At 67.4% G+C, this 52,600-nt stretch carries 68 protein-coding genes and 1 tRNA gene (1 of these 69 cut by a window edge); 54 read left to right on the forward strand and 15 right to left on the reverse strand.

The annotated features are described in order from the left end of the window. From EDC64_RS21820 to EDC64_RS22000, 37 genes are all read left to right on the forward strand, one after another. On the forward strand, positions 1-95 hold a 95-nt coding region (locus EDC64_RS21820; protein WP_131837545.1), incomplete at its 5' end, for an EF-Tu C-terminal domain-related protein. A 64-nt stretch (positions 96-159) separates the two neighbouring features. Further along, positions 160-468 (forward strand): 30S ribosomal protein S10, encoded by a 309-nt coding sequence (rpsJ, locus tag EDC64_RS21825; protein WP_012113701.1) that lies wholly within the window; start codon positions 160-162, stop codon positions 466-468. A gap of 23 nt (positions 469-491) precedes the next feature. Then, positions 492-1,226, forward strand: coding sequence for a 50S ribosomal protein L3 (rplC, locus tag EDC64_RS21830; protein ID WP_132035612.1), 735 nt, complete (start codon positions 492-494; stop codon positions 1,224-1,226). Beyond that, on the forward strand, positions 1,226-1,846 hold the full coding sequence (gene rplD, locus EDC64_RS21835; RefSeq protein ID WP_132035614.1) for a 50S ribosomal protein L4: 621 nt from the start codon (positions 1,226-1,228) through the stop codon (positions 1,844-1,846). Before rplC ends, rplD begins: the two co-directional genes overlap by 1 nt. Continuing rightward, positions 1,843-2,151 carry a 50S ribosomal protein L23 gene (locus EDC64_RS21840; protein ID WP_132035618.1) on the forward strand — a complete coding sequence of 103 codons (309 nt, stop codon included), beginning with the start codon at positions 1,843-1,845 and terminating at the stop codon, positions 2,149-2,151. Before rplD ends, EDC64_RS21840 begins: the two co-directional genes overlap by 4 nt. A 23-nt stretch (positions 2,152-2,174) precedes the next feature. Continuing rightward, entirely contained in the window at positions 2,175-3,008 is an 834-nt protein-coding gene (rplB, locus tag EDC64_RS21845; protein WP_132035621.1) for a 50S ribosomal protein L2, read from the forward strand. Positions 3,009-3,020: 12 nt separating this feature from the next. Then, positions 3,021-3,299 carry a 30S ribosomal protein S19 gene (gene rpsS / locus EDC64_RS21850; RefSeq protein WP_132035624.1) on the forward strand — a complete coding sequence of 93 codons (279 nt, stop codon included), beginning with the start codon at positions 3,021-3,023 and terminating at the stop codon, positions 3,297-3,299. A 6-nt stretch (positions 3,300-3,305) separates the two neighbouring features. Next, positions 3,306-3,686 (forward strand): 50S ribosomal protein L22, encoded by a 381-nt coding sequence (rplV, locus tag EDC64_RS21855; protein WP_132035627.1) that lies wholly within the window; start codon positions 3,306-3,308, stop codon positions 3,684-3,686. After that, a complete protein-coding gene (gene rpsC, locus EDC64_RS21860; RefSeq protein ID WP_132035630.1) occupies positions 3,686-4,447 on the forward strand; it encodes a 30S ribosomal protein S3 in 762 nt (253 codons plus the stop codon). The genes rplV and rpsC overlap by 1 nt, the downstream gene beginning before the upstream one ends. Before the next feature lie 27 nt (positions 4,448-4,474). Continuing rightward, a complete protein-coding gene (gene rplP / locus EDC64_RS21865) occupies positions 4,475-4,888 on the forward strand; it encodes a 50S ribosomal protein L16 (RefSeq protein WP_132035633.1) in 414 nt (137 codons plus the stop codon). 10 nt (positions 4,889-4,898) lie between these two features. Further along, positions 4,899-5,105 (forward strand): 50S ribosomal protein L29, encoded by a 207-nt coding sequence (rpmC, locus tag EDC64_RS21870; protein WP_132035636.1) that lies wholly within the window; start codon positions 4,899-4,901, stop codon positions 5,103-5,105. A 7-nt stretch (positions 5,106-5,112) separates the two neighbouring features. Further along, entirely contained in the window at positions 5,113-5,361 is a 249-nt protein-coding gene (gene rpsQ, locus EDC64_RS21875) for a 30S ribosomal protein S17 (RefSeq protein WP_132035638.1), read from the forward strand. 155 nt (positions 5,362-5,516) lie between these two features. Continuing rightward, positions 5,517-5,885: a 50S ribosomal protein L14 gene (gene rplN / locus EDC64_RS21880; RefSeq protein ID WP_029006297.1), complete on the forward strand. Its 369-nt coding sequence runs from the start codon at positions 5,517-5,519 to the stop codon at positions 5,883-5,885. Then, a complete protein-coding gene (gene rplX / locus EDC64_RS21885) occupies positions 5,885-6,202 on the forward strand; it encodes a 50S ribosomal protein L24 (protein ID WP_132035641.1) in 318 nt (105 codons plus the stop codon). Before rplN ends, rplX begins: the two co-directional genes overlap by 1 nt. Next, complete coding sequence (rplE, locus tag EDC64_RS21890; protein WP_132035644.1) at positions 6,195-6,752, forward strand: 50S ribosomal protein L5; 558 nt, start codon at positions 6,195-6,197, stop codon at positions 6,750-6,752. Before rplX ends, rplE begins: the two co-directional genes overlap by 8 nt. 98 nt (positions 6,753-6,850) lie before the next feature. Then, the gene (rpsN, locus tag EDC64_RS21895; RefSeq protein WP_132035647.1) at positions 6,851-7,156 is read left to right on the forward strand and encodes a 30S ribosomal protein S14; all 306 of its coding nucleotides are present in this window, start codon (positions 6,851-6,853) and stop codon (positions 7,154-7,156) included. Positions 7,157-7,166: 10 nt separating this feature from the next. After that, positions 7,167-7,565 (forward strand): 30S ribosomal protein S8, encoded by a 399-nt coding sequence (gene rpsH, locus EDC64_RS21900; protein ID WP_132035650.1) that lies wholly within the window; start codon positions 7,167-7,169, stop codon positions 7,563-7,565. A gap of 18 nt (positions 7,566-7,583) precedes the next feature. Continuing rightward, a complete protein-coding gene (rplF, locus tag EDC64_RS21905; protein WP_132035653.1) occupies positions 7,584-8,117 on the forward strand; it encodes a 50S ribosomal protein L6 in 534 nt (177 codons plus the stop codon). Positions 8,118-8,129: 12 nt separating this feature from the next. After that, the gene (rplR, locus tag EDC64_RS21910) at positions 8,130-8,492 is read left to right on the forward strand and encodes a 50S ribosomal protein L18 (RefSeq protein WP_132035656.1); all 363 of its coding nucleotides are present in this window, start codon (positions 8,130-8,132) and stop codon (positions 8,490-8,492) included. Between the two features lie 17 nt (positions 8,493-8,509). Then, entirely contained in the window at positions 8,510-9,067 is a 558-nt protein-coding gene (gene rpsE, locus EDC64_RS21915; protein ID WP_132035659.1) for a 30S ribosomal protein S5, read from the forward strand. Between the two features lie 27 nt (positions 9,068-9,094). Further along, complete coding sequence (gene rpmD, locus EDC64_RS21920; RefSeq protein ID WP_132035662.1) at positions 9,095-9,289, forward strand: 50S ribosomal protein L30; 195 nt, start codon at positions 9,095-9,097, stop codon at positions 9,287-9,289. Positions 9,290-9,300: 11 nt separating this feature from the next. Then, a complete protein-coding gene (gene rplO, locus EDC64_RS21925; protein WP_132035665.1) occupies positions 9,301-9,786 on the forward strand; it encodes a 50S ribosomal protein L15 in 486 nt (161 codons plus the stop codon). Between the two features lie 271 nt (positions 9,787-10,057). Then, on the forward strand, positions 10,058-11,392 hold the full coding sequence (gene secY, locus EDC64_RS21930; protein WP_132035668.1) for a preprotein translocase subunit SecY: 1,335 nt from the start codon (positions 10,058-10,060) through the stop codon (positions 11,390-11,392). Next, positions 11,389-11,973, forward strand: a complete 585-nt coding sequence (locus EDC64_RS21935; protein ID WP_132035671.1) for an adenylate kinase — start codon at positions 11,389-11,391, stop codon at positions 11,971-11,973. The genes secY and EDC64_RS21935 overlap by 4 nt, the downstream gene beginning before the upstream one ends. Before the next feature lie 204 nt (positions 11,974-12,177). Beyond that, the gene (gene rpsM, locus EDC64_RS21940) at positions 12,178-12,546 is read left to right on the forward strand and encodes a 30S ribosomal protein S13 (protein ID WP_132035674.1); all 369 of its coding nucleotides are present in this window, start codon (positions 12,178-12,180) and stop codon (positions 12,544-12,546) included. 119 nt (positions 12,547-12,665) lie between these two features. Further along, on the forward strand, positions 12,666-13,055 hold the full coding sequence (gene rpsK / locus EDC64_RS21945) for a 30S ribosomal protein S11 (RefSeq protein ID WP_132035677.1): 390 nt from the start codon (positions 12,666-12,668) through the stop codon (positions 13,053-13,055). A 124-nt stretch (positions 13,056-13,179) separates the two neighbouring features. Beyond that, a complete protein-coding gene (locus EDC64_RS21950; protein WP_420808973.1) occupies positions 13,180-14,205 on the forward strand; it encodes a DNA-directed RNA polymerase subunit alpha in 1,026 nt (341 codons plus the stop codon). Between the two features lie 75 nt (positions 14,206-14,280). Further along, positions 14,281-14,697 (forward strand): 50S ribosomal protein L17, encoded by a 417-nt coding sequence (gene rplQ, locus EDC64_RS21955; protein ID WP_132035680.1) that lies wholly within the window; start codon positions 14,281-14,283, stop codon positions 14,695-14,697. A 141-nt stretch (positions 14,698-14,838) separates the two neighbouring features. Beyond that, positions 14,839-16,275, forward strand: a complete 1,437-nt coding sequence (locus EDC64_RS21960; RefSeq protein ID WP_132035683.1) for a Do family serine endopeptidase — start codon at positions 14,839-14,841, stop codon at positions 16,273-16,275. Between the two features lie 28 nt (positions 16,276-16,303). Continuing rightward, positions 16,304-17,611, forward strand: coding sequence for a replication-associated recombination protein A (locus EDC64_RS21965; protein ID WP_132035686.1), 1,308 nt, complete (start codon positions 16,304-16,306; stop codon positions 17,609-17,611). Between the two features lie 640 nt (positions 17,612-18,251). Next, positions 18,252-18,635 carry a fluoride efflux transporter CrcB gene (crcB, locus tag EDC64_RS21970; protein WP_132035689.1) on the forward strand — a complete coding sequence of 128 codons (384 nt, stop codon included), beginning with the start codon at positions 18,252-18,254 and terminating at the stop codon, positions 18,633-18,635. Positions 18,636-18,696: 61 nt separating this feature from the next. Then, positions 18,697-19,770 (forward strand): RluA family pseudouridine synthase, encoded by a 1,074-nt coding sequence (locus EDC64_RS21975; RefSeq protein WP_132035692.1) that lies wholly within the window; start codon positions 18,697-18,699, stop codon positions 19,768-19,770. Positions 19,771-19,853: 83 nt separating this feature from the next. Then, positions 19,854-20,513 carry a zinc ribbon domain-containing protein gene (locus EDC64_RS21980; RefSeq protein ID WP_132035695.1) on the forward strand — a complete coding sequence of 220 codons (660 nt, stop codon included), beginning with the start codon at positions 19,854-19,856 and terminating at the stop codon, positions 20,511-20,513. Then, positions 20,510-21,232 (forward strand): HAD-IA family hydrolase, encoded by a 723-nt coding sequence (locus tag EDC64_RS21985; protein ID WP_132035698.1) that lies wholly within the window; start codon positions 20,510-20,512, stop codon positions 21,230-21,232. The genes EDC64_RS21980 and EDC64_RS21985 overlap by 4 nt, the downstream gene beginning before the upstream one ends. Next, positions 21,220-21,990 (forward strand): ATP12 family chaperone protein, encoded by a 771-nt coding sequence (locus EDC64_RS21990; RefSeq protein WP_132035701.1) that lies wholly within the window; start codon positions 21,220-21,222, stop codon positions 21,988-21,990. Before EDC64_RS21985 ends, EDC64_RS21990 begins: the two co-directional genes overlap by 13 nt. A gap of 72 nt (positions 21,991-22,062) precedes the next feature. After that, positions 22,063-22,614: a CoA-binding protein gene (locus EDC64_RS21995; protein ID WP_132035704.1), complete on the forward strand. Its 552-nt coding sequence runs from the start codon at positions 22,063-22,065 to the stop codon at positions 22,612-22,614. A gap of 91 nt (positions 22,615-22,705) precedes the next feature. Continuing rightward, positions 22,706-23,983, forward strand: a complete 1,278-nt coding sequence (locus EDC64_RS22000) for an O-acetylhomoserine aminocarboxypropyltransferase (protein WP_132035707.1) — start codon at positions 22,706-22,708, stop codon at positions 23,981-23,983. Here the strand turns inward: EDC64_RS22000 and EDC64_RS22005 are convergent. Continuing rightward, complete coding sequence (locus tag EDC64_RS22005; protein ID WP_132035709.1) at positions 23,968-25,059, reverse strand: COX15/CtaA family protein; 1,092 nt, start codon at positions 25,057-25,059, stop codon at positions 23,968-23,970. The genes EDC64_RS22000 and EDC64_RS22005 overlap by 16 nt on opposite strands. Before the next feature lie 125 nt (positions 25,060-25,184). Here EDC64_RS22005 and EDC64_RS22010 point away from each other — a divergent pair, with 125 nt between their 5' ends. Beyond that, positions 25,185-25,400 carry a DUF2842 domain-containing protein gene (locus tag EDC64_RS22010; protein WP_132035712.1) on the forward strand — a complete coding sequence of 72 codons (216 nt, stop codon included), beginning with the start codon at positions 25,185-25,187 and terminating at the stop codon, positions 25,398-25,400. 52 nt (positions 25,401-25,452) lie between these two features. On the opposite strand, the gene EDC64_RS22015 is transcribed toward EDC64_RS22010, so the two are convergent. After that, on the reverse strand, positions 25,453-26,838 hold the full coding sequence (locus EDC64_RS22015) for a P-loop NTPase family protein (protein WP_132035715.1): 1,386 nt from the start codon (positions 26,836-26,838) through the stop codon (positions 25,453-25,455). A 98-nt stretch (positions 26,839-26,936) separates the two neighbouring features. Further along, a complete protein-coding gene (locus tag EDC64_RS22020) occupies positions 26,937-27,764 on the reverse strand; it encodes an enoyl-CoA hydratase (protein ID WP_132035717.1) in 828 nt (275 codons plus the stop codon). A 75-nt stretch (positions 27,765-27,839) separates the two neighbouring features. On the opposite strand from EDC64_RS22020, the gene EDC64_RS22025 reads away from it, so the two are divergent. From EDC64_RS22025 to rpsI, 3 genes are all read left to right on the forward strand, one after another. After that, positions 27,840-28,307: a PaaI family thioesterase gene (locus EDC64_RS22025; protein ID WP_132035720.1), complete on the forward strand. Its 468-nt coding sequence runs from the start codon at positions 27,840-27,842 to the stop codon at positions 28,305-28,307. A gap of 205 nt (positions 28,308-28,512) precedes the next feature. Then, positions 28,513-28,974 (forward strand): 50S ribosomal protein L13, encoded by a 462-nt coding sequence (gene rplM / locus EDC64_RS22030; protein ID WP_132035723.1) that lies wholly within the window; start codon positions 28,513-28,515, stop codon positions 28,972-28,974. A 1-nt stretch (position 28,975) separates the two neighbouring features. After that, positions 28,976-29,449, forward strand: a complete 474-nt coding sequence (rpsI, locus tag EDC64_RS22035; RefSeq protein ID WP_132035726.1) for a 30S ribosomal protein S9 — start codon at positions 28,976-28,978, stop codon at positions 29,447-29,449. 135 nt (positions 29,450-29,584) lie between these two features. On the opposite strand, the gene EDC64_RS22040 is transcribed toward rpsI, so the two are convergent. Then, positions 29,585-29,926, reverse strand: a complete 342-nt coding sequence (locus EDC64_RS22040) for a hypothetical protein (RefSeq protein ID WP_132035729.1) — start codon at positions 29,924-29,926, stop codon at positions 29,585-29,587. Positions 29,927-30,164: 238 nt separating this feature from the next. Between EDC64_RS22040 and EDC64_RS22045 the strand changes: the two genes are divergently transcribed. Continuing rightward, entirely contained in the window at positions 30,165-31,334 is a 1,170-nt protein-coding gene (locus tag EDC64_RS22045) for a GGDEF domain-containing protein (protein ID WP_132035732.1), read from the forward strand. Between the two features lie 41 nt (positions 31,335-31,375). On the opposite strand, the gene EDC64_RS22050 is transcribed toward EDC64_RS22045, so the two are convergent. Together EDC64_RS22050 and EDC64_RS22055 are read right to left on the reverse strand one after the other, a co-directional pair. After that, a complete protein-coding gene (locus tag EDC64_RS22050) occupies positions 31,376-31,696 on the reverse strand; it encodes a YXWGXW repeat-containing protein (protein ID WP_132035735.1) in 321 nt (106 codons plus the stop codon). Between the two features lie 132 nt (positions 31,697-31,828). Then, positions 31,829-31,904, reverse strand: a tRNA-Lys gene (locus tag EDC64_RS22055). A gap of 180 nt (positions 31,905-32,084) precedes the next feature. Here EDC64_RS22055 and EDC64_RS22060 point away from each other — a divergent pair. Continuing rightward, positions 32,085-33,248 (forward strand): M20 aminoacylase family protein, encoded by a 1,164-nt coding sequence (locus EDC64_RS22060; protein ID WP_132035738.1) that lies wholly within the window; start codon positions 32,085-32,087, stop codon positions 33,246-33,248. A 65-nt stretch (positions 33,249-33,313) separates the two neighbouring features. Here the strand turns inward: EDC64_RS22060 and EDC64_RS22065 are convergent, their stop codons facing one another. Both EDC64_RS22065 and gltX read right to left on the reverse strand, forming a co-directional pair. Continuing rightward, on the reverse strand, positions 33,314-33,562 hold the full coding sequence (locus EDC64_RS22065; RefSeq protein WP_132035741.1) for a sulfurtransferase TusA family protein: 249 nt from the start codon (positions 33,560-33,562) through the stop codon (positions 33,314-33,316). Further along, on the reverse strand, positions 33,559-34,974 hold the full coding sequence (gltX, locus tag EDC64_RS22070; protein WP_132035744.1) for a glutamate--tRNA ligase: 1,416 nt from the start codon (positions 34,972-34,974) through the stop codon (positions 33,559-33,561). Before gltX ends, EDC64_RS22065 begins: the two co-directional genes overlap by 4 nt. 149 nt (positions 34,975-35,123) lie before the next feature. Here gltX and EDC64_RS22075 point away from each other — a divergent pair, with 149 nt between their 5' ends. Beyond that, positions 35,124-37,331 carry a ComEC/Rec2 family competence protein gene (locus EDC64_RS22075; RefSeq protein ID WP_165933859.1) on the forward strand — a complete coding sequence of 736 codons (2,208 nt, stop codon included), beginning with the start codon at positions 35,124-35,126 and terminating at the stop codon, positions 37,329-37,331. Between the two features lie 41 nt (positions 37,332-37,372). Here EDC64_RS22075 and EDC64_RS22080 read toward each other — a convergent pair whose 3' ends face one another. The 5 genes from EDC64_RS22080 to EDC64_RS22100 form a co-directional block, all read right to left on the reverse strand. Next, on the reverse strand, positions 37,373-38,137 hold the full coding sequence (locus tag EDC64_RS22080) for a proteasome-type protease (protein ID WP_132035751.1): 765 nt from the start codon (positions 38,135-38,137) through the stop codon (positions 37,373-37,375). Positions 38,138-38,231: 94 nt separating this feature from the next. Beyond that, positions 38,232-39,410, reverse strand: a complete 1,179-nt coding sequence (locus EDC64_RS22085) for a GNAT family N-acetyltransferase (protein WP_132035754.1) — start codon at positions 39,408-39,410, stop codon at positions 38,232-38,234. A 55-nt stretch (positions 39,411-39,465) separates the two neighbouring features. After that, positions 39,466-40,494, reverse strand: a complete 1,029-nt coding sequence (locus EDC64_RS22090; RefSeq protein ID WP_132035757.1) for a DUF4424 domain-containing protein — start codon at positions 40,492-40,494, stop codon at positions 39,466-39,468. 43 nt (positions 40,495-40,537) lie between these two features. After that, a complete protein-coding gene (locus tag EDC64_RS22095) occupies positions 40,538-41,281 on the reverse strand; it encodes a glycerophosphodiester phosphodiesterase family protein (protein ID WP_132035760.1) in 744 nt (247 codons plus the stop codon). Between the two features lie 14 nt (positions 41,282-41,295). Further along, positions 41,296-41,760 (reverse strand): RidA family protein, encoded by a 465-nt coding sequence (locus tag EDC64_RS22100; RefSeq protein WP_132035763.1) that lies wholly within the window; start codon positions 41,758-41,760, stop codon positions 41,296-41,298. Positions 41,761-42,027: 267 nt separating this feature from the next. Here EDC64_RS22100 and EDC64_RS22105 point away from each other — a divergent pair, with 267 nt between their 5' ends. The 4 genes from EDC64_RS22105 to EDC64_RS22120 all read left to right on the forward strand — a co-directional run bounded on the left by EDC64_RS22105 (position 42,028) and on the right by EDC64_RS22120 (position 45,657). Then, positions 42,028-42,861, forward strand: a complete 834-nt coding sequence (locus tag EDC64_RS22105) for a cell envelope integrity EipB family protein (RefSeq protein ID WP_132035766.1) — start codon at positions 42,028-42,030, stop codon at positions 42,859-42,861. Between the two features lie 376 nt (positions 42,862-43,237). Beyond that, the gene (locus tag EDC64_RS22110) at positions 43,238-43,543 is read left to right on the forward strand and encodes a hypothetical protein (protein ID WP_132035769.1); all 306 of its coding nucleotides are present in this window, start codon (positions 43,238-43,240) and stop codon (positions 43,541-43,543) included. Between the two features lie 138 nt (positions 43,544-43,681). Continuing rightward, positions 43,682-43,975 carry an acylphosphatase gene (locus tag EDC64_RS22115; RefSeq protein WP_132035772.1) on the forward strand — a complete coding sequence of 98 codons (294 nt, stop codon included), beginning with the start codon at positions 43,682-43,684 and terminating at the stop codon, positions 43,973-43,975. A 122-nt stretch (positions 43,976-44,097) separates the two neighbouring features. Then, complete coding sequence (locus EDC64_RS22120) at positions 44,098-45,657, forward strand: glycosyltransferase family protein (protein ID WP_132035775.1); 1,560 nt, start codon at positions 44,098-44,100, stop codon at positions 45,655-45,657. Positions 45,658-45,838: 181 nt separating this feature from the next. Here EDC64_RS22120 and groL read toward each other — a convergent pair whose 3' ends face one another. After that, positions 45,839-47,479 (reverse strand): chaperonin GroEL, encoded by a 1,641-nt coding sequence (groL, locus tag EDC64_RS22125; RefSeq protein ID WP_132035778.1) that lies wholly within the window; start codon positions 47,477-47,479, stop codon positions 45,839-45,841. 44 nt (positions 47,480-47,523) lie between these two features. Continuing rightward, the gene (gene groES, locus EDC64_RS22130) at positions 47,524-47,838 is read right to left on the reverse strand and encodes a co-chaperone GroES (protein ID WP_132035781.1); all 315 of its coding nucleotides are present in this window, start codon (positions 47,836-47,838) and stop codon (positions 47,524-47,526) included. 299 nt (positions 47,839-48,137) lie between these two features. Here groES and EDC64_RS22135 point away from each other — a divergent pair, with 299 nt between their 5' ends. The 6 genes from EDC64_RS22135 to folD all read left to right on the forward strand — a co-directional run. Continuing rightward, entirely contained in the window at positions 48,138-48,407 is a 270-nt protein-coding gene (locus EDC64_RS22135) for an usg protein (protein ID WP_132035784.1), read from the forward strand. 105 nt (positions 48,408-48,512) lie between these two features. Next, entirely contained in the window at positions 48,513-49,115 is a 603-nt protein-coding gene (locus tag EDC64_RS22140; RefSeq protein ID WP_132035787.1) for an exopolysaccharide biosynthesis protein, read from the forward strand. Between the two features lie 64 nt (positions 49,116-49,179). Next, a complete protein-coding gene (locus EDC64_RS22145; protein ID WP_132035790.1) occupies positions 49,180-49,908 on the forward strand; it encodes a carbonic anhydrase in 729 nt (242 codons plus the stop codon). 83 nt (positions 49,909-49,991) lie between these two features. Beyond that, entirely contained in the window at positions 49,992-51,065 is a 1,074-nt protein-coding gene (gene queA, locus EDC64_RS22150) for a tRNA preQ1(34) S-adenosylmethionine ribosyltransferase-isomerase QueA (RefSeq protein WP_132035792.1), read from the forward strand. Continuing rightward, positions 51,062-52,195, forward strand: coding sequence for a tRNA guanosine(34) transglycosylase Tgt (gene tgt / locus EDC64_RS22155; protein WP_132035795.1), 1,134 nt, complete (start codon positions 51,062-51,064; stop codon positions 52,193-52,195). The genes queA and tgt overlap by 4 nt, the downstream gene beginning before the upstream one ends. 61 nt (positions 52,196-52,256) lie before the next feature. Continuing rightward, a protein-coding gene (folD, locus tag EDC64_RS22160; RefSeq protein ID WP_207916162.1) for a bifunctional methylenetetrahydrofolate dehydrogenase/methenyltetrahydrofolate cyclohydrolase FolD crosses the window boundary here: on the forward strand, positions 52,257-52,600 show its start. The gene runs 538 nt beyond the window's last position; only the first 344 of its 882 coding nucleotides appear in the window; it begins with the start codon at positions 52,257-52,259; the stop codon falls past the right edge of the window.

The following is a 52,600-nucleotide window of genomic DNA, read 5'->3' on the forward strand; positions in this document are numbered from 1 at the left end:
TCGTGCCGATCGCCATGGAGGAGAAGCTGCGCTTCGCCATCCGCGAGGGCGGCCGCACCGTCGGCGCCGGCGTCGTCGCGTCCATCATCGAGTGAATGAAGACATGAAACGGGGCGCGTGGGCCGCCCGCGCGCCTCTTTTTGTTGGAGCCTCAGAGCCATGAACGGCCAGAACATTCGGATCCGCCTCAAGGCGTTCGATCACCGTATCCTTGACGCGTCGACGCGCGAGATCGTCGCCACGGCCAAGCGCACCGGCGCGCAGGTCCGAGGCCCGATTCCGCTGCCGACGCGGATCGAAAAGTTCACCGTCAATCGCTCCCCGCACATTGACAAGAAGTCGCGCGAGCAGTTCGAGATGCGTACTCACAAGAGATTGCTCGATATCGTTGATCCGACGCCCCAGACGGTGGACGCGCTGATGAAGCTCGACCTCGCCGCCGGCGTCGACGTCGAAATCAAGCTCTGAACGTGAGGCGAGGAGACACGACCATGCGGTCAGGCGTCATCGCCCAGAAGGTCGGCATGACACGCATCTTCACGGATGCTGGTGAGCATGTTCCGGTCACTGTGCTGAAGGTTGAGAGCTGCCAGGTGGTTGCCCACCGCACGCTCGACAAGAACGGCTATGTTGCGGTCCAGCTCGGTGCTGGCCGGCGTAAGCCCAAGAATGTGACCCGCGCCGAGCGCGGACACTTCGCCATTGCCGAGGTGGAGCCCAAGCGCAAGCTTGCCGAGTTCCGCGTCGAAGAGGCGGATCTGATCCCGGTCGGGGCCGAGATCACGGCGGATCATTTCGTCGTCGGTCAATATGTCGACGTGACTGGGACGACCATCGGCAAGGGGTTTGCCGGCGGTATGAAGCGGCACAATTTCGGTGGTCTGCGAGCGTCTCACGGCGTGTCGATCTCGCACCGTTCGATCGGTTCGACCGGCGGACGTCAGGATCCCGGCAAGACCTTCAAGAACAAGAAGATGCCGGGGCACATGGGCGACGTCACCGTCACCACCCAGAATCTCAAGGTGGTGATGACCGACGTCGAGCGCGGCCTGATCGCCGTCGAGGGTGCAGTTCCCGGACATGCCGGCGGCTGGATCACGGTGCGCGACGCGGTGAAGAAGCGCCTGCCGACCGAGGCCCCGAAGCCGGGCGCGTTCAAGCTGCGCGACGGCAACGGCGCGGAAGCGGCGCCTGCGGCCGAAGCCACCAATGAGGAGGGCGCGTGATGGAAATCGCCGTCAAGACGCTCGACGGAGACGAGGCCGGTTCGGTCACGCTCTCGGACGCCATTTTCGGTCTCGAGCCGCGCGCGGACATTCTGCACCGCTGCGTGACCTGGCAGTTGTCGCGCCGCCAGGCCGGCACGCATCGCACCAAGGGGCGTTCGGAGATCAACCGGACCTCCAAGAAGATGTACAAGCAGAAGGGCACCGGCAATGCCCGTCATGGTGCGGCCTCGGCGCCGCAGTTCCGTGGCGGCGGTCGCGCCTTCGGCCCGGTGGTGCGTTCGCATGCCATCGAACTGCCGAAGAAGGTGCGCGCGCTCGCCCTGAAGCACGCTTTGTCCTCCAAGGTGAAGGCCGAGCGGATCGTGGTGCTGGACAAGGTGTCGCTCAACGATCCCAAGACCAAGGCCCTGAAGGACCAGTTCGCCAAGCTCGGCTGGGCGTCGGTGCTGATCGTCGACGGGGCCGAGGTCGAGGCCAATGTCGCCATGGCCGCGCGGAACCTGCCCTATGTGGACGTTCTGCCGATCCAGGGCATCAACGTTTACGACATCCTGCGGCGCGACACCCTGGTTCTGACCCGGGCCGCCGTGGACGCGCTGGAGGCGCGCTTCAAATGAGCCCGCAGCCGAATATCGAGGCGCGTCATTACGACGTGATCCTGTCTCCCGTCATCACCGAGAAGGCGACGGCGGCGAGCGAATACAACAAGGTCGTCTTTCGCGTTGCCAAGACGGCGACCAAGCCGCAGATCAAAGAGGCGGTCGAGCGGCTGTTCGATGTCAAGGTGAAGAGCGTCAACACCTTGATCCGCAAGGGCAAGGTCAAGGTGTTCAAGGGGCGCAAGGGCGTCCAGTCGGATGTGAAGAAGGCGGTCGTGACCCTCGAAGAGGGCCAGACCATCGACGTCACGACCGGCCTGTGAGCTGAGGGACGGGAGCAAAGACCATGGCGCTGAAGCACTTCAAGCCGGTCACGCCGAGCCTCCGCCAGCTCGTGATCGTCGACCGCTCGGGCCTCTACAAGGGCAAGCCGGTCAAGACGCTCACCGAGGGCAAGAGCTCTTCGGGCGGGCGCAACAATAACGGGCGGATCACCGTCCGCTTCCGCGGCGGCGGTCATAAGCAGACCTATCGTCTGGTCGACTTCAAGCGCGCGAAGCGTGGCATGTCGGCGACCGTCGAGCGGATCGAGTATGATCCGAACCGGTCGGCCTTCATCGCCCTGATCAAGTATCAGGATGGCGAGCTCGCTTATATCCTGGCGCCGCAGCGTCTGGCGGTCGGCGACAGCGTGATCGCGGCCGATCAGGTCGACGTGAAGCCGGGCAATGCCGGGCCGATGTCGAGCCTGCCGGTTGGCACGATCGTCCACAATGTCGAGCTGAAGATCGGCAAAGGCGGACAGATCGCCCGGTCTGCCGGCGCTTATGCGCAGATCGTCGGCCGCGACCAGGGTTATGTCATCCTGCGCCTCAATTCGGGCGAGCAGCGTCTGGTTCACGGCGCCTGTTTTGCAACGGTCGGTGCGGTGTCCAACCCGGACCACATGAACATCTCGCTGGGCAAAGCGGGACGCAGCCGGTGGCTCGGTCGCAAGCCGCACAATCGCGGTGTGACCATGAACCCGGTCGACCATCCGCACGGCGGCGGCGAAGGCCGCACCTCGGGCGGGCGTCATCCGGTCACGCCGTGGGGCTTCCCCACGAAGGGCAAGAAGACGCGCAACAACAAGTCGACCGATCAGTTCATCGTGACCAGCCGCCACAAGCGGAAGAAGTGAGGGCCTTAAAAGATGGCAAGAGCGATTTGGAAAGGCCCGTTCGTCGACGGCTATCTGCTCAAGAAGGCAGACGCGTCGCGGGCTTCGGGCCGCAGTGAGACGATCAAGATCTGGAGCCGCCGCTCCACGATCCTGCCCCAGTTCGTGGGCCTCAATTTCGGCGTCTATAACGGGCAGAAGCACGTGCCCGTTCACGTCTCGGAAGACATGGTCGGCCACAAGTTCGGCGAGTTCGCGCCGACGCGCACCTATTACGGGCACGCGGCCGACAAGAAGTCGAAGCGTCGGTGATCGGCCATGAGTAAGCAGGCAAAGCCCCGCGCGCTCGCGGAAAACGAAGCCAAAGCGGTTGCGCGCAATCTGCGCATTTCGCCCCAGAAGCTCAATCTGGTCGCGGGTCTGATCCGCGGCAAGAAAGTGGCAACGGCGCTCGCCGATCTCGAATTCTCACGCAAGCGGATTGCCCGCGACGTGAAGAAGTGCCTCGAGAGCGCGATCGCCAACGCCGAAAACAACCACGAGCTCGATGTCGACGACCTGGTCGTCGCCGAAGCGCACGTGGGCAAGGGATTGGTGATGAAGCGGTTCTCGCCGCGGGCGCGCGGTCGCGCCTCGCGGATCGAGAAGCCCTTCGCCCACATCACGATCGTGGTGCGGGAAGTCGAGGAGCGGGCCTGATGGGTCAAAAGGTCAATCCGATCGGGCTTCGGCTCGGTATCAACCGCACGTGGGACAGCCGCTGGTTCGCCAATAAGGGCGAATACGGCAAGCTGCTCCACGAGGACATCAAGATCCGTGACCGGCTGCTGAAGCAGTTGAAGCAGGCTGCGGTGTCCAAGGTGGTGATCGAGCGTCCGCACAAGAAGTGCCGCGTGACGATCCACTCCGCCCGTCCGGGCGTGGTGATCGGCAAGAAGGGCGCGGACATCGACAAGCTGCGCCGCAAGGTCGCCGAGATGACCAAGTCGGAGGTCTTCATCAACATCGTCGAGATCCGCAAGCCGGAAATCGACGCGCGCCTTGTCGCTGAATCGATCGCTCAGCAGCTCGAGCGCCGCGTGGCGTTCCGGCGTGCCATGAAGCGCGCGGTGCAGTCGGCCATGCGCCTCGGCGCCGAAGGGATCCGGATCAATTGTTCCGGCCGTCTCGGTGGAGCGGAGATCGCGCGCCTGGAATGGTATCGCGAAGGTCGGGTGCCGCTGCATACGCTGCGCGCCGACGTGGATTACGGCACCGCCACGGCGTTCACGACCTACGGGACGTGCGGCGTGAAGGTGTGGATCTTCAAGGGCGAGATCCTGGAGCATGATCCCATGGCCCAGGATAAGCGCCTGGAGCAGAACGACGGACCGAGCGGCCGTCCGCCCCGCCGCGAACGCGGCGATCGCGACCATCGTGACCGTGACCGCGATCGCGGTCATGCTCACGATGCGGCGTGACGGGCGCAGGAAGAAGGCAGATAGGTCATGCTGCAACCAAAGCGCACGAAGTTTCGCAAGCAGTTCAAGGGACGCATTCATGGCGTCGCGAAGGGCGGCACGGAACTGAATTTCGGTGAGTTCGGCCTCAAGGCGCTCGAACCCGAGCGGGTCACGGCTCGCCAGATCGAAGCTGCGCGTCGCGCGCTCACTCGGCACATGAAGCGTGCCGGACGGGTGTGGATCCGCATCTTCCCCGACGTCCCGGTCTCTGCCAAGCCCACGGAAGTGCGCATGGGCAAGGGCAAGGGGGCGCCGGAATATTGGGCGGCCAAGATCAAGCCCGGCCGCATCATGTTCGAGATCGACGGGGTAAGCGTCGACACCGCCCGCGAGGCCCTGACCCTCGCGGCGGCCAAGCTGCCGATCAAGACGCGCTTCATCCAGCGCATCGCCGAGTGAGGAGAGGCTCATGAAAGCCGAGGACGTTCGGGCCCTCAGCCCCGATCAGCTCGCCGATGAGCTGTTGAAGCTGAAAAAAGAGCAGTTCAACCTGCGGTTCCAGAAGGCCACCGGCCAACTGGAAAACACCGCCCGGTCGAAGCAGGTCCGTCGCGACATTGCGCGGGTCAAGACGACGCAGAACTCCAAGCGCGGCGTCGCCGCGAAGACGAAGTGAGGGTGCGATGCCGAAGCGAGTGCTCCAAGGCGTCGTGGTGAGCGACAAGCAGGACAAGACGGTGGTGGTGCGGGTCGAGCGGCGCTTCACCCATCCGCTGCTGAAGAAGACCGTGCGTCGGTCCAAGAAGTATCACGCCCATGACGAAGGCAATGCCTGGCACACGGGGGATACGGTTTGGATCGAGGAGCATCGGCCGCTGTCGAAGCTGAAGAACTGGATCGTGGTCCAGGGCGAGAAGCGGGTCGTGGTCTGAGTGGAATTGCTCCGGCGCTGGGTCCGTCGCTCCTTTCGGGGGACGAGTGGAGACCGCGCCGCAGCTGGGACCATGGTCCGATGAGCGGGCCATGGATTGTTTGAACGGGCAATGCCGGCGTGCCGGCGGCGCTGGATGACGAGAGCAGGTGCGTCATGATCCAGATGCAGACCAATCTCGACGTGGCGGACAATTCCGGTGCGCGTCGCGTCATGTGCATCAAGGTGTTGGGCGGATCGAAGCGGAAATATGCCCATGTGGGTGACATCATCGTGGTGTCGGTCAAAGAGGCGATTCCGCGCGGTCGCGTGAAAAAGGGCGACGTGATGAAGGCGGTCGTGGTTCGCACGGCCAAGGACATCCGCCGCGTCGACGGTTCGGTGATCCGCTTCGACCGCAATGCGGCCGTGCTGATCAACAACCAGAAGGAGCCGGTGGGCACGCGTATCTTCGGCCCGGTTCCGCGCGAACTTCGCGCCAAGAACCACATGAAGATCATCTCGCTGGCGCCGGAGGTGCTGTGATGGCCGCAAAGATCAAGAAGGGCGACAAGGTCGTCGTGCTCATCGGCCGCGACAAGGGTCGCACCGGTGAGGTGATCCAGGTCATGCCGAAGGAGGAGCGTGCGCTCGTCCGCGGCGTCAATATCGTGAAGCGCCATCAGCGCCAGTCCGCGAGCCAGGAGGGCGGGATCATCTCCAAGGAGGCCCCGATCCATCTGTCGAACCTCGCGGTTGCCGATCCCAAGGACGGCAAGCCGACGCGTGTCGGTTTCGAGGTGCTGGAGGACGGGACCAAGGTCCGCGTGGCCAAGCGTTCCGGGGAGAGGATCGATGGCTGAGGCGAATTACACACCCCGGCTGCGCGCCCACTATGACGAAGTGGTGCGGCAGAAGATGATCGAGCAGTTCGGCTACGCGAACCCGATGCAGGTTCCCGTGATCGAAAAGATCATCATCAATATGGGCGTCGGCGAGGCGACCGCCGATACCAAGAAGGCGACGACCGCTGCCGCCGATCTCGCGCGCATCGCCGGCCAGAAGCCGGTGCTGACCCGGGCCCGCAAGGCGATCTCGAACTTCAAGCTGCGCGAGAACCAGCCGGTCGGCGCGAAGGTGACGCTTCGCAAGGCGCGCATGTTCGAGTTTCTCGACCGCCTGATCACGGTCGCGCTTCCGCGCGTCCGGGATTTTCGCGGCCTGAACCCGAAGAGCTTCGATGGCCGCGGCAATTTCGCCATGGGCATCAAGGAGCACATCGTGTTCCCCGAGATCAACTATGACCAGGTCGAGCAGGTCTGGGGCATGGACGTGATCGTGTGCACCACCGCGAAGACGGACGACGAGGCGAGGGCGCTGCTGAAGGCCTTCAACTTCCCGTTCCGGCAGTGACGGTGTAGAAGCAGCGGTTTCCGCCGCTGCAGAGCGAATTGGAGAATGCTTTTCCGGCTGTGAGGGAAACCCTCAGACGCGGAGAACAGGAGCAGGACATGGCGAAGAAGAGCGCGATCGAGACCAACGAGCGTCGCCGCAAGCTGTCCCAGCAGATGGGCGCAAAGCGCGCGGGCCTCAAGAAGATCGTGAACGACAAGACGCTGCCGATCGAGGAGCGCTTCGCGGCGACCCTCAAGCTGGCAGAAATGCCGCGCAACTCGGCGCGCATCCGCGTGCGGAACCGGTGTGAAGTGACCGGGCGTCCGCGTGCGTTTTACCGCAAGTTGAAGATGAGCCGTATCGCGCTGCGCGAGCTCGGGTCCCAAGGACTTGTCCCGGGTCTCGTGAAGTCGAGCTGGTGAGGAGGTCGCGATGTCCATCAATGATCCCATCGGCGATCTGATCACCCGTATCCGCAACGCCCAGATGCGGCGCAAGGACAAGACGCAGTCCCCCGGCTCGCGGTTGCGTGCCAGCCTGCTCGACGTTCTGCGCAGCGAGGGCTACATCCGCGGCTATACCTCGACCGACCACGGCAATGGCCGGACCGAGTTCGAGATCGAGCTGAAATATTTCGACGGCCAGCCGGTGATCCGCGAAATCTCGCGCGTCTCCAAGCCGGGCCGCCGGGTCTATGCTTCGGTGAAGACCCTTCCCCGCGTCGCCAACGGTCTCGGCATCGCGGTCGTCTCCACGCCCCAGGGCGTGATGGCCGACCACGAGGCGCGCGAGAAGAATGTCGGCGGCGAAGTTCTCTGCACCGTGTTCTGACCAGCGACGGAGAAAGACATGTCGAAGATCGGCAAGCATCCCGTCGCCATTCCCGCCGGCGTCACCGCCAATGTGGAAGGGCAGACGGTCAAAGTGAAGGGCCCCAAAGGGGCGCTGCAAGTAACGCTCGTTGAAGAGATCGGCGCCGAACTCGCCGGCTCGGAACTCAAGGTCGCGATGCGCGGCGACACCACCCGGCACAAGGCCATGTGGGGAATGTCGCGCACGTTGGTCGCCAACCTCGTGGAAGGCGTCACCAAGGGGTTCGAGAAGAAGCTCGAAATCACTGGCGTCGGCTACAAGGCGGCGGTGCAGGGCAAGAATCTCAACCTCTCGCTCGGCTATAGCCACGACGTCATCTATCCGATCCCGGAAGGGATCCAGATCGTGACCCCGAAGGCGACGGAAGTCGTCGTGTCGGGCGTGGACAAGCAGCAGGTCGGCCAGGTCGCGGCTGAGATCCGCGAGTTCCGCGGCCCCGAACCCTATAAGGGCAAGGGCGTCAAATACGCAGGCGAATTCATCTTCCGCAAGGAAGGCAAGAAGAAGTGACGGAGGCGAACCATGGCTAAGGATTTGGAGGCGCTGGAGCGCCGCAAGGCCAAGGTGCGTCGCGCGATTCGCGTCGCGGCCAACGGGCGTCCGCGCCTGTCGGTCCACCGCACCTCGATGCATATCTATGCGCAGATCATCGACGATGCGAAGGGCGAGACCGTAGCGGCCGCCTCGAGCCTCGAGAAGGAACTGCGCGGGTCGCTCAAGACCGGCGCCGATGTCGAGGCCGCCAAGGCCATCGGCAAGCTGGTGGCGGAACGGGCGGCGGCGAAGGGCGTGACCGCGGTCGTCTTCGACCGTGGCGCTTACATCTATCATGGGCGCGTCAAGGCGCTCGCTGAGGGCGCCCGCGAAGGCGGCCTTCAGTTCTGACGCGAAGGACGAGCGACATGGCCCGTGAACGGGAACACCGCGGAGATCGCGAGGATCGCGACAACACGTTTGTGGACAAGCTGGTCCATATCAATCGTGTCGCGAAGGTTGTGAAGGGCGGCCGGCGCTTCGGCTTCGCCGCCCTCGTCATCGTCGGCGACCAGAAGGGTCGCGTCGGGTTCGGCCATGGCAAGGCGCGTGAAGTGCCCGAAGCCATCCGCAAGGCCACGGAAAGCGCCAAGCGCGCGCTGATCCGCGTGCCGTTGCGCGAAGGCCGCACCCTGCATCACGACGTCCATGGGCACCACGGAGCGGGCAAGGTGATCCTGCGCGCCGCTCCGGCCGGTACCGGCATCATCGCCGGCGGTCCCATGCGCGCCGTGTTCGAGACGCTGGGTATCCACGACGTCGTGGCCAAGTCGTTCGGGTCCTCCAACCCGTACAACATGGTGCGCGCGACGTTCGACGCCCTGAAGAACCAGGACAGCCCGCGTTCCGTCGCGTCGCGCCGGGGCATCAAGGTGTCGCAGCTCCAGTCCCGCCGCCGCGTCGAAGACGCGGAAGCGACGGACTGAGCCGGACCGCCGGAATAGGAGCGCGCCATGGCGAACGCGACCGAAGGAAAAACCGTTACCGTGGAGCAGATCGGTTCGCCGATCCGCCGCCCGGCTGACCAGGAAGCAACCCTCGTGGGCCTCGGGCTGAACAAGCGGCATCGCCGCTCGACCCTGAAGGACACCCCGGCGGTACGCGGGATGATCGCCAAGGTCGCGCATCTCGTCCGCGTCGTGGACTGAGGAGAGGCGAGATGAAGCTCGACGAAATCAGAGACAATGTCGGCGCGCGCAAGAAGCGGATGCGCGTCGGACGGGGCATCGGCTCCGGCAAGGGCAAGACCGCCGGTCGTGGCGTGAAGGGTCAGAAGGCCCGCACGGGCGTCGCGGTCAAGGGCTTCGAAGGCGGGCAGATGCCGCTGCATCGGCGTCTGCCGAAGCGGGGCTTCCACAACATCTTCCGCCGGGACTTCAACGAGGTCACGCTGGGCCGGATCGAGACCGCCATTCAGGCGGGCAAGCTCGACGCCGGCGCGCCGGTCACCGAGGCGGCCTTGGTCGCGGCGGGTGTCCTGCGGCGGGCCAAGGATGGCGTGCGGGTGCTCGGGTCGGGCGAACTGACCTCCAAGGTCACGCTCGAAGTCACCTATGCCACGAAGTCCGCCGTGGCTGCGGTCGAACAGGCCGGCGGCTCGGTGACCATGCTCGCGCCCGTGGCCGAAGAGGCTGCGGCGCAGTAGGTCGACGCAGCACGGGGCGGTTCGCGCCGCCCTAAAGCTTCGGGCCGCTGCTGCAAACCGCAGCGGCGGCCTTTTTTGCCTATCGGTCGGTCGGTTCGGGCAGGTTCGGACGGGTCCGGCATGCGGGCGCGTCATCCGGTCCATGGCGGCCGGCGCCGTCGGCGGGTATGACGGAAGTTCAGGAATGCGGCGCTCGCCCCTCACGCCGCGCGCCCGCGCCCCACATATATAGGCCGCTCGTCTTTTCAGAACGGCTCAAGCGGAGCAAGGCATGGTCTCGGCGGCGGAACAACTTGCGGCGAACCTCAATTTCGGCGCTCTCGGCAAGGCCGAGGAACTGAAGAAGCGCATCTGGTTCACCCTCGGGGCGCTCCTCATCTATCGGCTCGGGACCTATATCCCGCTGCCGGGCATCAATCCCGACGCGCTGCAGGATGTCTTCCGCAATGCGCAGCAGGGGATTATCGGCCTTTTCAATATGTTCTCGGGCGGCGCCGTGCAGCGCATGGCGATCTTCGCCCTGAACATCATGCCGTACATCTCCGCCTCCATCATCATTCAGCTGCTCACCACGGTTTCGCCGACGCTGGAGACGCTGAAGAAAGAGGGTGAGAGCGGCCGCAAGCAGCTCAACCAGTACACGCGCTATCTCACCGTCCTGCTCGCCGTGTTCCAGGCCTATGGCATCGCCGTCGGCCTCGAGGCGTCGGGCACCGTGGTGTCCGATCCGGGCTGGTTCTTCCGCATTTCGACGGTGATCACGCTGACCGGCGGCACGATGTTCCTGATGTGGCTCGGCGAGCAGATCACGTCGCGCGGCATCGGCAACGGCACTTCGTTGATCATTTTCGCCGGCATCGTTGCCGAGCTTCCCGGCGCCTTCGCCCGCACGCTCGAACTCGGCCGGCAGGGCGCGATCTCGACCCCGCTCATCCTCGCGGTTCTGGTCATGGCGGTGCTGATCATCGCGTTCATCGTGTTCATGGAGCGGGCGCAGCGCCGGCTTCTGATCCAGTACCCCAAGCGCCAGGTGGGCAATAAGCTCTATGAGGGGCAATCCTCCCATCTGCCGCTCAAGCTGAACACGTCGGGCGTCATTCCGCCGATCTTCGCGTCGTCTTTGCTGCTGATTCCCGCCACCATCGCGAGCTTCACGCAGGGCACGGGGCCGGAATGGTTCAATACGGTCACCCGCCTGCTCGCGCATGGCCAGCCGCTCTACATGTTCATGTATGTGGCGATGATCGTGTTCTTCTGTTTCTTCTACACCGCGATCGTGTTCAATCCGGTGGAGACGGCGGACAACCTGAAGAAGCATGGCGGCTTCATTCCTGGCATCCGCCCGGGTGAGCGGACGGCGGAATATATCGACTATGTTCTCACCCGGATCACGGTCGTGGGCGCCGCTTATATCGCTGCGGTCTGTCTCTTTCCGGAACTGCTGATATCCTACGCCGCTGTGCCCTTCTATTTCGGGGGGACGTCGCTGCTGATCGTGGTCAGCGTGACGATGGACACCGTGGCTCAAGTTCAGGGGCACCTCTTGGCGCACCAGTACGAAGGACTGGTGAAGAAGTCCAAGCTGCGTGGGGGGAGACGGAAATGAGGCTGATTCTGCTTGGGCCCCCAGGGGCGGGGAAGGGGACTCAGGCGCATCGCCTCGTCGCCCGGCACGGGATCGTGCAATTGTCGACCGGCGACATGCTGCGCGCCGCAGTGGCGGCGGGAACGCCGATCGGCCAGAAGGCCAAGGCGGTGATGGAGGCGGGCGATCTCGTGTCCGACGACATCGTCATCGGCATTATCGCCGAGCGGCTCGATCATGACGACGCCCGCAAGGGCTTCATCCTCGACGGCTTTCCGCGGACGGTCGCCCAGGCCGAGGCGCTCGACGCCATGCTCGCCGAGAAGGGCCTGAAGCTCGACGCGGTCATTGAACTGGTCGTCGATCAGACGGCGCTTGTGGACCGAATCATGAAGCGCGCGGAAGAGACCCGCGCGCGCGGTGAGCCGGTCCGGAAGGACGACGATCCGGAGGTCTTCAAGCACCGGCTCGACGCGTACAACCGCGATACGGCGGTGGTCGCGCCCTATTACAAGGCGCGCGGGCAGTTGCAGCAGATCGACGGGATGATGCCGATCGACGATGTCACCGCGGCGATTTCCGAGGTGCTCGAGACGGTCTGATCCGGGAGTGGGTTGACCTTGCCGCAAGAAGCGGGTAAGAGCGCCCTCTCATTTCGCAATCCGCATGGCTCGCTCCTCTGACCGGAGGAGTGGGGCGTGCGGATTTGTACATCCCGCAAGGGATTTCTTCCCCGCAAGGGCCGGCCTCCACCGGACGCGGGGCTCTGCCGCCGGCCAAGGCTCGCGGCTCACATGGAGAGACACGTGGCTCGTATCGCAGGCGTCAATATTCCGACCAACAAGCGCGTCGTCATCGCGCTCCAGTATATCCACGGCATCGGGCCGAAGAAGGCCCAGGAGATTGTCGAGAAGGTCTCGATCCCCGCCGAGCGCCGGGTCAACCAGCTCACCGATCAGGAAGTGCTGCAGATCCGTGAAACGATCGACCGCGACTATATCGTCGAAGGCGACCTGCGCCGCGAAGTGTCGATGAACATCAAGCGGCTGATGGATCTTGGCTGCTATCGCGGCCTGCGCCATCGGCGCGGCCTGCCGGTGCGCGGCCAGCGGACCCATACCAATGCCCGCACCCGCAAGGGTCCGGCCAAGGCGATCGCCGGCAAGAAGAAGTGATCGCCGGCACGTCCGCTTTTACCGGAAGGCCGGTGTATCGGCCTTCCGTTTTCCGCTCCGCTGCGAGCATCGTCCCGAGCGCCTGGTGTTACGGGCGCGCCTGAAGGATCAGACCGAAGATGGCTAAGGAAGCTACCCGCGTTAAGCGTCGCGAACGCAAGAACATCGCCTCCGGCGTCGCGCACGTGAGCGCTTCGTTCAACAACACCATGATCACCATCACCGACGCGCAGGGAAATACCATTTCCTGGTCGTCCGCTGGGGCCATGGGGTTCAAGGGCTCGCGCAAGTCGACGCCGTATGCGGCACAGGTTGCGGCGGAAGACGCCGCCCGCAAGGCCTCGGAACACGGCATGCGGACATTGGAAGTGGAAGTGTCGGGCCCCGGCTCGGGCCGCGAATCTGCCCTGCGCGCGCTCCAGGCCTCGGGCTTTCTCGTGACCTCGATCCGTGACGTCACGCCGATCCCGCACAATGGCTGCCGCCCGCGCAAGCGCCGGCGCGTCTGAGCGTACCGGTCCGCCGGCCGAACCCGGCGGGCCTCATGCCCGGTTCCTCCCCCGAATGCGGGACGGGTCGGCGCCTCGAAGCTGAGATCTCCTTTCGAGTGCCGCGGCCCGGCGAGAAGGCAAGGTGACGCAAGTGATTCAAAAGAACTGGCAAGAGCTGATCAAGCCCGAGAAGCTGCAGGTGAGTGCCGGCCACGATCCCCGGCGCCTCGCGACCGTCGTCGCCGAGCCGCTGGAGCGGGGCTTCGGCATGACGCTCGGCAATTCCCTGCGGCGCATCCTCCTGTCGTCGCTCCAGGGCGCGGCGGTGACGTCGGTGCAGATCGACGGCGTGCTGCACGAGTTTTCCTCGATCCCCGGCGTGCGTGAGGATGTCACCGACATCATCCTCAACATCAAGGACGTCGCCATCAAGATGCAGGGCGACGGCCCGAAGCGTCTGGTGGCGAAGAAGACCGGTCCCGGCGTTCTGACCGCCGGCGACATCCAGACCGTCGGCGACATCCAGATCCTCAACCCTCACCTCGTGATCTGCACGCTGGACGAGGGCGCGGAACTGCGGATGGAATTCACGGTCGATACCGGCAAGGGCTATGTCGCCGCCGACCGCAACCGGCCCGAGGACGCGCCGATCGGCCTGATCCCGATCGACAGCCTCTATTCCCCGGTCCGCAAGGTCTCCTACAAGGTCGAGAACACCCGCGAGGGTCAGATTCTCGACTATGACAAGCTGACCATGCAGATCGAGACCGACGGCTCGATCTCGGCCGAGGACGCGCTCGCTTATGCCGCGCGCATCCTGCAGGACCAGCTCGAAATCTTCGTGAATTTCGAAGAGCCCAAGCGCGAGAGCGAGAGTGCCGCGATCCAGGAGCTGCCCTTCAACCCGGCGCTGCTGAAGAAGGTCGACGAGCTCGAACTGTCCGTCCGCTCGGCGAACTGCCTGAAGAACGACAACATCGTTTATATCGGCGACCTGATCCAGAAGAGCGAGACGGAGATGCTCCGGACCCCGAACTTCGGACGCAAGTCGCTGAACGAGATCAAGGAAGTCCTGGCTTCCATGGGTCTGCATCTCGGCATGGAAGTGCCGGGCTGGCCGCCGGAGAACATCGAAGAGCTCGCGAAGCGCTTCGAGGACCATTACTGAGGCTTTTACCCCGCGGCTCGAGCCGCTCAACCAATCTCGGCTCGACACGCCGGAGGCACCTGGGAGTTCGCCGTCATGCGTCACGGCAAGGTACATCGCAAGTTCAACCGCACCTGGGAACATCGCAAGGCGATGTTCTCCAATCTGGCGGGCGCGCTCATCACCCATGAGCAGATCATCACCACGTTGCCCAAGGCGAAGGATCTTCGCCCGGTCGTGGAGAAGCTCGTCACGCTCGCCCGTCGCGGCGATCTTCATGCCCGCCGCCAGGCGATCGCGGAGCTGCGCGACCAGGCGGTCGTGAAGAAGCTCTTCGACATCATCGCCCCGCGCTACAAGGCGCGTCCGGGTGGATATACCCGCATCGTCAAAGCGGGCTTCCGCTACGGCGATTCGACCCCGGTCGCGGTGATCGAGTTCGTCGACCGCGACGTCGATGCCAAGGGCGCCTCCGACCGCGCACGCGCCGAGGCGGAAGCGGCCGCGGCCTGAGGGACCCGAGCCGGGTCTTCGGGGTTGTTGAGGGGGCGGCCAAGGCCGCCCTTTTTTCGTTCCAATGCGGCGGCACGCAAGCCGGATCTCGCCGGAGGCCGTCATCGGCCGGGCGGGCCCGGCTTTCGGAGGTGGACAGGCATGCGGCAGTTTCGGCTTCTTCTCGCACCCCTCGCAGTCGCCTGCGTCCTCGGCGCGATGGCTCCCGCAGCGGCCCAGACGGCCGCGCCGTCCGATGCCACCCGGGTGCCGAACTCCCGCGCCGACCTTGCGATTTCGTTCGCGCCCGTGGTCCGGCGCACCGCGCCCGCGGTCGTGAACGTCTATGCCATGAAGGCGGTGCCGCGCGGCAATCCGGTGTTCGACGATCCGTTCTTCCGGCGCTTCTTCGGCGGGCGCGGCGGGCCGGGGCTCGGTGCGCCGGAGCGGATGCAGCGGTCGCTCGGGTCCGGCGTCATCGTCGATGCGAGCGGCTTCGTCGTCACCAATCACCATGTCGTCGCCGGTGCCGACCAGATCCGCATCGCGCTCAGCGACCGGCGCGAATTCGATGCCGACGTGGTCCTCAGCGACCAGCGCACGGACCTTGCCGTGCTGCGGCTGAAGGGTGACAAGCAGCGTTTCCCCACCGTGGAACTCGGCAATTCGGACGAGCTGGCGGTCGGCGACCTCGTCCTCGCGATCGGCGATCCGTTCGGCGTCGGGCAGACGGTGACGCAGGGCATCGTCTCGGCCCTGGCGCGCACCCAGATCGGCGTGTCCGATTATCAGTTCTTCATCCAGACCGACGCCGCCATCAATCCCGGCAATTCCGGTGGCGCCCTGGTGGACATGGCGGGCCGGCTCGTCGGCATCAATACCGCGATCTATTCCCGGTCCGGCGGCTCTCACGGCATCGGATTCGCCATCCCGGCCAATATGGTCCGGGTCGTGATCGAATCCGCCAAGAGCGGCGGCAGCACGGTGCGCCGGCCCTGGCTCGGGGCGCGGCTGCAGCGCGTGACGCCCGAGATCGCCGAGAGCCTCGGCCTTCCGCGGCCGACCGGCGTGCTGGTCAAGACGGTCGCGGGGGCGAGCCCGGCGGCGAAGGCCGGCGTGCGGGTCGGGGACCTCATCGTCTCGGTCGACGGGCTCGGCGTCGACGATCCCGAATCGCTCAATTACCGCTTGGCCACGCGGCCGATCGGCAGCACGGCGCGGATCACGCTGAATCGCAACGGCAAAGAGAGCGAGGTGATGGTCGCCTTGGCCCCCGCGCCCGAGACGGTGCCGCGCGAGGAGGTCGTGCTCCGCGGGCGCTCGCCCTTCACCGGCATCAAGGCGGTGAACGTGTCGCCGGCCGTCGCGGAGGAGCTCCATCTCGAGACCGACGAGGGCGGTGTCGTGGTTTCGGAAGTGGTGGAGAATTCGCCCGCCGATGCCTCCGGATTCCGGCCGGGGGATATGATCTTGGAGGTGAACGGTGCCAAGGTCGCGTCCACCAAGGAGCTCGATCTCGCCACCCGCGCCAGCGCGCGGGCCTGGCGCGTGACGGTGATGCGGGGCGGGCGGGTCATTACGGCGATGCTCGGCGGCTAAGCGCGGGGCAGGGACGGGACGGCGGATCATGGCCACCTTGTTCGAGGCGGCAGGACTGGAGGAGGGGGCGCCGCGTCCGCTCGCCGACCGGCTGCGGCCGCGCCGGCTGGACGAGGTGGTCGGGCAGGATCATTTGGTCGGGCCGGACGGCGTGCTCACCCGCATGATCGAGGCGGGCTCGCTCGGTTCTCTGGTCTTGTGGGGGCCGCCGGGCACCGGCAAGACGACGGTCGCCCGCATCCTCTCGGAGGCGACGGATCTGCATTTCGAGCAGATCTCGGCGATTTTTTCCGGCGTCGCCGATCTCAAGAAGCTGTTCGAGCAGGCGCGCGGGCGCCGGGCGACCGGCACCGGCACGCTGCTGTTCGTGGACGAGATTCACCGCTTCAACCGCGCCCAGCAGGACAGTTTCCTGCCGGTGATGGAGGACGGAACGGTCGTCCTGGTCGGGGCGACGACGGAAAATCCCTCCTTCGAGCTGAACGCGGCCTTGCTGTCCCGCGCCCGGGTCCTGGTGTTCCGCGCGCTCGACGCGGCGGCCATCGACCGCTTGATCGCCCGCGCCGAGGCGCTGGAGGCGCGCCCGCTGCCGCTCGACGCCGCGGCGCGGGAGGCTCTGGTCGGGATGGCGGACGGCGACGGACGGGCGGCCCTGACCCTGATCGAGGAGGTGTGGCGCGCGGCGCGGCCGGGCGAGGTGTTCGACACCGCCGGGCTTCAGGAAATCGTGCAGCGGCGGGCGCCGATCTACGACAAGAGCGAGGACGGCCATTACAATCTGATCTCGGCGCTGCACAAGGCGGTGCGCGGCTCCGACCCCGATGCTTCGCTCTATTATCTCGCCCGGATGCTGGACGCCGGCGAAAGCCCGCTCTTCCTCGCGCGGCGGCTGGTGCGCATGGCGAGCGAGGATATCGGACTGGCCGATCCCAACGCCCTCGCGGTCGCGACCGCAGCGAAGGAAGCCTACGACTTCCTCGGCTCGCCGGAGGGCGAACTCGCCCTCGCCGAGGCGGCGGTCTATCTCGCGACGGCGCCGAAATCGAACGCGGTCTACAAGGCCTGGTCGGCGGCGATGCGGGCGGCGAAGGAGGGCGGCTCCCTGATGCCCCCGAAGCATATTCTCAACGCGCCGACCCGGCTGATGAAGACCGAGGGCTACGGCGCCGGCTATCGCTACGACCATGACGAGCCGGACGCCTTTTCCGGCCAGAACTATTTCCCCGAACCGCTCGGCCGCCCGAGCTTCTATCGCCCGGTCGAGCGCGGATTCGAGCGCGAGGTGAAGAAGCGGATGGAATATTGGGCCAAGCTGCGCGCGGAGCGCAACGGCTGAAGGACCGAAACGCAATAGGGGGGCTCGGCCCCCCGCTCGGCGCGGGTCCTAATTTAAGATATTGATAAATAAGGAAGTTCTGTTCGCGCGGCGAGGCCGGGCAGGGCGGCAGGGCAAGTGGCCGCGCCCCAGCGCCTCCAGCCCCGCCGGTTTCCCGGCGGGGGGAGGGATGCGGGAGCGGTCGGCACGCCGGCGAGGCATGCCAGGGGTAATCTTCGACGTCGGAGCCTGCGCTCCGTCCGCTCCCGCGCGGGGATTTATGGCGTGTCGGCTGCGCCGCGTGGGTGATCGGTTCTCCCATCGGGACCGGACGAACCACTCCCGGATCGGTGCGCAGTCCCCTTCGGCCTCCTTTCTAACTGAACGGGGTGCGTTGTCCCCGTCCCGTCGGACACCCGCTGCCCCGCACCACCCGTCAGGCCGCTCCGGACGCGCCCCTCCTTGGTGCGAGGTGAACCCACCATAGCAGGATCCGAAGGCGAGGGGAATATAGTCCGTAGGATTTTTTTCTTTAATGTGCGGGTGCCTTCCGCGCGCCGACCGGCAGCGACGAAATCGCGCGGCTCGCGGTTTTCGCGTCGCCTGGGCGTCCGGCACTCCTGTGGGGCAGGATGGGCCGCTGGGAAGAAGGGGAATCGGCATGGAAGCGGCGGTTGCGGTGTTCCTCGGGGCGGGGGTGGGCGGCCTGCTGCGTCATATGGCGAACCTGGCCGGCGTGCGGTTCTTCGGCTTCACGCATTTCCCGTACACCACCATGGTGGTCAACGTGACGGGATGTTTCATGATGGGGCTGTTCACCGCGCTCTTCGTCCTGAAGATGGGCGGCATTCCGCAGCATGTGCGCCTGTTCCTGACCACCGGAATGCTCGGCGGATTCACCACCTATTCCACCTTCTCCCTGGAATTCGCCGTCCTGGTGGAACGCGGCGCACTCACCCACGCCGCCCTCTATGCCTTCGGCACGCTCGGCCTCTGCCTGGTGGCGATTTTCGCCGGCCTGCATCTGGTGCGCGCGCTGACGTGACAGGGACCCCGGGCGGCAGTAGAAGGAGCGCACGGAACCGGCCGCAGCGAGAGGTTTGGCAATGGCGGTCGAATTGAAACAGGTCACCGCGGACGAGACGGGCATGCGCCTCGATCGCTGGTTCAAGGCCCATTATCCCGATCTCTCCTTCGGCCATCTCCAGAAGCTGGTGCGCACCGGCCAGGTGCGGGTGGATGGCGGGCGCGCCAAGACCTCCACCCGGCTCGAGCCCGGCCAGAGCGTGCGGGTGCCGCCGCTCGGCGCCGATGTGGTCGAGGCCGAGCCGCCCGCCGCGGGACATGGCGCGCCGGGCGAGGCCGGCGCCAGAAGCGGCGACATCAAGACCGGCGCGCCCAAGCCCGGATCCGCCGCGACGGGCGCCGCGGGAAAGCCCAGCGACCTCCATCTCCTGCGCGACATGATCCTCTACGAAGACAAGGACGTGCTCGTGCTGAACAAGCCGTACGGGCTCGCCGTGCAGGGCGGTTCGGGCACCTACCGGCATATTGATGGCATGCTGGAGGCGATGCGCGACAAAGACGGTCAGAAACCGCGCCTCGTGCACCGCATCGACAAGGACACCGCCGGCTGCCTTCTGGTGGCCAAGACCCGGCTCGCCGCCTCCATCCTCACCAAGAGCTTCCGTTCGCGCGAGGCCCGCAAGATCTATTGGGCGCTGGTGCCCGGCGTGCCCAAGCCGCGCCAGGGCCGGATCTCGACCTATATCGCCCGCGAAGAGGCCGAGGAGCGCATGCGGATCGCGCGCCACGGCGAGGACGAAGCCAGCCACGCGCTGACTTATTATGCCGTCGTCGACCAGGCGGCGCAGAAGATGAGCTGGATCTCCTTGAAGCCGGTGACCGGCCGCACCCACCAGCTGCGCGCGCACATGGCCCATATCGGCCATCCGATCGTCGGAGACCCGAAATATTTCGACATCGAGAATTGGGCCTTGCCGGGCGGGCTACAAAACCGGCTCCATCTGCTCGCGCGGCGGATCGTCATTCCCCATCCGCGCGGCAGCGGCCTGATCGACGTGTCCGCGCCCTTGCCGCCGCACATGGTGCAGTCCTGGGCGGTGCTCGGCCTCGATGCGACGCAATACGATCCGATCCTCGAGGCGCCGGAGGCGTGAGGCCGCAGGCATCCGCGCGCCGTTCCCTGACGCCCCGAAGCACGCTAAAGGCTGCCCGGGGCACGCGTTCGAGGAGTTGATGCATGGGCCGAAAGCCCGATCTGTGTCCGAGCTGCGAAGCCCCGGTGCACCCCAAAGCGACCGAATGCCCCGATTGCGGCGCCGCTCTGCCCCGGCGCTCGCTTTTGCTTCCCGTCCTGGTCGGGGTCGCGGGCGTCTGCGTCGCGCTGCTCGCCGGCGCCGCGGTGTGGATCGTGCTCGGGCCGGCGGGATCCGCGCCGCCGGCTCCGCCGCAGGTCGCGGTCGCGCCGCCGCCGCCCGCCCCGGAGCCGGTTCCCTCGGCCCCGCCTGCCGCCTTGCCTCCGCCTGCCGCCGCACCGCAGAGCGACAGCGCGGTCCAATCCGAGCCCCCGCCCGCCGAGGCGCCGCTGCCGCTGCCGCAGGTCCGGCCCGGTACGGCGGGTCCGCCGGCCGACGCGGCCGCGCGCCGCGAACTGGCGCGGATGACGCAGGACAATTTCGTTCAGAACGGCCTGGACATGAAGGTCTCGGCGACAGGCCCGGACAGCAAGGTGATGAGCATCGTCTTCTCGTTTCCAGCGAAGACGGCGGTCGAACTTATCGTCGGCGGACCGTTTCCCCGCCAGTGCCGGGCCCGCGGATTCACGTCCATCGACTTTGTCGACCCGTCCGGCGCAGCCTGGGTCTATGACATCGCCACCGATCAGTTGACGGCGAAATGAGCGGCGCCCCCCTCAAACTGGTGCTGTTCGATTGCGACGGGACATTGGTCGACGGCCAGCATATGATCGTCGCGGCGATGAGCGCGGCGCATCGCGTGCGCGGACTCGCCGTGCCGCCGCGCGACGCGATTCTCTCGGTGGTCGGTCTTTCGCTGCCGGAGACGTTTGCGGTGCTTTCGCAAGGCGATCCCGCCTATCCCGTCGAAGCTCTGGTCGAGGGCTACAAGACCGCCTTTCATCAATTGCGCGACGCGCATCCGATGGAGCCGATGTATGCCGGGACGAGGACGGCCGTGGCGGCGCTGCGCGCGGAGGCGCAGACGCTGCTCGGCATCGTCACCGGAAAGTCGCGGCGCGGGGTGGCGCGGGTGCTCGAAGCCCACGCCATGGAGGGCTGGTTCTCCACCATCCAGACGGCCGAGGATGCGCCGTCCAAGCCCGATCCGGCCATGGTGCGTCAGGCCATGGCGGAGGTCGGCGGCGTGCCGGAGGCGACCGTCGTGATCGGCGACACCACCTATGACATGGAGATGGCCAAGGCGGCGGGCGCCTTCGCCATCGGTGTCGGCTGGGGCTATCATCCCCCCGACAAACTCGTCGCGGCGGGGGCCGACGAACTCGTAGAGGATGCCCGGCGTTTGCCCGATGCCGTGCGGGCCCTGCTGGCGCGGCACGCGGCACGGCGGACGGCGCGGGAGGTCGGACGATGCGCGACTTGATCGGAGACGTTCCGATGGGCCGGGATCCCGTCGATGCCGCCCGGGCCGGGCAGCGTCCGCCTTTGCCGAAGCGCTTCTACAGCGCGGTGACCGTGGACCGCGACGCCGGCGGCGCGTACCGGATCCTGCTCGACGGGCGCCCCGTGCGCACCCCCGCGCGGGCGGTCCTCGCGGTGCCCGACCTGAGACTGGCGGAGGCGCTGGCGGCCGAATGGGCGGCGCAGGACACCGAGATCGACCCGTTCCGCATGCCGCTGACCCGGCTCGTCAACGTGGCGCTCGACGGCGTCGCGCGCGATCCCGAGGCGGCGATCGCCGAGATCCTGCAATATGCCGGCACCGATCTCCTGTGCTACCGCGCCGAGGCGCCGGAGGCGCTGGTGGCGCGGCAGGGCGCGCTCTGGGATCCGGTCCTCGACTGGTACGCCGCGGCGCACGGTGCGCGTTTCATGCTCAGTGCCGGGATCCGGCACGTCGCCCAGCCGCCGCGCGCGCTGGAGCGGGTCGCCGCGCTGATCCCGCGCGAGGCCCTGCGCCTGACGGCGGTGCTGTCCCTGACCGGCCTGATGGGCTCCGCGCTCCTCGCCCTCGCGCTGGCGCAGGGCCGGCTCGGGGCGGCGGAGGCGTGGGCGGCCGCCCATGTGGACGAGGATTGGAACCGGGCGCAATGGGGCGAGGACGACCTCGCGTCCCAGCGGCGCGCGGCGCGCGAGGTCGAGATGCAGGCGGCCGCGACGCTGCTGCGGCTTCTGGACTGAGGCGATGCGCTCTTTCGCTGCCACAGCGGTGTCCGACCCGCCGAGGCCCGTCGCCACAGGCCGGAGGGGGCCATGAACCACGACCGTTACGACGACAGCTATATTCGCGAAATCCTGCGCGGCGTGAAGACGGTCGCGGTGGTCGGCGCCAGCGCCAATCCGGCGCGACCTTCCTTCTTCGTCGCCAAATATCTCGCCGAGCGCGGCTTCTCGGTGTTTCCGGTCAATCCCGGGCAGGCGGGAAAGACGATCGCCGGCATGACGGCCTATGCCCGCCTCGCGGATGTTCCGGCGGCGATCGACATGGTGGACGTGTTCCGCGCCGCCGAGCATCTGCCGGGCGTGCTGGACGAGGTGCTGGCGCTCGATCCGCGGCCGAAAGTGCTGTGGATGCAGCAAGGCGTGCGGCACGACGAGACCGCGGCGCGCGCCGAGGCGGCGGGCCTGAAAGTGGTGATGAATCGCTGCCCCAAGATCGAATATGGCCGCCTGTCCGGTGAGATCGGATGGACCGGGGTCAACAGCCGGACCATCTCGGCCAAGCGCCCGCAGCGGCTCGGCACCGGGGTTCAGCGCCTGTCGCTCGACCGCACGCCGCCGGGAGGAAAACCGCGCGGAGAATGAGGCGGCCGCGCGGCTTGCCGCCCCGCGCCGCTTGTGTCCTGTTAAGGCCGCTTGGCCCAAAGCCCATAAAGATAATGACGAGGAGAGCGCCATGACCCATCGCGAGCCCGGCTTTGCGACCCTTGCCGTCCATGCCGGCGCCCAGCCCGATCCCACGACCGGAGCGCGGGCGACGCCGATCTACCAGACCACTTCCTTCGTCTTCGACGATGTCGATCACGCGGCGGCTCTGTTCGGTCTCCAGACCTTCGGCAACATCTATACCCGGATCGGCAACCCGACCAATGCGGTGCTGGAGGAGCGCGTGGCTGCGCTCGAAGGCGGCACGGCGGCGCTGGCGGTGGCCTCCGGCCACGCCGCCCAGCATCTCGTGTTCCACACCTTGCTGACGCCGGGCGACGAGTTCGTCGCCTCCCGCAAGCTCTATGGCGGCTCGATCAATCAGTTCACCCATGCCTTCAAGAGCTATGGCTGGAACGTGGTGTGGGCGGACCCGGACGAGCCGGGCGCCTTCGAGCGCGCCGTCACCGACCGCACCAAGGCGATCTTCACCGAGACCATCGCCAATCCGGGCGGCGTGGTGTGCGACATCGCGGCGATTTCGGCGGTGGCGAAGCGGGCCGGGGTGCCGCTGATCGTCGACAACACGCTGGCGACCCCCTATCTGTGGCGGCCGATCGAGCACGGCGCCGACATCGTCATCCATTCCGCCACCAAGTTCCTCGGCGGCCACGGCAATTCGATCGGCGGCGTGATCGTGGACGCGGGCACGTTCGACTGGTCGGCCTCCGGGCGCTACCCCTTTCTGTCGCAGCCGCGGCCGGAATATCAGGGCATCGTGCTGCACGAGACGTTCGGCAATTTCGCCTTCGCGATCGCCGCCCGGGTGCTCGGCCTGCGCGATCTCGGGCCGGCTTTGTCGCCGTTCAACGCCTTTCTCCTCTTGACCGGTATCGAGACGCTCGGCCTGCGCATGAAGCAGCACAGCGAGAATGCGCTGGCCGTGGCGCGCTATCTCGCCAAGCATCCCGCGGTCGACTGGGTCAGCTATCCCGGCCTCGAGGGCGATCGCTATCACGGCCTCGCCCGGCGCTATCTGCCGCGCGGCGCCGGCGCCGTCTTCACCTTCGGGCTGAAGGGTGGCTACGAAGCCGGCACGGCCTTGGTCTCCAAGGTGCAATTGTTCTCGCACCTCGCCAATATCGGCGACACGCGCTCGCTGATCATCCATCCCGCCTCGACCACCCACCGCCAGCTTTCCGACGAAGCCAAGGCGGCGGCGGGCGCGGGGCCGGAAGTGGTGCGCCTGTCGGTCGGCATCGAGGATGTCGGCGACATCATCGCCGACCTCGATCAGGCGCTCGCCTGAGGCACGCCTCCGGACGCCGGGGCCGGGGCCGTGCGGGCGCCGGCCCGGACGAGGTCGACCGCGTGCAGGGTCGCGGCGATCAGCACCACGGCCGCACCGAACTGGTGCGCGAGGGCGATGTCGAGCGGCACGACGAGGACCAAGGTCAGGATGCCCAGGGCCGCCTGACCGCTGACCAGAGCGAACAGCAGCACGGATTGCGACGCGGCGGCCCCGCCGTGTCGAACCGATCGGAGCATGTGGACCAGCACCGCCAGCCACAGGGCGTAGGCGATCATGCGGTGCTGGAACTGCACCATCATCACATTCTCGAAGAGATTGCGCCAAGCGGGCGCGAGCAGGCCGAGCTTGTCGAGCGCCGGCACGAGGGCGCCGTCCATCAGCGGCCAGGTGTTGAAGGTCATCCCGGCATCGAGGCCGGCGACCAGCCCGCCCGCGAAGATCTGCACCAGGACGAGGCCGAGAATCGCCAGCGCGCCGCGCCGCAGGCCGGTGTCCGCGGCGAGGCTGCGGGCTGGCGTCAGGCCGCGCGCCACCGCGACGATCGCCGCCAGGATCAGGCAGGCGAGGGTGAGATGGATGGCCAGCCGGTATTGGCTGACCGAGGTGCGCTCGGACAGGCCCGAGGCGACCATCCACCAGCCGATCGCCCCCTGCAGGCCGCCGAGCAGGAACAGGCCGAGGCATTGCACCGCGAGCCGCCCGCGGATCGCGCCGCGCGCCAGGAAATAGAGATAGGGCAGCAGGAAGGCGAGGCCGATCACCCGGCCGAGCAGGCGATGCGCCCATTCCCACCAGAAGATCTGCTTGAAGGCCTCGAGCCCCATGCCCTTATTGAGGATCTCGTACTGGGGAATCGTCTTGTATTTGTCGAATTCGGCCTGCCAGGCCGCCTCCGAGAGCGGCGGGAGCGTGCCGGTGACCGGCTTCCATTCGGTGATGGAGAGGCCGGACTCGGTCAGGCGCGTCGCTCCGCCGACGACGATCATCAGGACGATCAAAGCGGCGACGCCATAAAGCCAGAGGCGCACGGATCCGACATGCTTGCCTTGCGCATCCGCCTCGGACTGCACCATGGTCACGCGCTCCGATTTCACCCCCCGGCGGCATCCGATATAGAGCGGGGAGGGCAGGCGCAAGGCGACGCGCTGTCCCGGTGCGCGCAAGCGTCGCCCGACGTGTCGATCGAGAGGAGAGGTCCATGCCCCAGCGCATCCGCAAGCTGATCGGAACCGTGCTTCTGCTGGCGCTGATGATGATCTGGGCGCTGGTCGCGATGGCGATCGCGCAGGGCCGGGTCACCGATCTGCCCTGGGCGCTCCAGACGGTGAGCTATATCGTCCTCGGGACGCTGTGGGTGATTCCCGCCGGATTGCTGATCCGCTGGATGGAGCGCCCCAACCGGACCCGATCCTGAGTCTCAGGATATGTCTTTAAGCGCCTATAAATAAACAACAAAACGCGACTCTTCAAGCGACGACAGAAGTCGGGAGCGGCGAGTCGTCCCGATCGGCAGGGGCATGCATGCGCAGCATGAGAACATGGCTGATGCCCTGCGCGGCCAGCGCGTCATAAGCCTCCACATTGACCGGCGCCTCGTCCGCCTCCTCCACGCAGGCCACCAGAGGATCGAGCGGGGCAAGGCGCGCCGCACCGGCCGTCCCGTGCAGGACAGGCGCGGCGACCACCACGAAATCATAAGTTTGCCGCAAGGCATTCAGAATGAGAATCAACCGTTCCGCGGCCACCACGCTGGGCCCGCCGCGGGCATGGCGCCCCGGCGGGATGACATGGGCGCGCGACAGCGGGTCGCGGTGGATCGTCTCGCCGAAGCCGGCGACGCCGAACAGCATCTCGGCCATGCCGGGGGCCCAGGGATCCGAGATCAGGCTCGCCAGCTCGCCGGACGCCCCGTCGAGCGCGACCAAGGCCACGCGGCTGTCTTCGGCGAGGTGCCGCGCGAGTCGGATCGCACACAGGGCCGAGATGTCGGACGGCGTCTCGGCCGTCACGACGATCAGCCGGGCCTCGCCGCTGCCCATAGGGGGGAGGGCGCGGGCATGGGCGGCGATCCGGCCGATCGCCTCGTCCGGGGCGAGGCCGGCGCCGTCGCAGGCGTCGAGCCAGGCGACGGAGCGATGCGAGGGGACTTGCTGGGGCAGCGGATCGCGCGCCGCGTCGCCGCGGCCGGCCGGTCGCCCCTGAAGATGAACGGTGAGCAGCGCCAGGGCGCCAGCCAGCGCTACGAGTGCGGTCGTGAGCTGCCAGGGCGGCAGATCGCGGATTGCGGACGAGACCGGCGGCGGTCCGGCCCGCAAAGCCGGCAGGGCCTCGCTGCCCGAAGGCGCCGATTCCCGGGCGCCGGCCTGGAGCGCGGTGAAGGCCGAGAGATAGGCCGCGACGGCGCGTGCGGCAATGTCCGCTCGGTCCGCGGACACGACGAGATCGAGCGTCCGCCCGCCATGCTGCGGGGTCACCGTGAGATCATCGGCAAGTTGCGCGGCGGCCCGCTCGCGTTGCGGCGCGCCGTCGGGCACCAGCCAAGCGGGCGGGAAGAGGCCGCGATCGCGTGCCGCGAGCCGCGCGACGTCGGCCGGCGCGAGCCGGTCGAGCACTGCCGCGGCAAGTTCGCGCGAGCGTAGAACCTGGATGATGCCACGCACGGTGGCGGGCGCCGGCTGGGTCGCGATATCGAAGGCCAGGGTGCCCTGCGCGCTGTAGCGCGAGGGCAGGATCAGGCTCGCGACCAAAAGCGCGAACAGCAGCCAGATGACCAGCAGCAGACGCGCGGGTGCCGCCAGCCTCTCCCGGAGAGGGAGGCGGAGGACGTGGTGTCTGGCAGATCCACTCTGCATCGGCCCGATCCTGGACGCACGGCACGCTGCCGCAGCGTCCCAAATTGGACCCTCATGGTTTATGGAAGGTAAATGCCGCCTTGACGTCGGCGTGCGGATCAGCGGTCCTCCCAGACCGGGTGGCGCTTGGACAGGACGGCGGAAATGCCCTCGTCGGCATCGCGCGCCAGCATATTCGTCGTCATGACATCCGAAGCGAAGGCATAAGCGTCGTCCAGCGTCATCTCGGCCTGGCGGTAGAAGGCCGCCTTGCCGAGCTTGACGGGCACCTGCGAGCGGGCGGCGATGCGCCGCGCGAGCGTCAGGGCCGCTGCGATCGCTTCGCCTTCGGGCACGACGCGGTTGACCAGCCCCATGCGAAAGGCGTCGTCGGCCTCGACCCAATCGCCGAGCAGCAGCATCTCCATCGCGTGCTTGGACGAGACCGCGCGGGTCAGCGCGACCATGGGGGTGTGGCAGAACAGGCCGATATTGACGCCCGGCGTGCAGAAGCGCGCCGCCTGGCCGGCAACCGCGAGGTCGCAGCTCGCCACGAGCTGGCAGCCGGCCGCGGTCGCAAGACCCTCGACCGCCGCGATGACCGGTTGTGGCAGGCGGACGATCGCCGTCATCAGCGCCGCGCAGCGCCCCAGAACATCGGCATAATAAGCCTGTCCGCGGTCGGCATCGCCGCGATGGGCCTGAATTTCCTTCAAATCGTGCCCGGCGGAAAACACCGGCCCCTCGGCGCAGAGCACGACGGCGCGCACCGCCGAATCCCCCGCAATAGCCGCGAGATGGCCGGACAAGGCGGCCATGGTGGCGTCCGACAGGCTGTTGCGGCTCGCCGGCCGTGCGAGCGTGAGGGTGGCGATGCCTTCCGCATCGACCCTGAGGACGGGGGTGGGCAAGGCGGTTTCCGCACGGGCTGTGCTGGCCGGGGACATGGCGGCTCCTCTTCGGCGCGTTGAACTTTTTACCGCCTACTTTATGCAGGTCGGGGTCGCGAAGCGAGGGGAGCCATGCGGACAGGGGAGACGGGACGGGGGGAGACCGGGACGGGGGCGCCGCCGGCAGTGTCCGTGGCGGATCTGGATCGCTTCCTCGCGCAGGAATTTCCCCAGGCCTTCGGCGCGGGCCGTCCCCACGCCATCGTCGAGCTCGGGAACGGGACCGCCACCGTCCGGCTCGATGCGGGGGAGGCGCATCTGCGCCCGGGCGGGACGGTCTCCGGCCCGGCTTTGATGATGCTCGCGGACGTCGCCATGTATGTCGCGCTGCTCGGGCGGATCGGCCTCGTCCCGCTGGCGGTGACGACCAATCTGTCGATCAACTTTCTGCGCAAGCCAGCGCCCGGCGCTGTCTTCGCCGATGCCCGGCTGATGAAGGTGGGCAAGCGGCTCGCGGTCGGCGATGTCGCTCTCAGGGGCGCCGAAGGGACCGATCTGGTAGCGCATTGCGTGGCCACCTATTCGATTCCCGCCCGGTAAGTGGGTCGCGACGCCCGGAAACCCCCGGTTTAAAGGCGCTTGACTGGTGGTGTTATCGCACCATTTTTATAAGTCATTGTTTTATAATATGTTTTTGTGAATGGATCGCATTGACCGAGCGCGCGGCGTGCGCTAGAAGCCACGCCATCGCCGGACTGTCCGTGCCTCGTGCGCGGCTCCGGCCTTCTTATTCGGAAACCGATCCATGAAAACGTATTCGGCCAAGCCTGCCGATATCGAGAAGAAGTGGGTGGTGATCGACGCCAGCGGCCTCGTCGTCGGCCGGCTCGCGACCATCATCGCCATGCGCCTCAAGGGCAAGCACCGCCCGATCTATACCCCGCACGTCGATTGCGGCGACAATGTCGTCGTGGTGAATGCGGAGAAGGTGGTTCTGACCGGTCGCAAGCTCGACCAGAAGGTCTATTACCACCATACCGGCTTCCCCGGCGGCATCAAGGAACGCAGCGCCAAGTTCATCCTCGAGGGGCGCTTCCCGGAGCGCATCATCGAGAAGGCGGTGGAGCGCATGCTCGCGCGCGGTCCGCTCGGCCGGAAGATCATGGGCAATCTGCGCGTCTATAAGGGCCCGTCGCACCCCCACGAGGCCCAGCAGCCGGTCGCCCTCGATGTGGCGAGCCTCAACCGGAAGAATGTGAGGAACTGACATGGCCGAGGTTCTGCAGTCCCTCGATTCCCTCAATGTCCGCGCCGACGTGCCGGAGGCCCCGGTCCATGTCCAGAAGCTGGACAAGTTCGGCCGGGCCTATGCCACCGGCAAGCGCAAGGACGCGGTCGCCCGCGTGTGGGTGCGCCCCGGCACCGGCAAGATCACGGTCAACGACCGCGACGTGGAAATCTATTTCGCGCGTCCCGTGCTGCGTCTGATGATCAATCAGCCGTTCCAGACCGCGGCCCGCGAGGGTCAGTACGACGTGGTCTGCACGGTGTCCGGCGGCGGGCTTTCCGGTCAGGCCGGCGCGCTGCGCCACGGTATCTCGCGGGCGCTCACCTTCTACGAGCCGGAGCTGCGCGCCCCGCTCAAGAAGGGTGGCTTCCTGACCCGCGACAGCCGCGTGGTCGAGCGCAAGAAGTACGGCCGGGCCAAGGCACGCCGCAGCTTCCAGTTCTCGAAGCGCTGACCAGCGTTTCAACCGCGTTCCAGGCGGGGCTTCGGCCCCGCCTTTTTTATGGCGCAGGCGGCGAGCGATCACGGCGCCGCACGGACGGGTCCGCCCCGGTTGCCCGGACCGTCGACCAGCGCACGGTAAAAAGTGTCAGAAGCTCGGCGTGTCGCCGGGGAGCGGGCTCCACTGGCCGTTCGCGGTCGGATCGCCGGGAGGCGAAGAGCCCATGAAGCCGTCGACATTCGGCGGGAACACATAATCCTCGTTGCGGCCGCCGCCGATTCCGACGTCCGGCTTGATCGCCGGACCGGGGCCGGGATCGAGATAGCTGCCCTGCGGGATCACCGGCAGGTTGATCACGTTCGGATTGCGCGGCGTGATGACGATGTGCTGCTGGCTGTTCTGGGCCAAAGCGGGGTGCGTCGCGGCCGCGCCCAAAGCGCCGCCGAGGCCGAGCGCAGCGCCGCAGATCAGATACCAAGCCTTGCGCATCGCTCATCCCCCACGCTTGTCCCGTTTCGCATAGGCGAGCCAGGGGAGATTGGCAAGCAGTGCGCCGCGGGCGGGGAGGATCGGCGCACCGGTGCCGGATATGACAGTTCTCGGAACACGGAAATTTTGCTAATTCTCAGGCTGCAGCTTGCGGCTTGGTCAGGAAGACGCCTGCGCACCATTGCCCTTTGGGGGAAGGGCGCCTGAAACCGCATGCTGGGACCTGCACCCGGGTCACATGAAGATCGATATTTTTACGATCTACGTCTTCCTGCTGTGCCTCGCCTGTGCCTTCGGCATGGTCTGGGCGATCGTTTGGCGCGCCTATGCGCATGTCGCGGGAGTCTCCGCCTGGGCGGCGTCCAGCCTGTGCCTCGCCTGCGCCGGGGCGTTTCTCGTCGCACACGGACTTTCCGGGGACGAGGACGTCAGCCTCGCCGCCAGGATCTGTATCACCTTCGGCCTGTGCCTGTTCTGGGTCGGCGCCCGGCGGTTCACCGGGCAGAGCGCGGCCTGGCCGATGGTCGCGGCGATCGTCGCCGCCGACCTCGTCTTCGCGCTCGCGACCCAGGGCCGCGCCGTCGCGCAATCGATCGGGTTCAGCGTCAGCGGGGCGGTCGTCTTCGGCCTCGTCATCCAGACCCTGCTGCCACACGTCGCCACCTCGCCCGCCGCCCGTCTCTCGGTCCTGTCCCTGGCGGTGGCGATCCTCGGCGAAGGGCTGCGGGCGGTCATCGTCGTGATGTTCGCGATGGATGTGCTTCCCGAAACGCTGTCGCGGCCGATCGGCCTGTTCGCCGTCATCTGCATGAGCTTCGGAATCGTCACCTGCCATTTCGGCTTCATCCTCGCCGTCATGGAGCGGGTGCGGTTCGAATTGTCCACCCTGGTCGTGGTCGACGAACTCACCGGCCTCGCGAGCCGGCGCCATTTCCTCAGCCAGCTGGGGATCGAACTCGGCCGCGCGCAACGCACCGGGCGCGCCTTCTGCCTGCTCGTGGTCGATGTCGATGCGTTCAAGGCGATCAACGATGCCCACGGCCATGCGGCCGGGGACCTGTGCCTGCGCCGCTTCGGGGAAATCGCCTCGACCCGGCTCAGGCGGCGCGACGTCGTCGCCCGGCTCGGCGGCGACGAGTTCGGCATCATCCTGCCGGAGACGCGGCTCGACGAGGCGATGCGTGTCGCGGAAGATCTGCGGCTGGCGGTGCGCGAATCCCCTGCGCTGTACAAGGAGCAGGAAATCGTCCTGGCGGTGTCGATCGGGGTCACGGAATGGGACCCGCTGCGCGCATCGACCATCGAGGACCTGGTCGGAGATGCCGACCGCGCGCTCTACTGGGCGAAGGAAAGCGGCCGCGACCGCGTCGCCTTCTTTCCCGGCCCGATGCAGCCGGTGACCGAATAAGTGCGGCAGTCGGTCCGCCAGGCGAAGGGCCGAGCAGGGCGTCAGCGCACCCAGCGGCCCGGCACGAATACCCAGGTCCCGCGTCGGCGCACCCAGCTCGGTCCGATATAGCGAAAGCCCGGCCGTCCCCGCACCCAGGCGCCGGGCACCCAGACATAGCGGCGCGCGCGCGGGCTGAAGGTCCAATGTCCGGGGATCCAGACATAGCCGCGGCGCGGCGGCGGCAGCCGTTCCGCCCGCAATGGCGGCGGGGGACCCGGCGGTCCCCATTGGGCCTGCGCCGCATCCCTTGGGAGAATCGCCGCCGCGGGGGCGAGCGCGGCCGCGGCGAGAAGGTTGAAGAAGCTGCGGCGCGACAACATGAACGGGTCCTCGTCTGTCAGCGGGCGCGCAGGAGAGGATGGCCGGATGGCCGGTTCAAGGCAGCGCGGCCGCGGCCGTTTTTCGCGCCAGGTCCCGCAAATCGGGCCGGAATGGGGCGGATGCAATGGAGATGGTGAGCCCGTCGGGATTCGAACCCGAGACCCCATGATTAAAAGTCACGTGCTCTACCGGCTGAGCTACGGGCTCACTGAGGGGGCGTAGGTAGGCCGGCCGGCGCCGGGGGTCAAGTCCGGGAAAGGCGATCCGGCGCCGTTGATCGCGCTTCCGGCCGCCCCCCTCCGGGCGGCTGCGGCGGGGCGGACGGCGGTGCGCCGCATTGACCCGTTCCGCCCGGGCGCGCACCATCGCGGTGCGAGGGAGCGTAAAATGCCTGTGATCAATCGCATCGCCGATGCCGCGGACGAACTCACCGCCTGGCGGCGTCACCTGCATGAAACGCCGGAACTGATGTACGACCTGCCGCAGACCGCGGCCTTCGTCGCGGAGCGCCTGCGCGCCTTCGGCTGCGACGAGGTGGTGACCGGGATCGGCCGCAGCGGCGTCGTCGGGGTGATCAAAGGGCAGGGCGACGCCACGCGCGCGGTCGCGCTGCGCGCCGACATGGATGCGCTGCCGATCCACGAATCGACCGGCGCGGCCTATGCCTCGCGCAATCCGGGCAAGATGCATGCCTGCGGCCATGACGGCCACACCACCATGCTGCTCGGCGCCGCCCGCCATCTCGCCGAAACGCGTCGCTTCGCCGGCAGCGCCATCCTGGTGTTCCAGCCGGCCGAAGAGGGCGGCGCCGGCGGGCGCGCCATGGTCGAGGACGGGCTGATGGACCGCTTCGCGATCGAGGAGGTCTACGGCATGCACAATCTGCCGGGCCTGCCGGTCGGCCGGTTCGCGCTGCGCGAGGGCGCGATCATGGCGTCCGCCGACCATGTCGAGATCATCGTGGCGGGGCGGGGCGCCCATGCCGCGCGCCCGGACCAGGGAATCGACGCGGTGCTGACCGGCGCCTCGATCGTCACCGCCTTGCAGCAGGTGGTGGCGCGCAACGTCGATCCGCTGGCGTCCGGGGTCGTCTCGATTTCGATGTTCCATGCCGGGGACGCCGACAATGTCCTGCCGCAGACCGCCCGCCTCGTCGGCACGATGCGCAGCCTGAGCCCCGCCGTGCGGCAGCAATTGCGCGCCCGCGTGCGTCAGGTGGCGGAGGGGGTCGGCGCGGCGTTCGGGGCCTCGGTGACGGTCGACATCGCGGAGGGCTATCCCGCCACCCTGAACCATGCCGACCAGACGGCATTCGCCCGCGCGGTCGCCGAAGAGGTGGTCGGCGCGGCGCAGGTCGATTGGGATGCGCCGCCGCTGATGGCCGCCGAGGACTTCGCTTATATGCTGGAGGCGCGGCCGGGCGCCTATTTGTTCATCGGCAATGGCGACAGTGCCGGGCTCCACCACCCGGCTTATGATTTCAGCGATGCGGCCCTGCCGGTGGGCGCATCCTTCTGGGTGCGGCTGATCGAGCGCGCCCTGCCGCTCTGAGATCCGACCGGAGGCTGCGGCCACGCCCAAATCGGGCTCACGTCAGCGCTCCATTCGGGCGGGAATCAGCGCCGCAGCCGGAACGTCAGAAGGCCCGGCTCGATCTGCTTGTCCTCCAGCGCCGCGCCGGTCTCCTGCGCGAGATGGGGAATGTCGATCACCGCCATCGGATCGGTGCAGGTGACGACGAGGGCCGTGCCGGGGGCGAGGCGGGTGAGCGCCTTGCGCGTGTGCAGCGCCGGCAAGGGGCATTTCAGCCCGCGCAGATCGAGATGCACGTCGCCGCGCTCCGGCGGCGCGGGTTTCGCGCTCATACGGCCTGGTCCCGCAGCCGGGCGAGGCTTTCCGCGCGGCCGAGCACCGCCAGCACGTCGAAGATCGGCGGCGATGTGGTGCGACCGGTGAGCGCGGCGCGCAGCGGCTGGGCGACGGCGCCGAGCTTCACGCCGGTCTCCTGGGCATAGGCGCGCACCACCTCTTCGGTCGCACCCGCAGTCCATTCCGCCGCTTCGAGCGGCGGCAGAAGACGGGCGAGATGGCCGCGGGCCTCGGGTGTCAGCAGAGCGGCGGCCTTCTCCTCCATCGGCAGAGGCCGCGCGGCGAACAGGAATTCGGCATTGTCGAGAAGCTCGACCAGGGTCTTCGCCCGCTCCTTCAGCCCCGGCATGGCAGCGAGCAACTGGGCGCGGCGCTCCGGCGTCATCCGTGCTTCGCGCACCGCTGCATCCGGCAGATGCGGGATCAGCGCCTCGACGGCGCAGAGCAGATCGGCGTCATCGGCTGCGCGCATATAATGGCCATTGAGATTTTCCAGCTTCTGGAAATCGAACCGCGCCGCCGAACGGCCGACGCGATCGAGATCGAAATGGCGGACCATCTCCTCGGTGGTGAACATTTCTTGGTCGCCGTGGCTCCAGCCGAGCCGGACGAGATAATTGCGCAGCGCCGCCGGCAGATATCCCATGTCGCGATAGGCGTCGACGCCGAGCGCGCCGTGACGCTTGGAGAGCTTCGCGCCGTCCGGTCCGTGGATCAGGGGGATGTGCGCCATAGCCGGCACGTCCCAGTCGAGCGCGCGATAGATCTGGGTCTGGCGCGCCGCATTGGTGAGGTGGTCGTCGCCTCGAATGACATGCGTGACGCCCATGTCGTGATCGTCCACCACGACCGCCAGCATATAGGTCGGATTGCCGTCGGAGCGCAGCAGGACGAGGTCGTCGAGATCCTTGTTGGGGAAGGTGACGGTGCCCTGGACCATGTCCTCGATCACGGTCGTGCCCTCCTGCGGTGCGCGCAGGCGGATCACCGGGGCGCGGTCCGCCGGCCGGTCGGCGGGGTCGCGGTCGCGCCAGCGGCCGTCATAGCGCGGCGGGCGTCCCTCCCGGCGGGCGCTCTCGCGCATCTCGTCCAGTTCTTCCGGAGTCGCATAGCAGGGATAGGCGTTGCCGCGGGCGATCATCTCCTCGACGGCCGCCCGGTGCCGCGCCGCGCGGGCGAATTGATAGACCACGTCCCCGTCCCACGTGATGCCCAGCCACGAGAGCCCTTCGATGATCGCGTCGATCGCCGGCTTGGTGGAGCGCTGGCGGTCGGTGTCCTCGATCCGCAGCAGCATCTTGCCGCCCTTGGCCTGTGCATAGAGCCAGTTGAACAGAGCGGTGCGCGCCCCGCCGATATGCAGGAAGCCGGTGGGCGAGGGGGCGAAGCGGGTGACGATCTCAGGCATCTTGTCCGGTCGGGCGCGGGAATGAAGGTGCGGCGCGAAAGGCGCGAAGGCCCATGGCGCGCGGGCGGCGCCCATGTAGCATAGGCGCGCGGGTTGGGGAACGCGCGGTGCAGCGCAGCGGGCAAAGCCGGTCGGCCGGGGGGCGGGCGGTGGCGGGGACCGTCTCCGGTTCCGCCGGCGCTGCCGCGCGTCCGAGGCCCCGCGGTCTCGCGGACCGGCTCGCCGCAGCCGCGGCGCGCCTCGCGCGCGATGCCGAGGCGGAAGCGGCCTCGGGCCGGCTCGGCCTCTGGCTGCCGGTCGTCTTCGCCGCCGGCATCCTCGCTTATTTCGGGGCCGCGCAGGAGCCCGTGCTGGTCGCCACGCTGGCGCTCGCAGCCCTGCTCTGGGGCGGTGCTGCGCTGGCGCGGGGGCATCGTATCGCGTTCGCGCTCCTGGCGGCTGCCGCCGCCTTCGCATCCGGCTTCGCCGTCGCGACCGTTCAGACCGCGCGCATTGCCCATCCGGTCATCGTGCCGCCGTCCGCCGCCGTGCGGCTGACCGGCTATGTCGAGCGGGTGGAACGCCGGCCGAACGCGGACCGCATCCTGTTGCGGGTGACGGCGGCCGAGGGGAGGGGCCTCGATCCGGTGCCCGATCTGGTGCGGCTGTCGCTGCGGCCGGGGACTGCGCCGCCGACCGGCACGCCGGTCGCGCAGCGCGCGCGGCTGCTGCCGCCGCTCGGTCCCGCGGCCCCGGGGGCGCACGATTTTGCGCGCGCGCCCTGGTTCGAAGGAATCGGTGCGATCGGCTACGGCCTCGGCAAGCCGGAGCCGGCGGCGATCGCGACCCCGCCGCCGCTGCGGGTGCGGTTCGCCGCCGGGATCGCACAGGTGCGCGCGGCGCTCGCGGCGCGCATCCGGGCGGCGGTCGGCGGGCCGCCGGGGGAAATCGCGGTGGCGCTGGTCACCGGGGACCGGGCGGGCATCCCGTCAGCGATCGAGGAAAGCATGCGGCTGTCCGGGCTCACTCATGTCCTCTCGATCTCGGGTCTGCACATGGCGATGGTCGCGGGAACGCTGTTCGCCTTGGTGCGGGGCCTGCTCGCCCTCGCGCCGCCGCTCGCCCTCGGCTTCCCGATCAAGTCCGCGGCAGCCGCCGCGGCGCTGGCGGGGGGCGCCTTTTATTTGCTGCTGTCGGGAAACGACGTCCCGGCGCAGCGCTCGTTTCTGATGACCGCCGTGGTGCTGCTCGGCGTCCTGGTCGGCCGTCCGGCGCTCAATCTGCGCACCGTCGCGGTCGCCGCGATCCTGGTCCTCGCGCTCGCACCGGTCTCGGTACTCGAGCCGGGGACGCAGATGTCGTTCGCCGCCACCCTCGCTCTGGTCGCCGCCTATGAGCGGGTCCAGCCCTTGCGCGGCCGGGCGCCGCCGGATCGGTTCGCGGGGCGCATTCTGTTCAAATGCGCGGTCTTCTTCGCCGGGCTGGCGCTGACCTCGCTGGTCGCCGGGCTCGCCACCGCGCCGTTCGGGGCTTTGCACTTCCAGCGGCTCGCGCCCTATGGCCTGCTCGCCAACCTCGCCGCGATGCCGGTCGTCTCGCTGATCGTCATGCCGTTCGGCCTCCTCGGCGTGCTGCTTCTGCCGTTCGGATGGGATGCGCCCGCCTTCGCCGCTATGGGCGCCGGGATCGAGGCGATGGTCGCCATTTCCGATCGGGTCGCGGGCCTGCCGGGATCGAACTTCCGCACCGATATCGTCAATCCGGCCTGCGCCGGTGCCGCGGCGCTCGCTTTGTGCGCCCTCTGCCTGTTGCGGGGATGGCTGGTCGCGCTCGCTCTGGTGCCGGCCGTCGCCGCGCTGGCCTTCGCCGGGGCGCCGCCGCGTGCCGATATTCTCATCGCCTCCGATGCGCGCACCGTCGCGGTGCGCGGCAGCGATGGATTCTTGGCCGTTGCGGGCGCGGGGGCGAACCGGATCGCCGTGGCGCAATGGCTCGCCCGGGAGGGGGATGCGCGGGCGGCCGATGCGCCCGATCTCGCCGTCGGCTTCGTCTGCGACCGGCTGGGTTGCGCCGCGCCCCTGCCGGGCGGCGGGCGGCTCGCTTTGTCGCGCCGCGTGGAGGGTCTCGAAGCCGATTGCCTGGAAGCCGACATCGTAGTGACACCGCGCCCGGCGCCGCTGCGCTGCCCGGCCCGCGTCTTTTCGCCCGACGCGCTCGCCCGGAGCGGCGCCGTCGCTCTGTTCCGGTCGGACGGCGGCTGGCGTGTCGTGCCCGCCCGGCCCGAGGGCGTGGCCCGCCCCTGGATGGCGCCGCGCCCCGACCGGCCGGCGGAACCGGCCGGCCGCGCCTCGGATCCAGCGCGCGATGCGGCGCAATAGGGCCTGGTCCGTCGGCGTGTCGGGCGCCGGATCCCGGCCGATCAGCCGTTCTTGCGTTCGACGGCGGTCTTCAGATAGGGCGGACGCGGGATCGCGGCATGGGCGGCACGCAGGGCCGCCGACCAGCGCTCGCGCAGATCGTGGAAATAGGGCTCGCCCGGCTCGATTCGATAGCGCAGCTCCGCCTCCAGCGCGTCCGGGCAGAGGACGAGGACGTCGATCGGCAGTCCGACCCCGAGGTTCGAGCGCATGGTCGAATCCATCGAGATCAGGCTCGATTTCAGCGCGTCCGAGATGTCCATGTCATAAGAGACGGCGCGATCCAGGACCGGCTTGCCATATTTGTGCTCGCCGATCTGGAGGAAGGGCGTGTCGGTGGTGCATTCGATGAAATTGCCGGCCGAATACACCATGAACAGGCGCAGCGGGCCGCCGGCAATCTGGCCGCCCAGCAGAAACGAGACGTCGAAATTCACATTGCTCTGTTCGAGCGCGCCGCCGTCGAAACTGTGGACCTGGCGGATCGCGCGGCCGACCAGCTGCGCGGCCTGGAACATGGTGCGCGAGTCGCGCAGCATCTGGCGCTCCCCCGCCTCGTGGTCCTCGACCCCCTCATGCAGGAGGCTGATCACGGATTGCGAGACCGAAAGATTTCCGGCCGAGGCGATGCCGATCACGTAATGACCGGGCTCCTCGAAGATGTGCAGCTTTCGGAACGTCGAGATGTTGTCGAGACCCGCATTGGTGCGCGTGTCCGCGATCATTACGAGGCCCGTCCGGACCAACACGCCGCAGCAGTATGTCATTGCCCTTCCTCGCCCACCGCGACTTATAGCGGGGCACGCGGTCCGGCCGCAACGTGGCTGTGCGTCCGGCGGCCACCTCTTTTGCCTGGCGCCCTCAGTCCTGCTCCTCGGGCGCGGCGCCGCGACGGAACGGCCCGAGCTCGGAGAGATCGGCCCCCGCCTGGCTCACATAGTCCCGCTCGCGCTTGAGATAGTGCGCGACGGCGCGGCGCAGATCGGCATCGGCGATCCAGTGCGCCGAATAGGTGAAGGTGGGCAGATAGCCGCGCGCGAGCTTGTGCTCGCCCTGCGCGCCGGCTTCCACCACCTTGAGCTTGCGGGCGATCGCGAAGTCCATGGCCTGGTGGTAGCAGACCTCGAAATGCAAAAAGGGGTGATGCTCCACCGCGCCCCAATAGCGGCCGTAGAGCGTTTCCTCGCCGATCAGATTGAGCGCGCCGGCGATGTAGCGGCCGCCGCGGCGCGCCATCACCAGCAGAACGCGGTCGGCCATCCGCTCGCCGAGCAGCGAAAAGAAGTGCCGGTTGAGATAGGGCCGGCCCCATTTGCGGGAGCCGGTATCCATATAGAAGGCGAAGAAGGCGTCCCAGGCGGCCTCGGTGATGGCGGGACCGGTCAGGTGTTCGATGGTGATGCCGGGGCTCAACGCCTCCCGGCGTTCGCGCCGGAGCGCCTTGCGCTTGCGGGAGGCGAGCGCCTCGAGGAAGTCCTCGTAGGTCGCGTATCCCTCGTTCCGCCAATGGAATTGCTGGTCGATGCGCTGCAGGAAGCCGAGCGCGCCGAGCCGGGCCCATTCCGGTTCGGTGGCGAAGGTGACATGCACCGAGGAGGCCTGATGACGCCGCGCCAGTTCGACGAGGCCGGCCGCCAGCATGTCCTGCCGCCGCGCTTCGTCCGGACCCGGACGCGCCATCAGGCGCTGTCCCGTCACCGGGGTGAAGGGCACGCTGACCTGGAGCTTGGGATAATAGCGTCCGCCGGCCCGTTCATACGCATCGGCCCAGCCTTGGTCGAAGACATATTCGCCGCGCGAATGGCTCTTGAGATAGGCCGGCACCACGCCCGCCGGCCCGCCGGCCGGCGCGTCGAGCACCAGATGCTGCGGCTGCCAGCCGGCCCGGGCGCCGACGCAGCCGGCATCTTCGAGGGTTTTGAGAAAGGCATGGGAGACGAACGGCTCCGGCGCGGCGGCCGTTCCGGCGGCACACGAATCCCAATCGCCGGCGGCGATGTCGGAGAGGCCGGCCAGGATACGAAGGTGCGCCTCGGTCATCGCGGCTATAATCGGCCCCGAGGCGTCGGCCCGGAAGGGCGGTGCAAGGTCGCACTCATTCGCGCGGCGCCGGCTTCAGGATCAGAATGTTGAGGTCGCGCTCGGGATAGAAGTCCGTGGCGTGCATCTGAAACGTGGTCGGCCCGATCTTCTTCACGCCGGACCCGCAGAAGCTAATGAGGTTCGCCGGCGCGCCCTTGTCGATGGTGAGGGTGAAGTCGGCGATCGGCCCGAACCAGTTCGACCCGGTCTTCAGCACATAATCGATGCGCGCCTCCGAGAAAGCGGGGCTCTCGCTGCCCTTGATCCGCGGTGCGCGGGCGACGGTGGCCTTGAAGGCGCTGTCGATGCAGAAGGTCTCGTCCATCCGCTTGAGCTCGCGCACCAGAAAGGGCTCTTTCGTCGGCATGCCGAGAAGCGTGCCGACGGAGACCCCGACGCTCGGGCGATACCGGTGCTCGACCACGAGATCGCGCCCCTTGGGAAAGGTCTGGGTCCAGAAATAGACCGTCTTCAAGGTCCAGTTGAGCGGCGCGAGGTGCCGCTCCATCCCCTTGCCGGCATCGTAATCGTCGCGCCGGACGAGACCGAGCTCGAAGAGTTGCTGCTGCTTGTCTGCGGGCAGCTTATCGAGCGCGTCGAGGGTGGCGCGCTGAATCGGGGCGAGCGGAATGTTCAACGCCTTCAGCAGCCCGGTCCGCTCGATGCCGAGCGCGAACACCCGTTGCTCGATCTGGGTCTCGACCGGCGCGCCGTCCACCTGGGTCTGGAAGTCGAGAAAATTCGCCGCGTCGGGATTGGGGATGGCGATTTCCTGCTCGCTATAGACGAGGTCGGGCATCGGAAAGGCGACGATGGTCCGGACATCCTCGGCGGAGGTGTTGCGGAACACGTAGCGCACCCGGATTTCCTTCTCGGAGACGAACAGATCCTCCGAGAGCATCGAGACCACATCGTTCTGCACGAACAGAAGCCCGCCCGTGCCGAGCGCGGCCGAGGTGTCGTTGGCGCGCGCGCCGGAGCCGAGGCTCAACGCGGCGGCAACGACCAGAGGCGCCCAGCCCAGCGTCCTGAGGAACCCCATTTTCTTCTCCACGCGCGATGCCCAAGGCGCCGACGATCGCCGCTCAGGGCTGAAACCCTTCAAAAATCATCTGATCCGCATAGGCCGAGGCCATCTCGCGCTCGGCGACGGTGCGCACGGTCCAGGCGAAAACCGGCATTCCGAGCGCGCGCAGCACGCGTGGGGGCAGCGCCGCGATATCGGCGACCCGGTAGGCGAGAAACTGGAAACGCGTGCGCGGCCAGTGCAGCAGATGCCGCAGGTCGCGGCGCGTGCCGGGCGCGAGATTGCGCCATTCGTTTTCGCCGAAATGGCGCGCCGAGACGATCCCCCGGACCCTGGCGGGGTCGAGCCGCCGCACCTCGGCGATCATTTCGGGATCGAACGACATCACGCCGATCGGACCGCGATAGGTGCCGAGAACCGCGACGACCCGCGCCGCGAGCCGGACATCACCCGAAAAGCGGCTCTTCAGTTCGATCAGAAGCGGCACCCGACCCTCGACGAGCGCCAGGGCCTCGCCGAGCGTCAGAATCGTGTCGGGCGTGTTGCGGAACGGGATGCGCTTCAACTGGGCCGCGGAAAAAGCCCGCGTCTCCCCGCTGCCGAGCGTCAGCCGGTCGAGGGTGTCGTCGTGAAACACCATCGCCTCGCCGTCGGCGCTCGGCTGCACGTCGATCTCGATGCCGTAGCCCCGTTGGGCGGCCGCCAGAATCGCCGTGCCGGTGTTTTCGACGATACCGCGGCCGGCATCGTGCAGGCCGCGATGCGCCACCGGCTGTCGGGTGAGATACCCAAGATCGCGCATCGCACCGGCCCGGATCAGGCGATTTCGACGACGGCCTCGACTTCGACGGCGGCGTTGAAGGGCAAGGCGGCGATGCCCACCGCCGAGCGGGCGTGGCGCCCCTTGTCGCCGAACACCTCGACGAACAGGTCGGAACAGCCGTTCACGACCGCCGGCTGGTCGGTGAAATCGGGCGCCGAATTGACGAAGCCGACGAGCTTCACGATCCGCACGACCGAGTCCAGGCTGCCGGTCGCGGCCTTGACCTGGGCGAGAATGTTGATGGCGCAGAGCCGCGCCGCCGCGCGGCCGGCATCGATGTCGAGCCCGGCGCCGAGCTTTCCGGTGCTCATGGCCCCCGCGCCGTCGACCGAGACCTGACCGGACACGTAGAGGAGATTGCCGGTCTTCACCACCGGGACATAGTTCGCGACCGGCGGCTTGGGAGAGGGCAGGGTGATCCCGAGTTCGGCGAGCTTCTGGTCGATCGACATGCGCATCTCCTGCAACGTGGTACGCTGGGCCGGACGGTATGGCGTGCGATCTTCGGCGCCTTGAAACCGCGCGAAGGGTCGCGCATTTCTCTAAAGCACGCGCCGACCAGATTGCAACGCAATCCGATCGGATAACGCGTCGCGTGTCAGAGGGGCGAGGCGAGTCGCGGGACGGTGGGATCAAACGCTCCCGGTTCGCGTTCCGGAGCGGCATGCGGTCCGGAGGTCCGCCGGGCAAGTGTGGTATCGCGTGACATTGGAAGGAGACCGGCCATGACGGCAATCCCGCGCCGCGCGGCGCCCGCCGCAGCTTTGCTCACCGCCCTCTTCGTGTCGGGCGGCACCGGGCTTGCCGCAGCCGAGACCTTGATGCCGCATCGCGCCGGCTATGTCCTCAGCCTCGATCCCTCCAAACCGTCGCAAAAGCTCGACGGCGCGGACGGCCGCATCGATTACGAGATCCGGGGCAATTCCTGCGAGGGCTATACCGTCGCGCTGCGCCAGTCGAACAGGCTCGACACCGGCGAGGGGCCGTCCGCCGAGAGCGACATGCTTTCGACCAGTTGGGAGGATGGCAAGGGCGAGGCGTACCGCTTCAAGACCGTCACCCGCGCCAATGGCCAGGTGAAGAGCGACGTCGACGCCATCGCCACCCGCAGCGACGGTGGCGTCACGGTCCAGATCACCAAGCCCCGCCGGGAATCGGTCGAGCTGAAGGGGCCGATCCTGATGCCGACCGAGCATGTGCGAAAAGTGCTCGCCGCCGCGGCCGCCGGGGAGAGCATTCTCCAGGCCCGGGTGTTCGACGGCTCGGAAACCGGGGAGAAGGTCTATGACACGCTCGCCGTGATCGGCCGGCCGGGCAAAGCGGCGGCGGACCTGCCGGAGGCGGCGCGGACCGCCTTGGCGGACGAGACCGTCTACCCCGTGACCGTCAGTTATTTCGACGGTGCGGGCGACCAGCAGACGCCAGTCTATGCGATGAGCCTTTCGCTCTATGCCAATGGCGTGATCGGCGGATTGAAGATCGACTACAACGATTTCGTCCTGCGCGGCGTGCTCGATCGCTTCGAGCCGCTGAAGCCGGACGCGACCTGCGCCAAGTGAGGGGGCTCCGGCCCTGAGGTTTGCAGGTGTCGCGACGTTCGGACGCGCCCCGTTGCCCGGTTCGCCGATCGCGTGCTCCCCCTTGCCGTGGGTGCGTTTTCCAAGCTCCGGCAAGGAGGTCGGATCCGGCAAACCGCCCCTTGCCGAGGTCGCTCTCATTCACGCCCGTAACGCAGCCTTTGCGGAGCTGGACCTCTCTGGCCGCGTGGAAAGACAGCGTGGTGCGGTCCAAGGCCCGACGGCCGTTCCGGGCAACCGCGCCGTGGCCTTCGGTGTCAGGATGCCGCCAAAACCGAACCGGGGGCGGAACGCAATCCGGCTTGAATCCGATTTAACGCGAGTTAGGATCGACTTTCCGAAACGCGGGGGACTTGTCATGGATTTTCAAGAGAAGCTTTCATTCGATCCAATCTTGCCTGGCGTGCGTCTCGCCAACTATGTCGAAGGCGACATTGAGCTGAAGGTTGTCAAATTCGATGCGGGAGCTGCCATTCCATTGCATCGAAACACCGCCAATGTACGCCACCTGGTGCTTCAAGGGGCGATTAAGTTTGGCGACGAAGTCTTCGAATCGCTTGGTGAATACCAATGCGGTGGGAAAGAATATAGCGGGATGACCCTGAGGGATACGATCGTGCTGGTCATCCAGCCGATTGGAACCACTTATCAGATTTCGGATTGAGATCGCCCGCCGCGCCGCCCGCCGCCCGCGCTGAAGGGCGCGCGGCGGCGGGCGAGAGCGTTTGCGACGCACGCATCCGACGGCGCGCCGGTTCGTCTCGATACGACCGGATGCCGGCGAATTGCGGGGAGTGCGACTGTGAAAGTGGTGCATCTGACGGTGAAGGGGCGGGTGCAGGGCGTCGGTTATCGGGCCTGGTGTGCCCGCGAAGCCGAAGCGCGGGGGCTCGCAGGATGGGTGCGCAACCGGCGGACCGGCGCGGTGGAGGCGGTGTTCGCGGGTTCGGCCCGCGACGTCGATGCCATGGCGCAGATGTGCCGCCAGGGCCCCCCGGGATCGCGGGTGGATGACATTGTGTGTCACGAGGCGTCGGAGACGGCTCTCGCCGCTTGCCGCGGAACACAGGGCTTTGTCGTTCTCGAGACACTGTAGCTGCCGAGAGATGGTGTAGCAGCGGCGCTACGCTGTTCAGGTTCCGCACCGAATGAGAGGTTCGGCGGTGGCGATCCCGTCGGCGGAGGGATATAGATTGCACCCAGCCTGCGGAGTGCGATGTGCCTGCGACCGTTCCGGCGGAGCGCAGCCTCCTCCGCCCCCCCGTCTTCTCGAAAGAGCGGTATTCTGAGCCGCTGCCGCCCGCGCCCTGGTGGGCGACGCCCACCGGCGTCACGCTGATCGTTGCAATCTGGGCGCTCATCCACGGCGCGATCGCGGTCCTGCTCGAAGGCGCGATCAATGTCGATGATTCGATCGAGAGCTTCTTCGTCCAATCTTTCGAGTTCAGCTACATCCCGCGCAACCCGCCGGTCTATGACTGGCTGCTTTACGCCATCCAGCAATTGACGGGGCCGGGGCCGCTCAGCTTCGCCATCTTGCGCTACGGGCTTCTCTTCGCCTGCGCGATGCTGGTCTACCGGGTGGCGCAGCACGCCATTGCCGATCCGCGTCTTCAAGCGCTGGCGGTGTTCTCGCTCTCGGCGCTGTGGGTGATCGGCTATCACAGCCACCGCATCCTCACCCATTCCAACGTGATGATCGTCGCCATCGCGGGCTTCATGCTGACCTTGATGGCGCTCGCCCGCGGGCCGCGGTCGGTGTGGCTCTATGCCGGCCTCGGCGCCTGGATCGTGGTCGGCGTGGTCGGAAAGTTCGGCTTCATCGCCTATTTCGCGGCGCTGTTCATCGCCAGCATGCTGGAGCCGACGTTCCGGCGCGTCTTCGCCGACGTCCGCATCCTGGTGACGCTGATCGTCGCGGCGGTGCCCGTCGCTGGCTATGTCCTGGGGCTCCATCTTCTTGAGCAGGACGTGGTCGCGGCAACGGCCGACGTGGTCGGCCCGAGCGCGCAGGTCAAATGGGTCAAGGTGCTCGACACCTTCCTCGGCGCCTGGGTCGGTTATCTCCTGCCCTTCCTCGCGCTGGTCGCGCTGGTCTTTCTGCCGTGGAATCGTGGCGAAGGCGCGCGCGAGGGGACGCCGGAACAGGCCGCGGTGCGCCATGTGCTGCGCTCGATGATCCTGATCGGGACGCTCGGCACGCTCGCCGCGGTGCTCGCGCTCGGCTCGACCAGCCTCCGGGACCGCTATTTCCACGTCTTCTTCCTGTTCGCCCCGGTCTATGTGTTCATGGAGGCCGAGCGGCTCGGCGGCTGGCAGGACCGGGTGAGGATCTATCTCGCCGTGCTCGCCGTGATGGCCATCGGCGTCATGGGGGTGCGGACGGCGATCACGCTCTGGCCGGATCCTCGGCTTTGCGGCCGCTGCATCGCCGCAGAGCCGCTGGGGGCGCTGCGACCGATCGTGCTCGAGCGTCTCGGCGGCGCGCCGACCCTCGTTGCGCCGGATCGCATGTCGGCCGGTCGGCTGCGGGCGGCGATCCCTGAGGCGCGCGTCGTGGTCACCAACGACCCTGCCTATCGCCCGCCGGCGCGCGCCGCCAGCGGCTGCGGCCAGATCACCGGCGTCGCCAATGGGTCTGGCGCCTTCGCGCCCGCACGCATGGAGGGCACGGCGATCGATTTGTGGGCGAAATGGTGGGCGCCACTGATGAAGCCGCGGCGCGAGAGCTTCTGGCAGATCACGCCGCTCCCGGCCGACAGCGAGATGTGCCGTTAAGGCAGGGTGGGGGGCGATCGCCGCATCGGTCGCGCCGCCGAAGCGACGCTTTCGAACAGAGAATCACGGACAAAAAAAGGGCGCGGCTGACGCCGCGCCCTGGGATTTCGGATATCGCCGCCGGCTCGGGTCGGCTTTTGCCGACCCGAAGGGTTCGAAAGCCCGGCGGCGGAAGTTCGGTTCAGAAGTCCATGCCGCCCATGCCGCCGCCGGGCATGGCCGGCGCGGCGGGCGCCGCCTTCTTCGGCAGTTCCGCGACCAAAGCCTCGGTGGTGATGAGCAGGCTCGACACGGAGGCGGCATCCTGCAGCGCCGTGCGGACCACCTTGGCGGGGTCGATGATGCCGGACTTCACCAGATCGACATAGGCACCACTCTGGGCGTCGTAGCCGAAGGCATAGTCGCTCGTCTCGAGGATCTTGCCGACCACCACCGAGCCGTCGTCGCCGGCATTCTGGGCGATCTGGCGCGCCGGGGCCTGGATCGCTTTGCGGACGATGTCGACGCCGGTCTTCTGATCCGCATTGCCGACCGCGATGCCCTCGAGCACCTTCACAGCCCGCAGAAGGGCCACGCCGCCGCCCGGCAGCACGCCTTCCTCGACCGCTGCACGGGTGGCGTGCAGCGCGTCGTCGACGCGGTCCTTCTTCTCCTTCACCTCGACCTCGGTCGCGCCGCCGACGCGGATCACCGCGACGCCACCGGCGAGCTTGGCGAGGCGCTCCTGGAGCTTCTCGCGGTCATAGTCCGAGGTGGTCTCCTCGATCTGAGCCTTGATCTGGGCGATGCGGGCATCGATCTCGGACTTTTCGCCGACGCCGTCGACGATGGTCGTGTTCTCCTTCTCGATCACGACCTTCTTGGCGCGGCCGAGCATGGAGAGGTTGACGTTTTCGAGCTTGATGCCGAGATCTTCCGAGATCGCCTGGCCGCCGGTCAGGATCGCGATGTCCTGCAGCATGGCCTTGCGCCGATCGCCGAAGCCTGGCGCCTTCACCGCCGCGACCTTCAGGCCGCCGCGCAGCTTGTTGACCACCAGGGTCGCCAGCGCCTCGCCCTCGACGTCCTCGGCGACGATCACCAGCGGCTTGGCCGACTGGACCACGGCTTCGAGCACCGGGAGCAGTTCCTGGAGGCCCGAGAGCTTCTTCTCGTGGATGAGGATGTAGGGATCCTCGAACTCCACGCGCATCTTTTCGGCATTGGTGACGAAATAGGGCGAGAGATAGCCGCGATCGAACTGCATGCCCTCGACCACGTCGAGTTCGGTCTCGAACGACTTGGCTTCCTCGACCGTGATCACGCCCTCATTGCCGACCTTCTTCATCGCCTCGGCGAGGAACTTGCCGACTTCGGCGTCGCCATTGGCGGAAATCGTGCCGACCTGGGCGATCTCGTCGTTGGAGGTGACCTTCTTGGCGTTGGCAGCGAGATCCCTCACGACCGCCTCGACCGCGAGGTCGATGCCGCGCTTGAGGTCCATCGGATTCATGCCGGCGGCCACCGCCTTGGCGCCTTCCTTGACGATCGCCTGGGCGAGCACGGTCGCGGTGGTCGTGCCGTCGCCGGCGAGATCGTTGGTCTTGGAGGCGACTTCACGCACCAATTGGGCGCCGAGATTCTCGAATTTGTCCTCGAGTTCGATCTCTTTCGCAACGGTCACGCCATCCTTGGTGATGCGGGGCGCGCCGAACGACTTCTCGATCACGACGTTCCGGCCCTTGGGACCGAGCGTGACCTTGACCGCATTGGCGAGGATGTCGACGCCGCGCAGCAGCTTTTCGCGCGCATCGCTGGAAAATTTCACGTCCTTGGCAGCCATGTGCCTGCTCCTTCAGCTTGGGACGAACAGCGGGGGAAGGGGGCTCACGCCGCCTTCTTGGCGGCAGAGGCGACCTCGATAATGCCGAGGATGTCGCTCTCCTTCATGATCAGCAGATCCTGTCCGTCGACCTTGACTTCGGTTCCGGACCATTTGCCGAACAGGACGCGGTCGCCGGCCTTCACATCCAAGGCGACGAGTTCGCCCTTCTCGTTGCGGGCTCCCGGGCCGACCGCCACAACCTCGCCCTCCTGGGGCTTTTCCTTGGCGGTGTCGGGAATGATGATGCCGCCGGCCGTCTTCTGCTCGGCTTCGATGCGCTTCACGACGACGCGGTCGTGCAGGGGACGGAAACCCATCGGGAAACCTCCGGTCTTTTGAATTTGCCTGTGTCGGCGCGCTGAAACGCGCGTCCGGCGGGCATCTAGGGCGGGCGGGAAGCGGCTTCAAGGGGGTGGAGAAAAAATTTTGGCACTCGTCACGTCCGAGTGCCAACAACTTCGGCCCGCTTGTCAGCAGTCCGGGTCGTTCGCTGCTAACGCCTTGTTTTTAAACCACGAAACCAACTTTTGATCTGGATCGTTGGCGAATATGAGCCGACACTCGATCGGCACCCGGATGCACCGGGCCCGGCAGCGGCGGCATGGAGGTTTGGAACATGGTTTCGGACGACTTCGTGAAACAGGTTTCCGGCTATGGCCTTGCGACGGCGCAAATATTCTACCATCTCCCCGATCATCCCTCGTTCATCCAAACATTCGTCTGGCAGAATTACGATCTGTTCCCAAAATTTCCGGAATTGACCAAGTTCCTGGAGTTTTGGCGGCGCGAACTGGACGGGAAGCTGCATTCCGTAACCGTGGCCCATCAGCAGCTCATCAAGCCTGCCGAACTTCGAACCGTGAACGGCGCATTCTTTCTGCACTGAGTGACGCTGAGGAAGTGTGGAGAGGCGACGGTGGCGGGGCGCCGGAAATGCCCTGACACCGCCGCTTTCTCGGTGCTAAGAGAGGGCGTTCCCCTTGAGGCGCCCGTGGACCATCGTACACCGCGAACATCTGAGCTTCTCGCCGCCGTTCTGTCCGCACAGGAGGGCGACAAGGTCGCCATCGGCGATCTCATCAATGCGCTGCGCAACCGCGCCTTCGGCATCACCTTCCTGCTTTTCGGCATTCCCAATTGCATTCCGATGCCGCCGGGGATTCCGGTCGTGTGCGGCATCGTACTCGGCTTGATCGGCCTGCAGATGGCGCTGGGCCGCCAGGAATTGTGGCTGCCCGAACGAATCAAGCGCCAGACCTTCTCGCGCAGCATGCTCGAGGCGATCGTCACCCGGTCTCGCCCGACCATCGAATGGTTCGAGCGCTGGTCGCGTCCGCGGCTGCCGCAGTTCGCCGGGCCCACCGCCCGCAGAATCGTCGGCGCCGTCGTGGTCTTGCTCGGCTTCATCCTGTTGCTGCCGATTCCGTTCCTCGGAAACCTGCCGCCGGGTTTCGCCGTGTGCATCTTCGGCCTCGGTCTGGTGGAACGCGACGGCGGTGTCATCCTCGCCGGCTTCTTCGCCACCGTCCTCGGCCTCCTGGTGACCGCCGCGATGAGCTGGGCGATCTGGCAGGGCGCGGTCGCGATCTTCTGACGTCATCCGCCCGCAGCAAAAACCTGCTGTCCTGCAGCCGTGTTCGGCAGGGCAGGGGACGAGCATGTGCGATTGCCGGCAGAACCGGGGACATGTCCTGTCCCGCCGCAGCCTCGTTCTGGGCGGGGCAACACTGCTCACCTTGACCTGCGGGGGCAGGCCGCTGCGCGCTCTGCCGCTACCAGCCGAGGCCCGGTCTGCACCCAACGACATCGGAGGCGACGAAGCGCTCGCGCGGCTGATGGCCGGCAATGCCCGTTATCAGGCCGACCTGCCGGGCCCGACCTGCCTCAGCGCCTGCCGCGCGGCCATCGCCACGCGGCAATATCCGATCGCCGCGATGGTCTGCTGTTCGGACAGCCGGGTGGCGCCCGAGCTGGTGTTCGACCAGGATGGCGGCCAGATCTTCGTCGTCCGTGTCGCCGGGAATATCGTCGACACGGACGGCATTGCGAGCCTCGAATATGCGGTGAGGGAATTGAACGTCCCGCTGCTTCTCGTGGTGGGTCATGCACGATGCGGTGCGGTCACGGCGGCGGTGAACGTGGTACGCGACAAGATCGAGGTGCCGGGGCACCTGACCAGCCTTGTCAATCAGATCCGGCCGGCGGTCGACGCCGCCGCGCCGCTCGGCGGCGACCTGCTCGCCAATGCGATCATCCTCAATGCCCGCACGTCGGCACGAAAGATCGCCGACTCGGCCCCCATCCTCGCTCCGGCGATTGCCGGGGGTCGCGTGAAGCTCGCGACGGCCATCTATGATCTAGCAAGCGGCGCCGTCACGCTGGTTTAACTGGCACGGGACGGGTTTGCCTCGCGGCAAATCCGAACTAGGAAGGCGCTCTCGCCGTAAAGATCGCGGCCCAAGTGGGTTTCATGCGCGTCGACGCCTTCGATTTCGAGCTAAATCCCGAGCTGATCGCGCTCCGGCCCGCCGAACCGCGTGCTGCCGCGCGCCTTCTGCTGGTGCGGCCCGGCGAAAGCCCGGAGCTGGAAGATGCCCGTGTCGGGGCGCTGCCGCGTGTGCTGCGCCCCGGCGACGCGGTGGTCGTCAACGACACCAAAGTCATCCCCGCGCGGCTCGACGGCACGAGATCGCGGGTGAACGGCGCGCGAGTCAGCGTCGAGGCCACGCTGGTGAAGCGCGTGTCGGAGGCGGTCTGGACCGCTCTCGCACGGCCCGGAAAGCGCCTCGCAGTCGGCGATCGCATCGTCTTTGCGCGCGGCGCGGCGCAGCTCGTGGCGGACATTGTGCACAAAGGCGAGGCCGGCGAGATCGACCTCGCTTTCGCCTGCGCAGGCCCCGCGCTCGATGCCGCGCTCGACCAAGTCGGCCATATGCCGCTGCCGCCTTATATCGCGGCGCGCCGGCCGGAAGATGCGCAGGACCGCACCGACTATCAGCCGGTCTTCGCGCGGATTGACGGCTCCGTGGCGGCGCCGACGGCCAGCCTGCATTTCACCCCGGCCCTGATGGACGAGATCCGCGCCGCCGGTGCCTCGTTCCACACCGTGACCCTGCATGTCGGACCCGGCACCTTCCTGCCGGTGAAGGTGGAGGACACGTCCGGCCACCGAATGCACGCCGAATGGGGCGAGGTCTCGGCCGAGACCGCCGCTGCGCTTAATGCGGCACGGGCACGAGGCGGGCGGATCCTCGCGGTCGGCTCCACCGCCACCCGCCTCGTCGAAGCCGCGGCCGCGGGCGGGACAATCTCCCCCTTTCGCGGCGAGACGGACATCTTCATAACGCCGGGCTATGCATTCCGGGCCGTCGACCTCATGATGACAAACTTCCATTTGCCGCGTTCCACGCTCGTCATGCTCGTCGCCGCCTTTGTCGGGCACGATGTGCAGAAGCGCGCTTACGCCCATGCCATCGCCGCCGGCTATCGCTTCTACTCCTATGGCGATGCCTGCCTGCTGCATCGGGCGGGGGGCGCGGCGTGACCGGCTTTTCTTTCGCCGTCGCGGCGACCGACGGCGCCGCACGCACCGGGGAAATCTCGACGCCGCGTGGAACCATCCGAACGCCCGCTTTCATGCCGGTCGGTACGGCCGCGACCGTGAAGGGGGTCTATTGCGACCAGGTCCGCGCGACCGGGGCCGATATTCTGCTCGGCAACACCTATCACCTCATGCTCAGGCCGGGCGCCGAGCGGGTCGCCGCGCTCGGCGGGCTCCACCGCTTCATGCAATGGGACCGGCCGATCCTCACCGATTCCGGCGGCTTCCAGGTCATGTCGCTGTCGCAGCTCCGCAAACTCGACCCCGACGGGGTGACGTTCCGCTCCCATGTCGACGGCGCGATGCACCGCCTGACCCCGGAACGGGCGATGGAGATCCAGGGGCTGCTCGGCGCCGACATCCAGATGCAGCTCGACGAATGCGTCGGCCTGCCCTGCACCGACGAAGACACCGCACGGGCGATGCGGCTCTCGCTCGCCTGGGCCGAGCGGTCCAAGCGGGCCTTCGAGCAGCAGCCGAAAGGCCGGGCGGTGTTCGGCATCGTCCAGGGCGGGGCGGTCGAGGCGCTGCGGATCGAATCCGCGCGCGCTCTCGTCGCCATGGATTTCCCCGGCTATTCGATCGGCGGTCTCGCGGTCGGCGAGCCGCAGGACATCATGCTGCGCATGATCGAGACCGTCGCGCCGGAACTGCCGGTCCACAAGCCGCGCTATCTGATGGGCGTGGGCACGCCGGACGATCTCCTCGAGGCGGTCGGGCGCGGGATCGACATGTTCGACTGCGTGATGCCGACGCGCTCGGGGCGCCACGCGCTCGCCTTCACCCGCTTCGGCAAGATCAACCTCAAGAATGCCCGCCACCAGGACGATCCCCGCCCGCTGGACGAGACCAGCGATTGTCCGGCGCTGCGGGATTATTCGCGCGCCTATCTCCACCATCTCATCCGCTGCGACGAGATGCTCGGCCCCATGCTGCTGTCCTGGGCCAATCTGCATTATTACCAGGACCTGATGCGCGGCGCCCGCGCCGCCATCGCCGAGGGCCGCTACGAAGACTTCAAGGCGGCCGCGAAGGCGGGTTGGGCCCGCGGCGACCTTCCGCCGCTCGGCTGACCGGGCCCGGTGCCGTTTCCCTTCCCGTGGAACCCGCATAAGACTGGCGATCCGGAGAGCGATGGGGGCGGACGTGGTGGAGACGAGGCTGATCGACGGGAAAGCCATCGCGGCCGAGTTGCGTGCCGGCATCGGCCGCGATGTGGCGGGGCTCGCGGCGCAGGGCCTCAAGCCGGGCCTGGCGGTCGTGCTGGTCGGCGAGGATCCTGCGAGCCAGGTCTATGTGCGCAACAAAGCGGCGCAGACGCTGGAGGCCGGAATGGCCTCGTTCGAGCACAAGCTCCCCGCGACGACTGCGGAGGCCGAGCTTCTCGCGCTGGTCGCGGCGCTGAATGCCGATCCCGCGGTCCATGGCATCCTGGTGCAGCTTCCGCTGCCCGGCGCGATCGATGCGACGAAGGTGCT

It is taken from the genome of Aquabacter spiritensis, assembly GCF_004346185.1.
Taxonomy (GTDB): Bacteria; Pseudomonadota; Alphaproteobacteria; order Rhizobiales; family Xanthobacteraceae; genus Aquabacter; species Aquabacter spiritensis.

Coding starts and splice junctions, on each gene's coding strand:
- queA (WP_132035792.1), top strand. CDS start 49,992: ATGCGCGTCGACGCCTTCGATTTCGAGCTAAATCCCGAGCTGATCGCG.
- rplE (WP_132035644.1), top strand. CDS start 6,195: ATGGCTGAGGCGAATTACACACCCCGGCTGCGCGCCCACTATGACGAA.
- EDC64_RS21840 (WP_132035618.1), top strand. CDS start 1,843: ATGAGCCCGCAGCCGAATATCGAGGCGCGTCATTACGACGTGATCCTG.
- EDC64_RS22000 (WP_132035707.1), top strand. CDS start 22,706: ATGACCCATCGCGAGCCCGGCTTTGCGACCCTTGCCGTCCATGCCGGC.
- EDC64_RS21985 (WP_132035698.1), top strand. CDS start 20,510: ATGAGCGGCGCCCCCCTCAAACTGGTGCTGTTCGATTGCGACGGGACA.
- rpsI (WP_132035726.1), top strand. CDS start 28,976: ATGGCCGAGGTTCTGCAGTCCCTCGATTCCCTCAATGTCCGCGCCGAC.
- rplC (WP_132035612.1), top strand. CDS start 492: ATGCGGTCAGGCGTCATCGCCCAGAAGGTCGGCATGACACGCATCTTC.
- EDC64_RS22040 (WP_132035729.1), bottom strand. CDS start 29,926: ATGCGCAAGGCTTGGTATCTGATCTGCGGCGCTGCGCTCGGCCTCGGC.
- EDC64_RS22050 (WP_132035735.1), bottom strand. CDS start 31,696: ATGTTGTCGCGCCGCAGCTTCTTCAACCTTCTCGCCGCGGCCGCGCTC.
- groES (WP_132035781.1), bottom strand. CDS start 47,838: ATGGGTTTCCGTCCCCTGCACGACCGCGTCGTCGTGAAGCGCATCGAA.
- rplO (WP_132035665.1), top strand. CDS start 9,301: ATGAAGCTCGACGAAATCAGAGACAATGTCGGCGCGCGCAAGAAGCGG.
- EDC64_RS22045 (WP_132035732.1), top strand. CDS start 30,165: ATGAAGATCGATATTTTTACGATCTACGTCTTCCTGCTGTGCCTCGCC.
- EDC64_RS22010 (WP_132035712.1), top strand. CDS start 25,185: ATGCCCCAGCGCATCCGCAAGCTGATCGGAACCGTGCTTCTGCTGGCG.
- rpsN (WP_132035647.1), top strand. CDS start 6,851: ATGGCGAAGAAGAGCGCGATCGAGACCAACGAGCGTCGCCGCAAGCTG.
- rplP (WP_132035633.1), top strand. CDS start 4,475: ATGCTGCAACCAAAGCGCACGAAGTTTCGCAAGCAGTTCAAGGGACGC.
- EDC64_RS22100 (WP_132035763.1), bottom strand. CDS start 41,760: ATGCGCATGTCGATCGACCAGAAGCTCGCCGAACTCGGGATCACCCTG.
- rplB (WP_132035621.1), top strand. CDS start 2,175: ATGGCGCTGAAGCACTTCAAGCCGGTCACGCCGAGCCTCCGCCAGCTC.
- EDC64_RS21995 (WP_132035704.1), top strand. CDS start 22,063: ATGAACCACGACCGTTACGACGACAGCTATATTCGCGAAATCCTGCGC.
- EDC64_RS22060 (WP_132035738.1), top strand. CDS start 32,085: ATGCCTGTGATCAATCGCATCGCCGATGCCGCGGACGAACTCACCGCC.
- rplF (WP_132035653.1), top strand. CDS start 7,584: ATGTCGAAGATCGGCAAGCATCCCGTCGCCATTCCCGCCGGCGTCACC.
- EDC64_RS22145 (WP_132035790.1), top strand. CDS start 49,180: ATGTGCGATTGCCGGCAGAACCGGGGACATGTCCTGTCCCGCCGCAGC.
- EDC64_RS21960 (WP_132035683.1), top strand. CDS start 14,839: ATGCGGCAGTTTCGGCTTCTTCTCGCACCCCTCGCAGTCGCCTGCGTC.
- crcB (WP_132035689.1), top strand. CDS start 18,252: ATGGAAGCGGCGGTTGCGGTGTTCCTCGGGGCGGGGGTGGGCGGCCTG.
- rpsE (WP_132035659.1), top strand. CDS start 8,510: ATGGCCCGTGAACGGGAACACCGCGGAGATCGCGAGGATCGCGACAAC.
- EDC64_RS21975 (WP_132035692.1), top strand. CDS start 18,697: ATGGCGGTCGAATTGAAACAGGTCACCGCGGACGAGACGGGCATGCGC.
- EDC64_RS22015 (WP_132035715.1), bottom strand. CDS start 26,838: ATGCAGAGTGGATCTGCCAGACACCACGTCCTCCGCCTCCCTCTCCGG.
- rplD (WP_132035614.1), top strand. CDS start 1,226: ATGGAAATCGCCGTCAAGACGCTCGACGGAGACGAGGCCGGTTCGGTC.
- EDC64_RS21965 (WP_132035686.1), top strand. CDS start 16,304: ATGGCCACCTTGTTCGAGGCGGCAGGACTGGAGGAGGGGGCGCCGCGT.
- EDC64_RS21980 (WP_132035695.1), top strand. CDS start 19,854: ATGGGCCGAAAGCCCGATCTGTGTCCGAGCTGCGAAGCCCCGGTGCAC.
- EDC64_RS22090 (WP_132035757.1), bottom strand. CDS start 40,494: ATGGGGTTCCTCAGGACGCTGGGCTGGGCGCCTCTGGTCGTTGCCGCC.
- EDC64_RS22110 (WP_132035769.1), top strand. CDS start 43,238: ATGGATTTTCAAGAGAAGCTTTCATTCGATCCAATCTTGCCTGGCGTG.
- EDC64_RS22095 (WP_132035760.1), bottom strand. CDS start 41,281: ATGCGCGATCTTGGGTATCTCACCCGACAGCCGGTGGCGCATCGCGGC.
- EDC64_RS22065 (WP_132035741.1), bottom strand. CDS start 33,562: ATGAGCGCGAAACCCGCGCCGCCGGAGCGCGGCGACGTGCATCTCGAT.
- EDC64_RS21935 (WP_132035671.1), top strand. CDS start 11,389: ATGAGGCTGATTCTGCTTGGGCCCCCAGGGGCGGGGAAGGGGACTCAG.
- rplM (WP_132035723.1), top strand. CDS start 28,513: ATGAAAACGTATTCGGCCAAGCCTGCCGATATCGAGAAGAAGTGGGTG.
- EDC64_RS22005 (WP_132035709.1), bottom strand. CDS start 25,059: ATGGTGCAGTCCGAGGCGGATGCGCAAGGCAAGCATGTCGGATCCGTG.
- EDC64_RS21990 (WP_132035701.1), top strand. CDS start 21,220: ATGCGCGACTTGATCGGAGACGTTCCGATGGGCCGGGATCCCGTCGAT.
- rpsJ (WP_012113701.1), top strand. CDS start 160: ATGAACGGCCAGAACATTCGGATCCGCCTCAAGGCGTTCGATCACCGT.
- rpsS (WP_132035624.1), top strand. CDS start 3,021: ATGGCAAGAGCGATTTGGAAAGGCCCGTTCGTCGACGGCTATCTGCTC.
- rpsK (WP_132035677.1), top strand. CDS start 12,666: ATGGCTAAGGAAGCTACCCGCGTTAAGCGTCGCGAACGCAAGAACATC.
- rplR (WP_132035656.1), top strand. CDS start 8,130: ATGGCTAAGGATTTGGAGGCGCTGGAGCGCCGCAAGGCCAAGGTGCGT.
- rplQ (WP_132035680.1), top strand. CDS start 14,281: ATGCGTCACGGCAAGGTACATCGCAAGTTCAACCGCACCTGGGAACAT.
- rplN (WP_029006297.1), top strand. CDS start 5,517: ATGATCCAGATGCAGACCAATCTCGACGTGGCGGACAATTCCGGTGCG.
- rplV (WP_132035627.1), top strand. CDS start 3,306: ATGAGTAAGCAGGCAAAGCCCCGCGCGCTCGCGGAAAACGAAGCCAAA.
- rplX (WP_132035641.1), top strand. CDS start 5,885: ATGGCCGCAAAGATCAAGAAGGGCGACAAGGTCGTCGTGCTCATCGGC.
- EDC64_RS22080 (WP_132035751.1), bottom strand. CDS start 38,137: ATGACATACTGCTGCGGCGTGTTGGTCCGGACGGGCCTCGTAATGATC.
- rpmD (WP_132035662.1), top strand. CDS start 9,095: ATGGCGAACGCGACCGAAGGAAAAACCGTTACCGTGGAGCAGATCGGT.
- rpsH (WP_132035650.1), top strand. CDS start 7,167: ATGTCCATCAATGATCCCATCGGCGATCTGATCACCCGTATCCGCAAC.
- rpsC (WP_132035630.1), top strand. CDS start 3,686: ATGGGTCAAAAGGTCAATCCGATCGGGCTTCGGCTCGGTATCAACCGC.
- EDC64_RS22135 (WP_132035784.1), top strand. CDS start 48,138: ATGGTTTCGGACGACTTCGTGAAACAGGTTTCCGGCTATGGCCTTGCG.
- gltX (WP_132035744.1), bottom strand. CDS start 34,974: ATGCCTGAGATCGTCACCCGCTTCGCCCCCTCGCCCACCGGCTTCCTG.
- EDC64_RS22020 (WP_132035717.1), bottom strand. CDS start 27,764: ATGTCCCCGGCCAGCACAGCCCGTGCGGAAACCGCCTTGCCCACCCCC.
- EDC64_RS22025 (WP_132035720.1), top strand. CDS start 27,840: ATGCGGACAGGGGAGACGGGACGGGGGGAGACCGGGACGGGGGCGCCG.
- EDC64_RS22085 (WP_132035754.1), bottom strand. CDS start 39,410: ATGACCGAGGCGCACCTTCGTATCCTGGCCGGCCTCTCCGACATCGCC.
- EDC64_RS22105 (WP_132035766.1), top strand. CDS start 42,028: ATGACGGCAATCCCGCGCCGCGCGGCGCCCGCCGCAGCTTTGCTCACC.
- secY (WP_132035668.1), top strand. CDS start 10,058: ATGGTCTCGGCGGCGGAACAACTTGCGGCGAACCTCAATTTCGGCGCT.
- rpmC (WP_132035636.1), top strand. CDS start 4,899: ATGAAAGCCGAGGACGTTCGGGCCCTCAGCCCCGATCAGCTCGCCGAT.
- groL (WP_132035778.1), bottom strand. CDS start 47,479: ATGGCTGCCAAGGACGTGAAATTTTCCAGCGATGCGCGCGAAAAGCTG.
- rpsQ (WP_132035638.1), top strand. CDS start 5,113: ATGCCGAAGCGAGTGCTCCAAGGCGTCGTGGTGAGCGACAAGCAGGAC.